This window comes from Cupriavidus sp. H39, assembly GCF_050271075.1.
Classification (GTDB): domain Bacteria; phylum Pseudomonadota; class Gammaproteobacteria; order Burkholderiales; family Burkholderiaceae; genus Cupriavidus; species Cupriavidus necator_B.
In genome coordinates, this window is sequence record NZ_CP189847.1 from 1 (window position 1) to 57,671 (window position 57,671).

A 57,671-nucleotide genomic window follows, 5' to 3' on the forward strand; every position below is an offset into this window, starting at 1 on the left:
CGAAGCGATTCGCAACTCCCTTGTTATGGCATACCTGGTACCAGAGCGCTTTCAGGAGATGCTGAGCCGGGGCATGGAGCTTGGCGAGAACCGTATCATGTCCGGCATGCATTCTCCGCTAGACGTCATTGGTGGCCGTATGAACGCTATCGCCGGTGCTGCCGCAAATCTCTATGCGCCGAGCAATGCTGCGCTTAAGGCGTCGGCCTATGCCCAAGCCCATAACGCACTGATGGCAGCGACGGGGACGACGCCAGCCACGTTTGCGAACTTTGCGCGCTCCGGGACACCGGCCAATGACCGATTCAGCGACTACGCCGCCAATAAGACCAACTATCTGCGCCGCATGACATTCGGCTTCGCGCAGATCGGCTCGAAGTCGTTAGAGCCATCCGTGCCCAAAGGGGCTGAAGTGATCTTGGAGACGCGCTTCCCTTATCTGAGTGCCGATCAGCGTCGCGTGGTGTTCTTAAAGACGACAGAATTGGAGTCCGGCTATCCGCTCATGGATGATGCCGAAGGTTGGGGCCGCTTGAACCTGTTTGCCGCTGGGGATGGCTATGGCGCGTTTAACGGCAACGTCGTGGTATCGATGGACGCGAGCAAGGGTGGTTTCAATGCAGAGGATACGTGGCGCAACGATATTGCTGGCACAGGCAAGTTCACACTCACCGGCAGCGGGAAAATCAAGCTCGGCGGTGCAAACACATACTCGGGTGGCACGCAGGTAGCTGGGGGCGTTCTTGAAGCCGCTTCCGCCAAGGCGTTTCGGTACTGGCGATGCTTATCTGGGCGCTGGCTCAGTGGTGATCAACGCGCCGGAAAGCGTCGCCATGGCAGGCAAGTTCACGCAATTGGCCGGCACCACGCTCGATATGCGCGTCGGCCTGAATGGCCAGGGCCGCATGACGGTGGCCGGGCTGACAACGATTGCCGGTGGCACGCTGCGCATCGTCTTTGTCAATGGATATGCTCCGAAGGCTGGCGAAACCATTCCGGTCATCACTGGCAGCAGTGTTCGCGGACAGTTCACTACTATCGCCGTGGAGGGTTTCAAGGCAACGCCGATCTAACGCCTTACGGAGTGCAAATTCGCATTGATGCCTGATGGATCGTGCTGGCGATAGATAATGAATCCATCAAGGATTCTGTTTATCGCCAATTTCGGCATTGTCCCGTTGGCACGGCTTAGCTCGATTCAGGCTAGGCCGGCTCAGTCAAGTGGAAGGACTTCTGTCCAGCTCGGTGATATCGCGCCATCTGGCCGAAGCGGGCGGCGAAGTCTTCGCGGTACGGGGAAGCGCGCAGTGGATGCCGCTTCAGTGCGATCGGAGAATGGGCAGATCGATTGGCTGGATGTGACGCAACCATATTGGGAGCGCACGGCGGACCGCCGCCTACAACCTCGTGCAAATGCGCTCGCCGGGACAAATCGGTCCGCAGTTTCAGTAGTCGCGATAATCATGGCGGAAGTGGCCGACAAAAGCGAAAAAAATTTGCGGCAATAATACCGAACTCCCGGATTGGGAAACACCGCGAACCCGCCAGCCCTACCAGGGGAAGCCGCACCTCTTCCGTGGTGAGTACTTCAGCAGCCTGCTAAGCTTCTCTAGCTACTCACCAGTCCGTAATATTGGCGACGGATCGGCCCCCAGGGATGATCCAATCAGGCTACATTTCTTTTCTTCTGCAATCCTCGTAGTTTATGTTCGCCTTGTGGGCTTCAAGCCTAGTCAGAATCTCCAACAGCTCCGGCGAGAAATTCTTTGTCTTGCCACGCTGGCGCGCGTGTCCTCGACCTTCTTCTGATAGTGGGTGCCCGCCCTGCTGGCTCTAAACGTCTGGAGATTACTGGCGATTCTGGCCCGACCGCAAGCGTTGTGCCTAGAGAGTTAGTGTCCAGAACTCTTGTTGAAATGTCTGCCCAAACGCCTTTTTGTCCGGCGCCACTTTCGATGTACGGAACCCCAGTCGACTATAGAGCGCTCTTGCGGCTACGAGGCAGCTGTAGGTCTCCAGCTGTACCTCCTTCAACGAGTGCGTACGTGCATACTCTAGGGCCATCCTCATCATTGCATACCCCACGCCTCTGCCTCTATATTCAGGCAGGACTAGAACGAAATTGAGAAATGCCAGATCTCCAGGTCTTTCGGAGATTGCAATCGACGCCACCCGTGTACTCCTATCAATGCAACCCAGACACGATCAAATGCACTGGGTAGCTGGAGAAATGCATGCATCTTTTTGGAAATGCTGTCCTGAAAACTCCTGTCAAAACCGAACTTCGTGGCATAGACGTCTCCATGCGCGGCAACGATCCATTCGTAATCGTCCTGCTGTGCTGTTCGTACCTTCAACTCATGGGCCGTCACTTGTAAACTCCAATCCTTGTGTTGGCATTATTTCCCCCCTTTCGAACCCTTGATACACCAACGCTTCTCCTTCCGCTCACTGAGACACATCACTTTGCTCTACTTGCAATTCGGACAGTGAACGCCTATATACCAATGCTAAACTAGAATGACCTTCACCGATTTCCGAAACACCCCGTCTTCCGCGTACCTCGAGCGATTGGAGAAGGGTGTGGAGCATAAGGTAAAAACCCCCGATGGTGATCATTTCACTGTACGCCAGTGCCGGAGAATACTCGACTGAGTTTTCAGTTTCCCCTCTCGTATGCCAGGCAATCTTGTACTGCATCGCGCGCGAAAAATATATAGAGTTTAAGCACTCGTTGATCGTAGCGACCCGTATGCCAGTCAGTATTTGAGGCGAAGTTGGAACTAGCGACAGGCACGCCATCCGGGCTGAGCGTCTTGCGCGTAACGCCAGAAGGAAATTCACGCGGCAACACACCCATCATGGCCTACGTTGGAGCGATCCAGGAATGGCGGCTTGCGGATGTCTGTAGTTTCCGCGTCCAACGAAAAGATCGCGCCTGACGGCGCATCGGTCGGCCAATGCGTCATGCAGTGCCCGCCCATCGCCTCATCACATCGTCACATCGTCCTACCCAGGCCGCCTGGCGAGAAGTCGGTCCAAGTCTGCTGTTTCGACGTCCTTAGTACCGATATGGCGCAGTACGTTCTCAGCCAGCACGCGCAAGCCATAATGGCACGCGGGCGAAGTCCAATCCGCCCTTGACGGGGGCGCCAAGGCCGTAATAACGCAGCCCCGGCGGGCCGAATGCCGAAACCTTGGCCAGATCGAGCGCCTTGAGTGCAACCTCTTTGGCGGAAACGTTGCTTTCCTTGTCCCGTCTTGACGGCACCGAATCGTGCTGCCCACGATATGGATCTTCGCAATGTAGCGCAAGGCTATTTGGAACAATCTTCGCTACTCGCACAAATTTTAAGTGGGCGCAGCGGCCGCAGCGTGCTCCATCAGCATCTTTGCCATGGTCGCTGCTGCTGGGCTCAATGACCGGCGGTTCAATGAAAGAATACCTAGTTCCCGGTGCACTTTGGGGCGTTTCAGTGGCACGAAGACAAGGCCGCGCGCGCTCGCCGGCACACCCAGCGATGGAAGTACGGTTACGCCCAGTCCCTGCTCCAGCATGGCAATCAGCGACAGCATGTTTGACACAAACAAATGGCTGCCTGCCAGTAACTCCATCTCCGGCACACCCTCGATTTGCTGATGCGCTACCGTTCCGATGATCGGCAGGGACGCAAGCTCATTCCAGCCAATCGAGCGCCGGCCGGCCAGTGCATGATCGGCTCGACAGACCAGACCAAAGCTGTCCTTGACCAGCGACTGGAACTGAAGGCGAGACTCCACGCCCACGCGACTGCAGATGCCAAAGTCCACTTCGCCAGCCAGGACCATTGCCTGGATATTGCGGGAATTATCGTCCAGAATGCGGATCTCGATCTTCGGATGGCGCTCGATATAACGGCGTACCAAGTCCGGCAGCCATTGCGTCGCAACCGTCGGCACCGACGCAATGGTAAGTACACCCTCCTCTCTGTCCGCGAGCCTCTGCATCGCACTGACCGCGCGGTCGAAGTGTTCGGCCAACTCCCGCGCGTAGGGCACACACCCTGCCCCAAACATGGTTAACTCTGCCCGCCCGGCTTCGAACAGCCTTCCGCCGATACGTTGCTCCAACTCTCGGATAGAACGCGACAGCGCAGGCTGTGACCGGAATGCCTCGGTAGCCGCAACACGGAACCCGCCGTGGTCGACTACCAGCAGGAAGTGCTTTAGTTGAGCCATAGTCACATTTGCAGTCATTTTGCCCCTTATTTTGGATAGCTTTTTTGCATCATTCAGAAAATATTATGCGTTTTGTAAGGCACCGTAAAGCAGCATCCGATTGGTGTCATGCAATGGAACAATGAGCATCCTGAAGCGCGGACGAGTTTGCGTCGCGCCGAACTTTTAGCGTCCTGGGGTCTGGAAAGCTTGGCGGCCGCCTTGCTGACGTACTGCAATAGCGCGCGGGGAGCGCTTTGCTGGCGGGCCACTCTCTCTGAGGCATGTTGGCGTTACTAGCTGCCCTAAAGGCGACGGAAAAGTGGACGGGTTGCTGTTGTCCAACACGGATGCGAATACAGGCGGACACGGCGATACGGGGTCATGTGTTTCGCGCATCTGCCGCGATAGCGCCGGGGCTTGCGATCAAAGCAACTCCACAGGAACGCATCACTGGCTTCTTCGGTCCAGGCCGTTCGTACTCGCTCCGGCAAACAATTTGGTCGCGAGGCCTTTCTGCAAGCGGTTGCCACGCTACGTCAGGTCGATGTGCGACCACGCCTAAAGGCAGGAACGCGTGCTGGAAGTGTGGTCTGTCTCTCTCTAGGCTGCACTGCAGAGCATCGAGCAAGAATAAAGCCACTCCAAGCGTTTCTTGGGCGAGGAGCTGTCGGTCGATTTGCAACGTTTTCGCGCAAATTATCTGTGGGCGTGACAGGGGGCCGCGTCTGTTCGCACTCCGCGATCGATACAGTGCCGCAGGCTAAGTCGGGATGCGTGGCGAATTCGAGTTCGGCCAGCACTTCTTGGCACCCCACCCCACCCACTCCCGCTCGTTTTGCAGCCCCAGCATCAAGGTCTTGCCATCAACAGCCGGGAACTGACCATAGAGGTAGATGGTGGTGGCGTGCACTCGCATAGGCACGTGGCGGAGGCTCGGCGCCTTCAAAGGCGTAGTACAGCGGGAAGCCCATCCAGTTCCCATCGATTCCAACATCGAATGACGCGATGCGCTTGGCGCGACGGAAGTGCTGCGCGAACTGGTGGGCGTGGGCATGCCGGCGGGTGGGTCGCTCAAACCGCCACCCTTGGCCGATCAATAAAACTTATGCCCGTAGTCGGCGATTGAATTTCACGCAAGCGCGGCAGTCGGCTAGAGTTGCGACCAGACCGGGCGTGCATTCATGCCCCACCGCAACCCCAGGAGACACCATGCAACGTACCCGCCGCGCCTTGGCAGCCGCCGCTGCCCTGGCCGCATGCCTGCCGCTGTTTAGCGTGAAGGCTCACGCCGCCGACGCCTATCCTTCCAAGCCCATCCAGATGATCGTGCCGCAGGCGCCCGGCGGCACCAACGATATCGTCGCGCGTCTGGTCGCTGCGACGCTGTCGCAACGGCTGGGCCAGCAAGTGGTAGTCGAAAACCGTCCGGGCGCCGGGGGTAATATTGGCACCCAGGCAGCGGCACGCGCTACGCCAGATGGCTATACGCTGTTGATGACAATCAGCAGCACGCAGGCCATCAACCCCTCGCTGTACCGGAAGGTTCCGTTCGACCCGATCAAGGATTTCGAGCCAATCTCGCCCGTGGCGAGCGTGCCAAATGTGCTTGTGGCCAATCCCGCCTTCCCCGCCAAGTCGCTGTCGGAGCTGATTGCCATGGCGAAGGCAAAGCCAGACTACTACCGCTTTGCGTCAGCCGGAAATGGCACGTTGAACCACCTGCTAGGTGAGATGCTCAACGGCATGGCGGGCATCAAGCTTGAGCATGTCCCATACAAGGGCGTTGCCCCCGCGTTGAATGATGTATTGGGCAACCAGGTACCGCTGGCCTTTGCCAGTCTTCCGTCAGTCCTGGCTCACATCAAGGCAGGCAAGGTGCGCGCGCTGGGTGTCAGTTCCGCCAAGCGCTCACCCTTTGCGCCGGACATTCCTGCGATCGGCGAAACCGTCCCAGGCTACAGCGGCGACCTGTGGGTCGGCCTCTTCGCCGTCAAGGGCACGCCGAAGGATGTGACGCAGAAGCTTGCGCAGACCATGCAGGCAATCCTCACGGACAAGACTCTTCGAGACAAACTGGCCGCTCAGGGAGCCGAGGTCTTGACGGGCTCGCCGCAGCAACTCAGCGCGACACTGGTATCCGACATGGACAAGTGGGCCCGCATAGTGAAGACTTCGGGCGCACAGGTCGACTGACCGCGCGATATAACCTTGCCGTTGTGGACGTATCGGGTGGTGGCCATCTAGGTGGGAAGACATTCGGTACGCTGCATTTTGCCACCCGCCAGAAGTCGAACGGCGGCGGGAAATAACATTTCCGATGCCGGGTTCCCGATGTCAGTTGTCGACGTCCCGCAGTCTTCGCCGCCGTCTTCCCCGATAAAGTGCGGGTGGCACGCGCCACTCTCTTCGCGCACCTCCTTACTGTTTTCAATACCCGCCGTCTGACCGACATTTGCCCAACGCTTGTACTCCTGTTGGATAAAGGCATGGAATGCGTCCGGACCATCGGCACGTGTCTCTCTACCGATCTGAGCGACAATGGTGCGAATCGTCTGATCGAGCTTGTCGACCACTCCGCCGGTTTTTTTTGCCGGAGCGAGACTGCCGTTCCAAGACCCCAGCACGAAGTCAGGAAAGCCAGCATCCTTCATCGTGGGCACATTGGGCAACTGCCGACTGCGTTTCGCCGATGTGCCAGCCAATGCCTTGAGCTTCCCGCTTTGGATATTGGGCAATGCCGAAAGTAGGCTGTCGAACATCAGCGTCACTTGCCAGCCCCATCAGGTCGATGATAGCTGGCGAACTGCCACGGTAAGGTACGTGCGTCAACTTCAGTCCGGTCACGGAATTGAACAGTTCACCGAGAGATGGATGGAAATGCCGGTTCTCGAAGATGCAAAGCTGAGAGGCTGATTCGACTTGCGCGCGTAGGCAACCAGTTCCCCAACCGGGCTGCAGGCAACCTAGGATCGACTACCGGTACGTCGGGCAAAGTCGTGAACATGCTGACCGGCTGGAAACCGTCAATCGACTTCTCAGATGTCCCTTGAACAGATCCAGATTGATTGCCTGAGTGTCCGCGGCACCTACCAGCAAGGTTCAACTTCGCCCTATCCACCTGATTGGCACCAATGGTGCCAGAGGCACCGGACATGTTCTCGATCACAAAAGATTGACCCAGCTTCTTACTGAGTTCAGCACCAATCAGGCGCGCCACCATGCCGGTGGCGCCTCCAGGCGCAAAGGATTACCGGTTTCTCTGGCTTGGCTGAGGAGGGTTGGGCTGCGGTGGCTGGCAATATCGAGCCGACGGCAATCAAGGCAGTGGCAATTAGGGCGTGGTAACGGAATGAAACGCGGCGTCATGAGGTACGAGACAGGATCCGGCGCGCTCGCTCCAGCACTGGACGGTCCACCATCTTGCCCTCCATAGCCACGGCCGCACCATTCGCTGCGGCGGCTGCGGCAGTGACACGCTCGGCCCAGCGCCGCTCCGCGACAGACGGCGCTAGGCCGTCGTGCACGCCACGGACCTGGCCTGGATGGATCAGCAGCTTGGCACCAAAGCCGAAGGCCCGTGCGCGGCGCGTTTCTGCGGCAAGTGCTGCGTCGTCGCCAATCGCGGTGCAAACGCCATCCACGGGTGCGAGCAATCCCGCTGCACGGGAATGAAACACCAGCCGGCTGCGGAAGTAGTTCAGCGCTTCGCACTCATCCTGTATGTCGAGGTCGAACATCAGGTCGATGCTGCCGAACAGCAGCCGTACCACGTTGCCGGCATTGGCCAGCTCGCGCAAACCGGCGAAGCCGGCGGCGTTCTCGACCAGCGGGAAACAGCGCACGCCTGGCAATGCCGCCACCAGCGCGTTGACGCCGGCCGCGTCGGCCTTCGGCAGGACGACATCTGAGACACCCTCCGAGCTGCACCAGGCCAGGTCATCCTCGTAGTACGCGGTATCGGCGCCATTGATGCGCACCAGCATGGCGACATTAGCCGCCGCGGCGTGTACGCATAGTTTCGCCCATGGAGCCACAAGCCCTTCGCGTGCCTGCTCTTTGTCGACGGGCGCAACCGCATCCTCGAAATCGACAATGACCGCATCGGCACCCGAGCCAATCGCCTTGGCGATGCGCTCCGGACGCGAGGCCGGAACAAACAGATAGCTGCGCGAATTGACGATCGACATGGTTGCCTCCTCTCAGATGGCGCCTGCCGATCGTAATGCGGCGATTTGTTCGTCGGACTGACCCAGCTCGGCCAAGATGGCATCAGTGCTGCCGCCCAACGACGGAATCGAGTCCATGCGCGCCTCTGTCATGCCCGGCGGCAGTAAGGCCGGCACGGGACCGACCGGCGTGTCGACCCGGCGCCAGCGCTGCCGCGCCGCCAGCTGCGGGTGGTCCCATACGTCGGCAATGGTGTTGACCCGCGCATTTGCGATCTTGGCAGCCTCGAGCCGGTCGACCACCTCCGCTGCTGTCAGAGCCGCGAAGCTCTTGACGATGCGCGCGCGCAGGGCAGCGCGGTTCTGATTGCGCAGGCTGTTGCTGGCAAAGTCGGGGTGGGCGGCAAGCTCCGGGTTCCCCAGCACTGCCTGGCAGAACACGACCCACTCGCGCTCGTTCTGCAGTCCCAGCATCACCGTCTTGCCGTCGCCGGTCGGAAACGGACCATAGGGGTAGATGGTGGCATGCGCCGCCCCCGCACGCGGCGGCGGCTCGGCGCCGTCGAAGGCGTAGTAGAGCGGAAAGCCCATCCACTCCACCATCGATTCCAGCATCGAGATGTCGATCCGCTTGCCGCGTCCCGTCTTGCCGCGTTCAAGTAGCGCGGCAAGGATATTGGTGTAGGCATACATGCCGGCCGCAATGTCGGCCACCGACGCGCCGGCCTTGACCCCATCTTCCGGCGTGCCGGTCACGGAGACAAAACCGGACTCGCTCTGAACCAGGAGGTCATAGGCCTTCTTGTCGCGGTACGGGCCGTCGCTGCCATAGCCCGAGATATCGCACACGATCAGTCGCGGGTATTTCTCGCTCAGGGTGTCGAAGTCCAGACCGAGGCGCGCGGCCGCGCCGGGTGCGAGGTTCTGCACCAGTACGTCCGCGCGATCCAGCAGGCCGGCCAGCACGGGCGCAGCCGCTGCGTGCTTGACGTCGAGCGTCAAGCTCTGCTTGGAGCGGTTAGTCCAGACGAAATGCGAAGACATACCGCGCACGCGCGTGTCGTAGGCACGGGCAAAGTCGCCAATGCCGGGCCGCTCAATCTTGATGATGCGCGCGCCGAGGTCCGCCAACTGACGGGTGCAGAACGGGGCTGCGATCGCCTGTTCAAGGGAAACGACGGTGATGCCTTCGAGCGGGTGAGCCATGGTGATATCCGGTTTTGCGCAATGTCCTGCCGCCAATCTACCGGGCCGGGCCGGGACTGGGAAATACCAATTACTGAGAGCGGCATAAGTAAAATAAATACCTTGGAAACCCCCGGAGCCTGTCATGGACCTGCGCGCCATGCGCTATTTCATTGCCATTGTCGACCAGGGCAGCCTGACACGGGCCGCCGAGGTTGTCTGCGTGGCTCAGCCGGCACTCAGTCAGCAACTAGCAGCACTGGAGAAAGAACTGGGCGTGCCGCTGGTCCACCGCGGCGCCAAGGGCGTGAAGCCGACGGAAGCCGGCCGCACCCTGTATCGCCACGCCCGCAATATCCTGCGGCAGGTGGAGATCGCCGGCGCCGAGGTCCGGGTAGCGGGCATGGATGTCACCGGTATGGTTGCCATCGGCCTGCCCACCACCGCAGCAGCAGCATTCGGCATGCCGCTGATCCGCGCAGTGCGGGACCGCTATCCACAGATCCGGCTCCAGCTCTTTGAGAGCATGAGCCGCTATATCTCGGAACTGCTGGACCACAATCGGCTCGATTTCGCCATCCTGTTCCGTGATGTACCGTCGCGCGCGGTGGACCTCGAGCGGCTTGCCAGTGAATCACTTTACCTCGTCGGGGCGCTTTCAGTTGCGCGCAGGCTTGGGAAGCCGCAGTCGAAGATCGGCGCAGAAGGCGCCACCGTCACAGTCAAGGCACTTTCCGACCTGCCACTGGTGCTGCCAAGCGGCTCGCAGGGCTTGCGCGAAGTGGTCGAACTGGCTTTCGCACAGGCGGGCGTGCCGCTCAATGTGGTGGCCGACCTGGACTCACTGCCCTTTCTGCTGGCAACCGCGCGCGAAGGCCTGGCTTGCACCATCCTGCCCGCGTCATCGCTGTCCGAGGCGGACAGCGATGTGCCGCGGCACCTGATCGTGCCGGAGTTGCGTCGCACGCTGTCCCTATGCTGGCCGCGCGCACTGCCGCGAACCAGCGCGGCCGAAGCCGTGGCGGAAGTGCTGCGCGAACTGGTGGCCGGGCGCATTGCGGCAGATGGGTCGCTCAAACCGCCACCCTTGGCCGATCAATAATGCTTATGCCCGTGGTCGGCGATTGAGTTTCACGCAAGCGCGGCAGTCGGCTAGAGTTTCGACCAGACCGGGCCTGTATTCATTCCTCACCGCAACTCCAGGAGACGCCATGCAACGCACGAATGGGAAGGGCGGGTTTTCGCCCGCAGCACCAGCGGATAGTTCCTTCCTTTGACAATCCTTCAGATTTTGCGGTTTACGCCTCCGTACACTAGTCATGCACTACGTACCGATCACTCAGGATGAAGGAGAGTCAGCATGGTTTCGTCAGGCGTTCTGCTCAACCACACGGATGTTCCTGTCACCCCCGGCACCCGCACCGTTGCCTCACCTGACGGCCCCGCCAACTTCCTGATCGCGGCGCAGCGCGACAGCGTCGCCAACTTCGCGCGCGAAGGCAACGACCTGCTGCTGACCATGCGGGATGGCAGCACGCTGCGCATCCAGGGCTTCTTCACCAACGGGGCGCAGTACAACAACCTGGTGTTCGTGCAGGAAGACGGCCAATGGCTGGCCGACTTCAGCCGGGCGCTGGGCGCGCAGGGCGACGGCGTGGCCGAGGAGGCCATGCTGTTCGAGCCGATCGGCGACAGCACTTCCACGGCATTGCTGCTGGGGCTGCTGGGCGCAGCGGCCGGTGCCGGCATCATCGCGGCCGCGGCCAGCGGTGGAGGTGGGGATGGCGGAGGCGGCGGCAGTAGTGGCGTCGGGGCAGGCGGGGGCGTTGCGCCAGCCGCGCCCAAGGTGGCGCCCACCAACGGCGCCGCGCTGTCCGGCACGGCCCCGGCCGGCAGCACGGTCGGCATCGACTTCACCGGCGACGGCAAGGCCGATGCCACCGTCAGCGCCGATGCCGCGGGCAACTGGACCTACACGCCGCCCCAGCGGCTGGCCGACGGCACCGTCGTCAGCGTGACCGCAACCGACGCCTCCGGCAACACCAGCCCGCCGGCCACGGTGACCGTCGATGGCGCGGCACCGGCAGCGCCCGTGATCAGCGCGGTCAGCAACGATGCCGGCACGGGGATCGTTGCCGGAGGCAGCACCAGCGACACCACGCCCACGCTTTCCGGCAGCGCCGAAGCGGGCAGCACCATCAGCATCTACAGCGGCACCACCCTGCTCGGCACCGCCATCGCCGACGCGAACGGCCGCTGGAGCTTCACGCCGCCGTCGAGCCTGGCCGACGGCAACCACGCGCTGACGGTCACCGCGACCGACGCGGTCGGCAATACCGGCCCGGCAAGCGCGCCGTTCCTGCTGACGGTCGATACCGCAGCGCCGGCGGCGCCCACGATCACGCCCAGCGACGGCAGCGTGATCGCCGGCACCGCCGAGCCGGGCAACACCATCCATATCGACCTGAACGGCGACGGCACGCCCGATGCCACCGTCACGGCCGACGACAGCGGCAACTGGACCTACACGCCGTCGCCGGCACTGGGCGACGGCGCCGTGGTCAGCGTCACCGCCGCCGACACCGCTGGCAACACCAGTACGCCGGCCACCGCCACCATCGATGCCAGCGCACCGGCCGCGCCGGTGATTGGCAGCGTCACGGACGACGCCACCCCGTCGACCGGCCCGCGCGCCGACGGCGACGGCACCAACGACGGCACCCCGACCCTCTCCGGCACCGCCGAAGCCGGCAGCACCATCAGTATCTACAACGGCGCCACGCTGATCGGCACCACCGTTGCAGATGCCGCCACCGGCGCCTGGACCTTCACGCCCACGTCACCATTGCCCGACGGCGCCGTGAGCCTGACCGTCACCGCTACCGACGCCGCGGGCAATACCAGCGCACCCAGCACCGCCTTCACGCTGACGCTGGACGCCACGCCGCCGGCAATACCGGCCATCACCGGCGCGACCGAAGACAACCCGGTCAGCAGCCCGCTGGCCTCTGGCGACAGCACCAACGACTCCACCCCGACGCTCGCGGGCACTGCCGATGCCGGCAGCACCATCAGCATCTACAACGGCGCCACGCTGATCGGCACCACCGTTGCCGATGCCACCACCGGCGCATGGAGCTTCACGCCGACCACGCCGTTGACCGATGGCCCCTATGCGCTGACCGCCACCGCGACCGATGCATCGGGGAATGTCAGCGCACCGACCGCTGCCTTCAACCTGACCGTCGACACCGCTGCACCCGCTGCCCCGGTCATCACACAGGCCAACGGCACCACCATCTCCGGCAGCGCCGACGCCGGCAGCACCATCGATATCGACCTTGACGGCAATGGCACGCCCGACGCCACCGTCACGGCCGATGCCACCACCGGCGCCTGGACTTACTCGCCCGGCACGCCGCTGCCCGACGGCACCGCGATCAGCGTCACCGCCACCGATGCCGCCGGCAACACCAGTGCGCCGGCAACCGCTACCGTCGATGCCCTCGCGCCGTCCGCGCCGGTCATCACAAGCGTCACCGACGACAACCCCGTCAGCACCCCGCTGAACTCCGGCGACAGCACCAACGACTCCACGCCGACGCTCGCCGGCACCGCCGAAGCCGGCAGCACCATCAGCGTCTACAACGGCACCACGCTGCTCGGCACCACGGTTGCCGACCCCACCACCGGCGCGTGGACCTTCACCCAGACCACGCCGCTGACCGATGGCCCCTACGCGCTGACCGCCACCGCGACCGATGCATCGGGGAATGTCAGCGCACCGACCGCTGCCTTCAACCTGACGGTCGACACGGCGCCACCCGCTGCCCCCAGCATCACCGTTGCCAGCGGCACCACGATCTCCGGCAGCGCCGACGCCGGCAGCACCATCGACATCGACCTCGATGGCAATGGCACGCCCGACGCCACCGTCACGGCCGATGCCACCACCGGCGTCTGGACTTACTCGCCCGGCACGCCGCTGCCCGACGGCACCGCGATCAGCGTCACCGCTACGGATGCCGCCGGCAATACCAGCGGCCCCGCGACGGTGACCATCGACGCCGCGCCGCCCGCGGTCCCGGTGATCACCAGCGTCACCGACGACAATCCGGTCGCCAGCCCGCTGAATTCCGGCGACAGCACCAACGACTCCACGCCGACGCTCGCCGGCACTGCCGATGCCGGCAGTACCATCAGCGTCTACAACGGCACCACGCTGCTCGGCACCACCGTTGCAGATGCCACCACGGGCGCGTGGAGCTTCACCCCGACCACGCCGCTGACCGATGGCCCCTACGCGCTGACCGCCACTGCTACCGATGCATCGGGGAACGTCAGCGCACCGACCGCTGCCTTCAACCTAACCGTCGACACCGCTGCACCCGCTGCCCCGGTCATTACACAGGCCAACGGCACCACCATCTCCGGCAGCGCCGACCCCGGCAGCACCATCGATATCGACCTTGACGGCAATGGCACGCCCGACGCCACCGTCACGGCCGATGCCACCACCGGCGCCTGGACTTACTCGCCCGGCACGCCGCTGCCCGACGGCACCGCGATCAGCGTCACCGCCACCGATGCCGCCGGCAACACCAGCACGCCGGCAACCGCTACCGTCGATGCCCTCGCGCCGGCCGCGCCGGCCATCACCAGCGTCACCGACGACAACCCCGTCGCCAGCCCGCTGGCCTCCGGCGACAGCACCAACGACTCCACGCCGACGCTCGCCGGCACCGCCGATGCCGGCAGCACCATCAGCGTCTACAACGGCACCACGCTGCTCGGCACCACGGTTGCCGACCCCACCACCGGCGCGTGGACCTTCACCCCGACCACGCCGCTGACCGATGGCCCCTACGCGCTGACCGCTACCGCGACCGACGCGGCGGGCAACGTCAGCACGCCGACCGCCGCCTTCAACCTGACGGTCGATACGGTCGCGCCGACCGCCACGGCGACGGTCACCGCGCTGACCGACGACACCGGTACCGCCGGCGACTGGATTACCGGCGACACGACCCCCGTCGTCAGCGGCACGCTCAGCGCGGCGCTGGCCTCCAACGAGACGCTGCAAGTCAGCATTGACGGCGGCGCCACCTGGACCGATGCCGTCGTCACGGGCACCACATGGCAATGGTTCGCGCCGGGCCAGCTCGCGGACGGCACCTACACCATCACCACCCACGTGACCGACAGCGCCGGCAACATCGGCGCGGTCACCACCCAGAGCTTCACAGTGGCGCAGCAGGTGGCGCCCGAGGCTGCCGTGAATGAAGCCGGCGGCTTGCTCGGCATTGCCGATGCCAACCTGCTGGGGCTGATCGACCTGAGCGCGCAGCAGTTCTTCACCGCCAGCGACTACAACGAGAACATCAATAGCGTGGTGATCGAGTATGGCGGGCTGCTGGGCGTTGGCATGCAGCGGCTCAACGCCAGCCTCGCGCTGGCGGCCGAGCTGGGGCTGACCTTCAATGTGGTGAACGACCCGGGCATCCTGGGCCTCATCGGCCCATCGTCGACACTGTCGATCTCCGCCATCGGCGGCGGGCCGATCGACAACCTGAGCCTGAACGAACTGCTCGGTTCGATCACGCTGGAAGGCGGCCTGCTGGGCGTCAGCCTGAGCCTGCTCGACGCCATGACGATCACCGCCACCGACACCACCGGCCTGACCACCACGTCGACCGGCAGCCAGCTGGTCAGCGCCGGCGTGCTGACCAACCTGCTCGGCGCCAGCCAGCCGTCGGCGATCATCGAAGGCGATGCCACCGGCAATACGCTCACGGGCAGCGCCGGCAATGACCGGCTCTATGGCTACGACGGCAACGACACCATCAATGCCGGCGACGGCAACGACCTGGTGCGAGGCGGCGCCGGCGACGACCTCCTCAATGGCGAGACCGGCAACGACGTGCTGATCGGCGGCGCCGGCAACGACACCATGAGCGGCGGTGCCGGCACCGATGTGTTTCTCTGGGAGGCGCGCGGCAACGACAACACCGGCGGCAACGGCACCGACACGATCACGGATTTCACCGTGGGCACCGCACCGGGGCAAGCCGGCAATGACGTGCTCGATGTATCCGCGCTGCTGGAGGGCTACGCCGCCGACGCCAACGGCCCCGCCCACTACCAGAACGGCGTGCCCACCATCGATGCCGGCGACAACATCGGCCAATACCTCAGCGCCGCGCAGTCGGGCGCCGACACCGTGATCACCATCGACCGCGACGGCGCCGGCACCAATTACAGCGCGCAAACGCTGGTGACGCTGACCAACGTAACCACCAACCTGGAGACCTTGCTGGCCAACCAACAGATCCTGGTCTGACCCTGCAGCCCCCGGCCCGGCGGCATGCGCGAGCAGCCGGGCCGGCCGTGGCACCGGCTTGCGTGCATGCATGCCGGTGCAATGTACACATCCGGACGGCATCGCCATCTTGTTCACAGTCAGACTGACCCTTGACGCCGGCGCCAGCGCCGGCCCAGGCCTCGGCCTCGGTTTGTTTCCCGGTTCCTCCGCCTCGCGCGCGGCAAGACCTTTCCTCGCCACACTGCTCGCGACCACGCTGATGGCCGGGCCGGCTGGCGCCGCGCCCGTGCCAGCGCTAGCCGGCGTGCCGGCGCTGGCCGCCACGGCCCCGCTGGCCCCCGCGCCGGCGCCGGGTGCCGCCGCAGCGGACGGTGTGCGGGCGGCCTTGCGCATCCCGCTGGCGGGCATGGCCTTGCACGAGGCCGTCGGGATCGCCATCTCGCGGCATCCGGATATCGGCCGCGCCAACGCGGTGGTGGCGCAGAGCGAGGCCGAGATCGCGGTGGCGCGCTCGGCCTGGTACCCCAAGCTGGAATATGGCGTACGCCCGGGCTATGGCGGCAGCTTCGGCAGCGGCGGCAACGACATGGGCGCGCGCGCATCGGTGGGCGTCAGCCAGCTGCTCTACGACTTCGGCCGCACCGCCAGCAAGATCTCCGCCGCGGACGCCTCGCTGGTACAGCGCCGCCATGAACTGTCCGACACGGTCGAGCAGATCGCCTACAACACTGCCTCGATCTATATCGAACTGGCCGCCAGCCAGGCGATGATGGCGGCCGCGCAGCGCCAGCTCGAGACCCTTGCCGTCACGCGCGACAAGATCGGCCAGCGCGTGCGCGCGGGGCTGTCGGTCAGCTCGGACGGCACCATGGCGGACGTGGCGATCCAGCGTGCCCGCACCGAGGTGCTGCGCGCCCGTACCCGCTTCGACGTGGCCGCGTCGCGCCTGGCCGAGCTGATCGGCGTGCGGCCCGAGCGCGTGGCCGAACTGGCGCGCACCGAAGACGAGGTCCGCGGCCTGGGCGACGAGGGCGACGACATCGAGCACACGCCCAAGGTGCTGGCCGCCGCGGCCGCGGCCGAGGCCGCGCATGCGCGCGTGACGCTGGCCGAGGCCGAGCGCTTTCCGTCGGTCAGCGTCGGCGTCAGCCGCTCGGTTTCGACCGGACGCGCCAATGCCAACGACGACACCTGGATCGGCGTGGCCATCGCCGGCGACTTTTCGCTGGGCGGGCTGAACCGGCACCGCATCGACGCCGCCCGCGCCGGCCAGCGTGCCGCGCAGCAGGCGCTGGACAATGAACGGCTGCTGGCCCGTACCACGCTGCATTCCGCCGCCACCGAGGCTTCCGGCGCCGCGGCGCGCACGCAAAGCTATGCGCGGATGATCGCGCTGCTGCGCGCTTCGCGCGACCTGTACTGGCAGGAATACATCCTCAACAAGCGGACCCTGACCGACGTGCTCAATCCCGAGCGCGAGATCTTCCTGGCCGAGCAGGAATGGATCGGCGCGGTCGCCGACGGCATGCTGGCGCGCATCAAGGCGCACGCCGCCACCGGCAGGTTCGTGGCCTTGCTGCGGGAGCACGACAGTGCAAGCCACCCTTGATACGCCGCCTGCCGGCACTACGCCCGCCGGCGCCACACCCCACCACGGCGGCGCACCAGAGCAGCCGGGGCAGCCGGCGCAGGCCTGGGCCGACGCGCTGCTGCTCACGGCCCGCCAACTCGGGCTGTCGCCCTCACCGGAACTGGTGCGCGGCGCCGCCGCGTGGGCCGACCGCGCCGACGCGGACCGCGCCGTGGTCGAGATGGCAGCCGCCGCCGGCCTGTCGGCCCAGTTTGCCGAGCTGCCCGCGGCCGCACTGTCGTCGCTGCTGCTGCCCGCGCTGGTGGCGCTCGACGGGGCCAAGGTGGGCCTGCTGACGAGCATCGCCGACGGCAAGGCGGTGCTGCAGCTGCCCACCGAGGCCGGCACCATCGAACGCACTCCCGCACTGGCGGCGCTGGCGCGGCAGGCCGACGGCGCCGTGCGCCTGCTGCTGGTGCGCGAACGGGTGGCGCCTCGCAGCGGCCGTCTTGATGCCTATCTGGCGGCGCGCCCGGAAGGCTGGCTCGGCAGCATCTTCACCGCCAACTGGCGCACGCTGGCGGAGCTGGGCGCCGGCTCGCTGTTCGGCAACCTGCTGGCAGTGGGCACCTCGCTGTTCGCGATGCAGGTGTGGGACCGCGTGGTGCCGGCGCGCTCGCTGCATACGCTGTGGGTGCTGGCCAGCGGCGTGGCGCTGGCGCTGGTGCTGGAGCTGCTGATCCGCACCGTGCGGGTTTCGATCGCCGATCATTTCGGCAAGCAGGTCGACCAGCGCCTGTCGGCGATGTTTTTCGCGCGCGTGCTGGATATCCGCAACGATGCGCGCCCACGTTCGCCCGGCACGCTGGTGGCGCAGCTGCGCGACCTGGAGCAGCTGCGTGAGCTGCTCACCTCCAGCACGCTCGGGGTGCTGATCGACCTGCCCTTCGTGGCCGGCTTCCTGGTCATTATCTGGCTGCTGGGCGGCTGGCTGGTGCTGGTGCCGCTGGCGGCCATCCCGCTGCTGGTGCTGCCCGGCCTGGTGGCGCAGATTCCGCTGGCGCGGCTGTCGACCCAGGGCATGAGCGAGGCCGCGCTGCGCAACGCGATCCTGATGGAATCGATCTACCGGGCCGAGGACATCAAGACGCTGCAGGCCGAGCCGCGCTTTCGCAAGCTGTGGGACCGGGTCAACGCGGTCAACGGCGAGATCGGCCTGAAGCAGCGCTTTATCGCCGGGCTGCTGCTGAACCTGTCGCAGACGGTGCAGCAACTGGCCTATGTCGGGGTACTGGTGGCCGGCGTGCATGGCATCCTGGACGGCGGCCTGTCGTTCGGCGCGGTGCTGGCCTGCTCGATCCTGACCAGCCGCACCATCGCGCCGCTGTCGCAGATCCCCGCGGTGCTGGGGCGCATCCAGAACGCGCGCGTCGGCAAGCAGGGGCTGGACGCGCTGCTGAGCCTGCCGCTGGACCACGACCCGGCGCGCGACGCGTACCACCGGCCCGCGCTGGTGGGGCGGTATCGCTTCGAGCAGGTGGTGTACGGCTTCGATCCGCAGGAAAAGCCGGTACTCAACATCCCGCAGCTGCAGATCGCGCCCGGCGAGCGCATTGCGGTGCTGGGCCGCGTCGGCGCCGGCAAGTCCACCCTGCTGCGCCTGCTGGGCGGGCTGGCGACGCCGGTGCAGGGCCGCATCCTGTTCAACGACACGCCGCTGCCGCTGATCGACCCCGCCGACGTGCGCCGCGATGTCGGCATGGTGATGCAGGAATCCAGCCTGTTCTACGGCACCTTGCGCGACAACCTGCTGGTGGCCGATCCGCTCGCCACCGATGAAGCGATGCTGCAGGCGCTGCGGCTGGCGTGCGCGGACCGGCTGCTGCTGAACCAGGTGCACGGGCTGGACCTGACCATCCGCGAGAACGGCGTGGGCCTGTCCGGCGGCCAGAAGCAGGCGCTGATCCTGGCGCGCACGCTGCTGCGCGCGCCCAACGTGCTGCTGCTGGACGAGCCTACCGCGTCGCTGGACGAGGCCACCGAACAGGCCGTGATCGCGCGGCTGCGGCCCTGGCTGGGCCAGCGCACGCTGGTGGTGGCTACGCACCGCTACGCGGTGCTGGCACTGGTCGACCGCATCATCGTCGTCGACAACGGGCGCATCGTGCGCGACGGCCCCAAGGATGCGGTGCTGGCCGCGCTGCGCGGCAAGGGCGCGCAGGCCGTGAGTGCGCTGGATGCGGCAGGAGGCTGAACATGGGCACGGGGATGGACACGAAAGCGGCCGCGGGCGCGGACTGGATTCGCATCGGCGCAGAGCCCACGGGCCCGCGCTACCTGCTGTGGGTGATCGTGGCGGCGCTGACGCTGTTCCTGCTATGGGCGGCGCTGGCCGGGCTGGATGAAGTGGCGATCGGCGAGGGCCGCGTGACGCCGGCGTCCAAGGGCCAGATCATCCAGAGCCTGGAAGGCGGCATCCTGGCCGAGCTGGCGGTGCGCGAGGGCGACGTGGTCGAGGCCGGGCAGCAGCTGGCCACGCTCGACCCGGTGCAGGCGCGCGCCTCGATGGAAGAGACGCTGGAGCGGATCGCGGCACTGCAGGCGCGCGCGGCACGGCTGCACGCGGAAATGAACGATGCCGCCAATGTTGCCTTCCCGGCCGAGCTGGCGGGCAATGCCGCGATGGTTGATCGCGAGCGCCAGCTCTTCACCGCCAACCGTCGTGCCTTCCGCGAGAATGTCGGCAACCTGCGCGAGCAGCTGCGGCTGGCCGAGAACGAGCTGCAGATCGCCATCCCGCTGCTGCGCACCGGTGCGACCAATGAAGTCGAGGTGCTGCGGCTGCGGCAGAAGGTGGCCGAATTCTCGACCAAACTGGCCGCCACGCAGAGCGAATACTACGTGGCGCTGAAGGCCGACTACGCCACCACCATGGCCGACCTGGGCCCGCTGCTGAAGGTGCGCGAAGGCCGTGCCGACCAGTTGCGCCGCACCGCCATCAACTCGCCGGCACGCGGCATCGTCAAGGACATCCGCGTCTCCACCATCGGCGGCGTGGTCAGCCCCGGCGGCGTGCTGATGGAAATCGTGCCGCTGGGCGACCAGTTGCTGATCGAGGCGCGGCTGAGCCCGCGCGATATCGCCTTCATCCACCCGGCGCAGCCGGCCACGGTCAAGATCACGGCGTTCGAGCCGTCGATCTACGGCACGCTGCCGGCGCGCGTCGACCGGATTTCGCCCGACACCATCGAAGACCAGGTCGACAAGCGCATTTACTACTACCGCGTCTACGTGCTGACCGATCACGCCTACCTGGAAACCAGCGACGGCAAGCGCCACCCGATCCTGCCCGGCATGGTCGCCACCACCGAGATCCGCACCGGCCGCCGCACCGTGCTCGATTACCTGCTCAAGCCGCTGCGCCGCGCCGCCGAGGCGTTGCGCGAGCGCTAGCGCCAGTTTCATGCCAATCCAATCTGATTGAACCTATATTCAGTTGATCTCCCTCCATGTCAGGATAGTTTTCGCCCCGTCACCCTTCGATGAAGGTCAATGGAAAGACGGAAGCAGTTGAAGAAGGAAGCGCAATCCGGCGGAATTCAAGGAATAGGTGGTTGAGCAGATGATGTCGCCCTTGAACCGATCAGCTGTCGATTTGGCAAGGAGACAGATGTCAGGATGGTGAGTGCGATCCTGATCGTGGACTTGCCGAGTCCCGAACGCATTTCGCGCGATGAACGGCAAGTACTGAGCGAATAAAGGCGGAGTCCGGCTGCGATCAAGCTCGGCTCAGCGTCAACTGAGCAAGCAGTACCCAGCAAGGGAAGGGCATATGCAAACAAGCAGGAGTTACCCGCTTCACCTTCACCTGTGGGTGCTATTCGGCTCCCTAGTTCTGGTGGTTGGCGCGCTGACGTGCGGCATCAACTTCCTGATGACCAAGTCGGCGCTGGAGGGTGCGGCGTCCGATGCCACGCATCGGATCAGCCGCGAAACGCTTGACGAGGTCAAAGAGCTGATCGCGCCAGCGCAGATGGCGGTCAAGCTAATCAGCCATAGTTCACTGGCCGAGGCGCAGTCGATCGACGAACGGCTGGCGCTGCTGGCACTCGTGCGCGCTGCGCTGGACACCTCGCCGGCGCTGCAGTCGCTGTACTTGGGCTATGCGAACGGCAGCTTCTTCTACGTCAGGCCGCTGCGCGGAGAGACGGATCGCACTGCCGTCAATGCTCCCAAGCAAGCTGTCTATCTCGTGCGCAACATTGAGCGGGCGAATGGCGTGGCGCGGGGGTGGGCTTACTTCTTGGATGCAGGACTTAACATCATCCAGACCGTCGACGCTTCGGATTTCGCCACGAGATTCGATCCACGGCAGCGGCCTTGGTACAAGGAAGCCATGGCGGAGGGCGAGTTGATCCGCACCGAGCCCTACATCTTCTTCTCTGACCAGCAAGCGGGATCGACGCTGGCCCTGGTCACCGGCACGCGCCGCGCCGTAGTCGGTGGGGACTTCCGGCTTGATGCACTGGGGCAGATGCTTGCGCGCAAGAAAACCGTCGCGCGTTCGGTGCTGGCGTTGCTGGACGGACAAGGCCAGGTTATTGCAATCGACCGCAACCCTCCGGAATCCGGATCGGCGCCAGATGTCATCCACTCGGGCCTGCTTGTGGCACCGGCGGACTATGGCTTACCTGTCCTCACGCATTTGGCCGCCGGCCTGCGGACTCTGGGCGGATCGGCCAGCAGACACGAAGTGATCTCCGCTGGGGGCGAGGCTTGGTACACCACAGTCGACAGGCTGACGCCGACAGGTGGCAAGCCGCTGTTCCTGGTCTCCGCAGTCCCGCAGGTTGAATTGCTGAAGGGCGCGCGGCAGCAGGCGTTGCTGAGCATCGGGGCCACGGGCCTGATTGTGCTGCTGTCCTTGCCGCTGATCTGGCTGGTCGCGCACCGTATCGCCCAACCGTTGCACGTGCTGGCCGATAGCGTTGAGGCCATCCGCCGGTTCGACTTCCTGCATCCTGTCGCCGTTCGCTCGCACATCGGCGAGGTAAGGACGCTTGGCGACGCAACGGAACAGATGCGGCAGACCATCCAGCGTTTCCTGAACATCGTGCAAGCTGTTTCGGCGGAAAGCCCGCTCGATCAACTCTTGCCGGTGCTGTTGCGTAAGATGATCAACGCCGCTAGTGGCAGCGCAGGCGTGCTGTACTTGGCGGACGGCGATAAGTTGAAAGCGGCCGTGGCGTTCGACCGCAATGGGTCGGATGTCGCTCCGACGCTGCCGCAGGTAGACGTGTCGCAGGCCTTGCCGCTAGTCCGCTCCTCCGCCAGCGACCTCGCGCCGCGGGCAGGCGTGCTGACTCCGGATGACCTCCTGGGGTCGCAACTTGTTTCCCTGGCAGCCGGTTCCCCATGCCACGCGGCGGCGATCCCGCTGGCCACGCGCCAGCGTGAGCTTCAGGGCGTGATCCTGGTGCTGCGTGATACGTCGATGGAGAGCGCCCAACTTAGCTTTGTCGACACGCTCGCCAACCTGTGCGCGGGTGCGCTCGCAGTGCGCGCCCTGACGAGCGCACAAAGCGAGCTGTTCGATGCGTTCATAAGGCTGCTGGCCGGCACCATCGATGCCAAGAGCCCGCACACTGGCGGGCACTGCAAGCGCGTTCCGGAAATCGCCAAGATGCTGGCCAGCGCCGCATGCAATGCCATCGACGGTCCCTACAAGTCATTCCAGATGACCAGCGCGCAATGGGAATCGCTGCACGTGGCCGCCTGGCTCCATGATTGCGGCAAGGCTACTACGCCTGAATACATCATTGACAAGGCGACCAAGCTTGAGACGCTCTACAATCGCATCCACGAAGTGCGCATGCGCTTCGAAGTCCTGAAGCGCGACGCCGAAATCGTCTACCTGCGTGCGCTCGCCGCCGGCGAGGACGGCGAGACCGCTCGGCGCCGGCGCGACGTCGATTTAGAGGCGCTGGATGAGGATTTCGCGTTTGTTGCCACATGCAACCAGGGCGGCGAGTCCATGGACGCGCCGCAGAATGAGCGGCTGCAGCGCATCGCCTCCCGCAGGTGGACGCGCACGCTGGACGACCGCCTCGGTCTCTCGCAAGAGGAGCTGGCGCGCATGGTGCATATCCCGGTCGCGCCGCTGCCCGTAGAGGAGCCACTGCTGGCCAACAAGCCAGAACACGTGATCGAGCGCACAGCCCGAGACATCATCCCTGAGGACAACCCATGGGGCTTCAAGCTGAAGGCGCCCGCGCATCTATATGACCGTGGCGAGTTGCACAATCTTCTGGTGGCGCGGGGAACGCTGTCGGAAGAAGAGCGTTTCAAGATCGAAGACCACATAGTGCAGACACAGATCATGCTCTCGCGCCTGCCGTTCCCGAAGCACCTGCGCGAGGTGCCGGAAATCGCGGGCAGCCACCACGAGAAGATGGACGGCACAGGGTACCCGCGGCGCCTGCGCCGTGAAGACATGAGCCCTCTGGCCCGGATGCTAGCCATCGCTGATGTTTTCGAAGCGCTCACGGCCGCCGACCGGCCGTACAGGAAGGCGAAGAAACTGTCCGAAGCCGTCCGGATCATGGCGATGGCCACCGCGCAGCATCATCTCGATCCGGAACTCTTCGAACTCTTCCTGACTTCCGGTGTGTATCGCCGCTATGCCGAGCGCTTCATGCGTCCGGAGCAAATTGATGATGTAGATATTGCCCAATACGTGGGCAGGGGTTCGTCGGATAATGCTTGAGATGACCACGACATCCGCAAGTTCCCGATACTCTTTGCGCCAGCCGATTCTCGTCAGGCAACACGGTCTGGTATTCGGGGGCCAGGCGGTCCTTGCTCGGCAGGCCCTCCACCGAGTAGCGCGCCTCCTAGCAGAGCGACGGCTTTGCAGGCTACGCACAAAAATTGTTTCAAAGCAGTACTGCCTTACTGGACTCCATAAAAAGAAGCCCACAGACCAAACCACCGCCCTCGCTCAATCGGACATTTCATGTGGTAGCCAAGTACTGCCGAGAGATCATCGACAGGGTTCGATTCGACGAGGCGAACCGTCTGCGCGATGACCGGATGGCTCGCAAGGTGGTCAAATCCTCCCGCTGGCTGCTTCTGCGCAACCGGGAGAACGGAAAACGATAGCCGACCCGATCCGGCTCAAAGAACTTCTGGCGGCCAACAATGGACTGATGGCGGTCTACGTGCCCAGGAGGCGATCTCAAGACCCTGTGGGACTACCCGACCGCGGCTACGCCAGGCGGTTGTGGGAGGACAAGTACGACCGCGCCATGAGCAGCGGGATCGAGCCGCTGCTCCAGTTCTCCCGACGGCTCAAGCCCTCCCTGGCGCCCTCGGGTACCATTCTGGTCGAATGCATCAACAACCGGATCAAGGTGTTCAAGCGCATGGCCTATGGCTTCCGCGCTGACCACTGCTTATTCCTTAAGATTGGTGCCGCCTTCCTGGTAGTTCGACGCCGAACCAAAAAAAAAGCCAGACGACACGCATCGTCTGGCGAACTCAGAGATGCGATACGCACGGGGATACGTATAGGCATCTGCTAGCAAAGGTAGCAGCTTCTTAACGCCGGAAATCTGACGAATTTTGAACTTACTGATACACGACGTACCTCCGGTGAAGTAGGAGTAGCTAAATCCAGTTCGGGCGCGAGGGCGAGGGGATTTTCTCAAACGGAAATCGGCGACTTCACGGTTTCATCAGCTCGAATGGCGGGAGCTGGAATGCGGATTCAACCGGTCGATGCCAACGCTATCTCGAGGTCACCGAGTACCCGGACGGCAGGATCGAGTTGTGGGCCGACGGCGCGTCCCTGCCCACTCCCTCCTATGACCGGCTCGGCGCGACCGTCGACAACAAGCGGCTGGGACACGTGCTGGCCATCACGGCGCAGGTACAGGCGGAGCGCGACAGTCGCCAGCAGGCCGGGCCATCGCGCACGCTGCAAGGTGAACCCGCCCGGCCCCATCGCGCGCCGCCGAACGTCAAGCGGCGCGATCTGGAGCGGGCCATTGCTGCGGCCCCGTTCCAGCAGAATGGGACCTTTTGACCCTGCCCACCGTGAAACGGCTGCCCCACTCTGCGCTGACCTCAGTCACGTCCAACCAGCACCCCTGCCCTACTCCCATTCGCGCAAAATCCAACCCTGCACAAAAAGCACGTTCCGACTGACTACGTCGCAGGAGACGCGCAAGTCCGGAATGTTCTCGGGTGGCGGCGGCGCCTCTGTGACGATCGACAAGCAACGGTCAACCAGTTCGATCTGAAAAATTCCACCATCTTCAACGCCGCATCACTCATTTTGATTACCCTGTTATGGATCATCGTTATGCTTTGTAGATAGGATCGGCGCCGAAAGGATCAGTCCTAGCTCAATCTCGCTCTATACACCTTCAATTACGACACCCTGGCCTCGCAAGCTTGACCATACCGATCAAGTGAAACAAGTAACTTTTTTACTTCTTATGTAAGCGATGTATTTTTTATATATTTTTATCAGATCCCGGATCAGACCGGCTACTTTTTTGATTACGGGTGACGTCTCCGTAATTTCGATCACAAGACGTTCCGCGAACATTCTGCTTTCAGCATCGCACGGGCAGTAATCCGGATTTCTGAACTTTTTCGAATCTTGTCGAGTGGCCAGCTCTTCATCCTAAAGCCGTCCGGTGGCAAACTACCTCCGTCTCGGGAACAATGGGGACAGCGAGCCTTTATCACAGCGGCAAATCAATCGTGTTCAGCGCTGGTCGCCATGCTTGATCGGCTCCACCGACACTGCGTTACTACGGCACAACGAATCCTTAGAACCGCCCGGTACAGATACTTCCACTGGCCGCGTACCAGGATGTAGGTCTCGTGCCCGCCAGCTTTTCCCCACCGGGCGCTTGGCGTGGCGAAAGATGGTGTTTAGCGCCGGCACCAACTTGAGCGCCCATTGGTGCACGGTCGAATGGTCAACCGAGATGCCTCGTTCGGCCATCATCTGCTCGAGATGACGCGGGCTCGGCGGATAGGCGACATACCAGCGCACGCAGGTCAGCATCACCTCCAGCGGATAGTGCAAGCGCTTCAATACCTTCGCCATCTCCGGGTTCATCACCACCACCCACATTGCCTGAATTCGATACCGGCTCATTCTACCGGAGGCTTATTGCGACAAAGCGTCTGGATGCTCGCGGCGAAATGATTCGACGATGCCATGAAGATCCCGCTCTCCTTACCCTCCCTGCGGCAACCCTCCTGGACAAGCTCATGGAGGAAGACGGCGGCCCTCTAATCTGGCCAGCTATTTCCCAGTCCGCACAAAATTCCTTTGATGCAACCTGTCGCAAGCTCTATCAGTACCTGCATCGGGCTTCACTCGGCTGGCCGGACATCCGCTTTCACCCACAGATTCCGCCGACGAGCCTAAAATAGAGAGCCTGGCACCTTGGGCTAGACTGAATTTGCCGGGACTCTGTCAGGTCGCTTAACTGGGACTTCGGCATTCACGCATTCGTTGATGCTCCACTAATTCTGCCACATCCAGCGGCCTACACCGCCCGCTTTTACTTTGACAGAATGGCGGCCTGATCTTCCCTCAACCGTTGGCATACACGGCTTCCGACCGATCTCACCTTCCAGTGGTAGAAGGGATAGGAAGCGCAGGCAGCCAACCGTCTCGAATCAACGACCTCGACCGGCGGCGCTATGGGGGTGCGACACCACCAGGATCTGGCCGGTTCATCGAGGTCGTGGCAATGCTTCTTCGATTGTTTTCGAGGATGGCAACGTGCGCGACGGCCTCAACTTACGCCGGCGACCCTGTCGTCGGCCTCGGCAGGGAAACCCTCGATGGTCTTCAGTCTCGACGTCTCCAGTCCCTCTTCCACCGGACCGGAGACTGTCAACACTGGCGCATCGCGGCGATGTACATCGTGGGTCACGAAGCCGATGTCGTGGCTCGGAATCGCCAGGCACTCGGGACGGGCGAGCGAGTCGCAAATGTCGTCCAGCCCGCTGATCCAGTGCTCACCCATAGTGTCGGCGCTGAACTCGAAGTCCTTGTAGTGACCTTCGAAGAACTTGTTGCGGTAGATGAGATGCACGACGTTGACCGCACTGCCGTCGGCAATCCGCTGGGCCTCGCGCATCAACGGATGAGTCTCGCGGACCGCCTTCGGCACATGTTCCAGCAGTTCCTTGATCAGCCGCGCTTGCTTCTGGCGGCCTTCCATAGACGCGGTGACGGAACGGGTGCGGCTCGAGTACTGGATGTCCTTAGTCCGCCCCGACACGTCGAGGAAGTTGCCCGGTAGGGCCCCGCTCGCGCTCCACAGGTCCACCTGGAAGATCAGCGTGTCCTTGTGCTGCGATTCGCGCAGGATCTCGGTCAGCGGCGTATTCGATACGAGACCGCCGTCCCAGTAGAACTCGCCGTTGATTTCCACGGCCGGGAAGCCCGGCGGCAACGCTCCGGACGCCATGAAATGTTCCGGTTCGAGGCGCATTTTCGTGTTATCGAAGTACACGAGGTTGCCGGTACGGACGTTGACCGCGCCGATTGACACGCGCGTGTTGCCATCGTTAATGCGATCAAAATCGGCGTATTTGAGCAGCGTCGCACGCAGTGCGCTCGTATCGTAGAAGCTCAACTGGCTTGGCGTTGGCGTGCTGCCTGGGGCGCCAAAACTGTGCAGCGGTGAGCGCGGCAGGAAGAAGCCCTGTTGGCCTTCCACCAGCGCACGGCTGGCGGCCCACACGCTCGACCACCTGCGCGCGATGTCCCAAAAGCCAAACATTGCCGGCACCCAGGCACCGGATTGGCCAATCAGGTCAGGCGGCAGGCTGATGGTCTTCCAGAATTCGCGCAGCGCTTCCACACGATCCTCTGGGGCGTTGCCGGCGATGATTGCGGTGTTCAACGCACCTATCGAAATACCCGACACCCAGGTCGGGTGGATCCCCGCCTGGCTCAGGCCTTCGTAGACGCCAGCCTGATAGGAGCCGAGCGCGCCGCCACCCTGGAGGACGAGGCCGAGCTCGTCATAGGGCGGCAACGCCAGCGGCGTTGTTTGATGAGATGTCTTGCGTTGACTGCGGCGCACGTCGACTCCTCTTCTTATTGCATGAACCAGCCGTGGCTGACCACGACCGATTGGCCGGTCAGCGCGGCCGACTCAAAGCCGGCCAGGAACGCAACCGTACGGGCCACATCGGCGACGGTCGTGAACTCGCCATCGACGGTTTCCTTGAGCATGACGTTGCTGACCACATCGGCTTCCGAAATGCCCAGCGCCTTGGCCTGCTCGGGAATCTGCTTTTCGACCAGCGGGGTGCGGACAAAGCCGGGGCAGACGACGTTGGCGCGGACGCCACGCGGGCCGCCTTCCTTGGCCACGACGCGCGCCAGGCCTAGGAGCCCGTGCTTGGCCGTGACGTAGGCCGACTTGAGCTTGGAAGCCTCATGCGAGTGGACCGAACCCATGTAGACGATCACCCCGCCCTTGCCGGCCTTGTACATGTGCCGGATCGCCGCGCGGGTGGTCAGGAAGGCGCCATCGAGATGAATCGCCAGCATCTTCTTCCAGTCGGGAGAACGCGTAGTCCTCGATCGGATTGACGATCTGGATGCCGGCATTCGAAACCAGCACGTCGATACCGCCGAGCCTCTCGATCGTTGCGGCGATGCCAGCCTCGACCGAGGCTTCGCTCGTGACGTCCATCGCCACGGCAATCGCCTTGTCACCGTTGGCGACGATCGACTCGGCCACCTGGCGCGCTTTCTGGAGATTCAGATCCGCGATCACGAGGTTCGCGCCATCCTTCGCCAGTTGACGCGCACATTGTTCGCCAATACCACTTGCGGCGCCGGTAACGAGTGCAACTTTTCCTTGCAATGACATTGTTGCTCCCTGCGGGGGGTTATTCATTGACGACAAGCTTCGGCGCCTGTATCGGCGCAAGGTAGTCGAAAGCGACCTCGCCGATGTCGAGGGTGAGGTTGGCGATGAGATGCTTGGCGCCTACGACGCGGCGGACCGGCAGGTCGGCGACCGGCGCCAGCGCATGCGCGTGGAGTTCCAGTGCGCCGGGTCCCTTCCATGCGCCCAGCACCGTGACGTTGCGCAGGTAGAAGCGGACCAGTTCGCAGACCCGCGCCGAACCGTCGACGTGCGGCAGGACCTTCAGCAGGTAGTTTGGCGTGTCAGCGAGGCTCCGTTGTTCCGTTTCGAGGTCGAGCGGGCGGAACTTGAAGCCCATCGTTCCGGTGGCGATGCGCTGGGTGCCATAGTCAAGCGTGCCGAGCAACGTATCGTGCCCGTCGATCGACAGGCGCGGCGAACCGAGCTTTTTCGGAAAGCCCCAGATTTCACGGCCACCGGCGATTGGTCCTTCGTCATCGAGATACATCGCATGTGTGTAACTACCCATGCGCCCCTGCTCGTCGATGATCGGAATCACCTGGCCGCTTTCCGTGTAGTTGCCAAAACCGGACGAGTCGGGCATACGGATGAACTCGTAGTTGACGATGTTCGCAGCGGCCTGCAGCGGTTCTGGCACGACAGCACGCACCGCCTCGGGATCGGTCTCGTAGGAAACGATGAAGTATTCGCGTCGCAGGAACCGAAACGGCGGCCGCGGATATGCTGGGTTATGCATCGGCATGGCGAATGCGTTTCGGCGGATATCTTCAATTTTCACGGTGGATTCCCTCTGAGAAGTTAGCCATCCTGTCATGCGACACGCCCTATAGGGACGAGTGAAGCCAGCGAGGGGGAGTGGCTCGCACCGCGTTCATGTAGCGTCAAGGATGGGGGGGCGGATGCTGCCACGCACCGATGCAACGCATGGTCGAGGAGGAGAGCATCCAGATGATGTCACGGCATCAGTGGCTGTCCGTCAAAGTTCCGACTTATGAGTGAGAGCGTGTTATGCACCTCGCAGAGCGGGAACGGAACTGCATGAACAAGCAAATACAATCGCAACAAAGCTCCATTCCGCGGCGGGCACGTCCGTCGGCTACGGCCTTCGTTTCGTCATCTCACAATGACATTAGCCCGTAACGGAAAGTGCATAACATGGTCTAGTTCATGCGTCCCCTCACAATTGTCCGTAGGATGGTAAGAGGGGTGTCGGGACGCTGCCTACCAAAGTGTGGGCTTCCAGGCCTATTAGGCGCCGTCAGTGTATGGATCGCGTGGCTCGGTCACGCTGCGGGCGCCGTCGGTGTACGGGTCGCGCGGATCGGCCACGCCACGGGCGCCGTCGGTGTATGGGTCCACAGAAGCGACACGGTCGATATTGCCATCGAATCGTGCTTGGTCCGACACCGATTGCGAAGCTTGGGCGTCGGTGGTACCGATGACCAAACCGATAGCGAAGAGAATTGGGAGTACGGCGGTTCTCATGATAGTGCTCCTAGTTACTTGCCAGACGGCGCGGTGTTCCGCACCGGTTGCTAATCTAGGCTTCGATACTCGGAGCAAAAAGCGCTCATCGCTCAAAAGACTATCAATCCAGCTGTAAGAATGAATCTAAGGATCCGCCCGAGTCCGGGCGTGCCCGCCAGCTTCTCCCCACCGGGCGCTTGACGCGGCGAAAGATGGTGTTTAGCGCCGGCAGCAACTTGAGCGCCCATCGGTGCACGGTCGAATGGTCAACCGAGATACCTAGTTCGGCCATCATCTCCTCGAGATGACGCCGGCTCGGCGGATAGACGACATACCAGTGCACGCAGATCAGCATCACCTCCAGCGGATAGTGCAAGCACTTCAATCCCTTCGCAATCTCCGTGTTTATCACCACCGCCCGCATTGCCTGAATTCGATACCGGCTCATTCTACTGGAGGCTTATTTCGTGGATGGCGGGAAGACGTGGAGTGGGTGTTGCAGGTGGTCGAGCCGCCCATTACTGATGTCACCGCTGAGCTATCTACTTCGAACTGATGCTTCGCGATAGTGTCATTGGGACCGGTGTCACGCGGCCTGACATTCCGCGGCGCGATGAGGCCACGCCACGTCGCATTGCGGTCAACGTCGGATAGGACCCGCCACCGTAGCGCAGGGCGCGTAGTCGCTACTGCGCTGACAGTACCTCAGGAGGCGATCACGGAGCTTCATGCCGAGTGGCATGGATCAGCGCCGCCTGCTCGGCAGCTAGAGTCGCGGGCAGGTGGTCACGCAGCGTATCGTGTCGCAGCCACTCAATGTTTACGCGCTCTATGCGTCGCGCCAATACCTTGATGCGAAAATCCGTACCTGGATCGTTGCCCCTCGGGCGCGCATTCGCATGGCTCGCTTCGCCTTCCGCCTCCTCGATGTACGCGAGAATCTGCTCGCAGCGCTGCAAATAACGCTCGCCCGCCTCAGTGAGTGCGATTCGCCGCGTGGTCCTGTTTAGCAGGCGAGTGCGCAGATGCGCTTCAAGATCCGACACGGCGCGCGACGTCTGCGCCGTGGTTACCTGCATCTGCTGCGCGGCAGCAGTGAAGCTGCCCGCTTCCACGACGCGAACGAACACGCGCATATTCTGAAGTGTATCCATAACAAATAACCGGACAAAAAAATGGTTCTTCGCAGAAAACCGTGGCCCGAAAGAGCACATCTTGTATGCTGATGCCTGTTTCTTCAGGTATCAGGAGGATGTGTGCTGGATCGCAAGACGCTGCAAGCGTTGGGTTGCTGGAAGGGCTACCGGCTGGAGCGCGTGGTATGGCCGGAGGGTGAGAGCCGTACGCTGTCGTTGTACTTGAAGCCGGTCAGCAAGGTCATGCATTGCGAGGAGTGTGGCGCGCGCTGCCATCAGGTGCATGAGACGATGGTCAGGCGAGTCCGGGACCTTCCGCTCTTCGAGTATCGGGTCGTACTGCACGTGCCGCGCCGGCGCGTTTGGTGCGAGCGTTGCGGCGGTCCGAGACTGGAGCGGCTGGAATGGCTTGGGCGCTATCAACGCGTGACGGCCCGCCTTGCCCAGGCTTGCGGCCACTTGTTGCGCCACTGCACGGTGCAGGCGGTGGCGGCCTTCTACGATCTGGGCTGGCACACAGTTAAATCGATCGATAAGGCCCGCTTGCGTGAGGCCGTGGCGGAGCCGGACTGGTCCAATATCCGCTACCTGGCCATGGATGAGTTTGCACTACACAAGGGGCACCGATATGCCACGGTGGTAGTCGATCCCATTGGGCGGCAGGTGCTCTGGATCGGACAGGGGCGCTCACGCGAGACCGCCCGAGCCTTCTTTGAGCAGCTCCCCGCCGGCGTTGCGCAGCGCATCGAGGCCGCCGCCATCGACATGACGACCGCGTATGAGCTGGAGATCCGGGCGCATTGCCCGCAAGCAGAGGTGGTCTTCGACCTGTTCCACGTGGTAGCTAAGTACGGGCGTGAGGTCATCGACCGAGTACGGGTGGATCAGGCCAATCAGCTGCGGCACGATCGGCCGGCCAGACGGGTGCTCAAGTCCACACGCTGGCTACTGCTGCGGAATCGGGAGAACTTGAGCGCCCCCCAGGCGGTTCATCTGGATGAGGTCCTGGAGGCGAACCGGCCATTGCTGACAGTCTATCTGTTGCGCGACGAGCTAAAGCGGCTATGGTTCTACCGCCGCCCGGCGTGGGCGCAAAAGGCTTGGGAGCAATGGTGCGAGCAGGCTCGGCAGAGCCGAATACCTGCCCTGGAGTTGTTTGCGAAGCGCCTGCAAGGCTACTGGCATGGCATCTTGGCCCGCTGCCGCCACCCGTTGAACACCAGCGTGGTCGAAGGCATTAACAACACCATCAAGGTCATCAAGCGCCGCGCGTACGGCTATCGCGACGAGGAATACTTCTTCCTCAAAATCCGCGCAGCCTTCCCCGGAATTCCTCGATGAACCGAAAAAATGGGGTGCGTTCAGTGCAATAGCATGTATTAGGGAAATGATACAGCGTTGCTTGTTCTGTCGATGACAATGACCGGATGCGCGCATCGATTACATCGCCCAAGCGGAATGTGGCGATGCCGAATGTTCCCGTCACTGCGGAGACGCTGGCGGGCTTCGACCGGCGAGTGTGCGGCGCGCGTCAAGGTAGATGTCGCCTCACTCATGCAGCCAAACGCTGTTTTTCGGCGCCTGGCTTGATGCCGGTGGGCACGGCAATCTCGCGCTCCGGATTGAGCGTGACCGTATCGATTGGCGACCAATCTCGAGGGTTTTGTCGCAATAAGCCTCCGGTAGAATGAGCCGGTATCGAATTCAGGCAATGTGGGCGGGGATGACACGGAGATTGCGAAGGGATTGAAGCGCTTGCACTATCCGCTGGAGGTGATGCTGACCTGCGTGCGCTGGTATGTCGCCTATCCGCCGAGCCGGCGTCATCTTGAGCAGATGATGGTCGAACGAGGCATCGCGGTTGACCATTCGACCGTGCACCGATGGGCGCTCAAGTTGCTGCCGACGCTAAACACCATCTTTCGCCGCTCCAAGCGCCCGGTGGGGAAAAGCTGGCGGGCACTAGACCTACATCCTGGTACGCGGCCAGTGGAAGCATCTGTACCGGGCGGTCGACAAGGTGGGCAATACCATCGACTTCCTGCTGCGCGCCCAGCTTGACAAGACCGCAGCACGGGGGTTTTTCGAGAAGGCCATCGCGCAGCACGGCCAGCCCGACACAGTGACCATCGACGGCAGCCCATCCAATGGGGGCGGCCTGAGCATGACGTCAACGCCGAACGAGAAACTCCCATCACTATCTGGCAGGTCAAGTACCTGACAACGTTGTCGAACAGGACCATCGAGCCATCAAACGCCTGACCATGATTGCCAAGGGCCAGATGCAGTGTCACGAAAGGACCAATCCGTCCGCTGCTCCCTTACAGCGACAGAGCCCGTTTATGCACCAATTTGACGAAACCAGCGAAACTCGTTTGAATTCACGAAGCCTCTTGATAAGCTGTCCATGCGTGTCCAAAATGTAATCAAAGATGGCGACGTATCAGCGTGGAGATGTATCTATTACGACAGCGGCTCTAGAACTGCCGTCTGGACGGTATCGAGGGGTGGTGACTTTGGATGCGACCGCCGGCGTCTGCAGCTTTCACTGCCCAACGTACCGAAACGGTCCCCTTGAGGCGCGCTCCGACTCTGATGCCGCAGTCGAACGCGCCTACCGCCGATACTTGTGGGAAGCAATGCCGTCGCTTGTCCATTCCGACTCAACCGCAGTGACGTTTCCAGCTTGACAGATTCGATTCCCAGATCCGGCTCTTCCTTCGAGAGTGTCCATCGCGCCGGCTATTATGACCTTAGGGCCTATACCGAGCCGCTTTCAGGTGGAGGCTATCAAGGCTTCGTATTGGTCCGCCATCATACGTTGACCGGCTTAAGACAGACCACCCTCCGAGCCGGCGGCAGGGAAGCGCAGCAAGCGTGCGCCTTTGCCAGTGCAGAATTAAAGTTTCGAAACTTAAGGCAATGATTGCCGGCGGGCTGTCACCCATGAAGCCGCAACGGCAGGTCGCGCGTGTGCCCTCGTCTGGTCGCAGCTTCTGACGCGCGCCAAGCCGCCACAGGTCTAACCCTCAGTCCTCAATGTCCGACGCTCCGACTCGATTCCAGGGGTGCTACGTCTGCAGTCCCTCAGTGCCACCGCGCCGAATCTGCATGATGGCCGGCTGACGTACGGTCCATCGCCAATGTTGCAAGTCGTCGGGTGATGCTGATGGATGTGGCGATCAAGCGCAGGCGGTCCGGATGCGGAGGTGGAGCGACAGCGCTGATGGAATAAGGAGCCCGACGGGCCCCTTATGGTTGGATCAGAAGTCGTTGTCGTGGAGGTCATCGTCACGGCCATCTGGATGCACCTGTCGGTCTTCGGCCAGCCACGCGGCTAAGGCCAGTTGGTAGTGCGCATGCAGACGTTCGCGCAGATCGTCAAACCGAATCACCTTCACAAAGGTTCAGAATTTGGTCCCAGATGCTGTGTCATGATGAAATCAAAACAAGTGCGTGCCGTACAGGGCGCGCGGTAGAGACTCGACAGAAACGCATTGTTCTAAAATGACTCCCTGGATGCCACCAGCGGGAACGCCAAATGATGCGTTGCATTTTTACCGATGTCGCCACGCTGAGCCGTACCACAGAAGCAAGTGGGCTATGCAGCGTTCAAAGCAAACCGTCCGCGTTCCATTGTCGTGCTGCCGCCGCTGAAGGAATCGCCTGACGTGAACGCCACCTACGGGATACTGTCACAGGTGACGTATTCGGTGGCACTGGTCGATGAGACGTTTCGCCAGAACGGCTTAACGAAGCCGGGCGATATTCACGCCGTGCCACCGGTGAAGCTGCGAGATATTTTCGGAGCGGATGCCGCTCTGTAACACCGTCACCGAGTATGGCTCCAAGTTCAGGCTGATCAGCAGTGACACCGTTGTGGCGGCGCCTGGCAAGCTGGTCGATCTCAAAACAGGGAACACCCTATGGATCGAGTCCGCAACGTCCAGGAATAGCGGGTTGGTGGGGGCGCTGATTGGTGCTGCCATTACGCAAGCGGCGAACAGCACCTTTGATACCAGCTACAAGGTAGCCAGCACGACAACCAACAAACTGCTGTCAGCAGGTCAGTCGGCAGCCTTGCTCTACGGGCCTCGCTCACCGAAGTATGAATCAGACTGAAATGCCCGCCTGCCAGCTAGCGTTGACCGAGGCCAGCGCCGAGGTGCTGGCCCAAGCCGTGCCGCGGGTGGAAGCGGCGTATGCCAGCACCTCGGCACCGCTGCCCGAGCCGCAGCTGCACGACCTAGCCCGCCAGCTGCAGCTGGTGCATGCCTACCTGCGCGCCGACCAGCCATGACCGCCCGGCAGTTTCAGAAGCTGGTCCACCAGCGGAAGCAGCGTCTGCTGATCGCGGTGATCTGCGCCATGGTGGGCATGGAGTTTCTCGAGAACGGGATGTTCGTTTTCGCCTCGACGCACATCCTGGGTGCCATTGGCGCAGCGCCACAGGAATTCGCGCTGGTGCAGATGGCCTATGCCGTGGGTAATATGCTGATGGTAGCGCTGCAGCAGTGGCTGACGCGGCATTTCGGCTACCGCCACTACCTACTGCTGGCACTAGCGCTGTTCGGCCTGGGCAACATTGGCTGCGCACTGGCCACCAATCTGCCCGAGTTGATCGCCGCACGCATGTCGGAAGGCATGGGGGGCGGAGCGTTTTTCCTGAGCACGCGGGTGCTGATCCCTCTGTTGTTCTCGGCGTCGCTGCGGCCGCTGGCGTCGCGCTGCTTCATGCTCAGTATCTTCGGCATGGGCATGGTGGCGCCGCTGCTTTCGGCCACGCTGGTGGACGGCTGGGGCTGGCAATGGGTGTTCTGGATCATGCTGCCTATCGCCGCGGCGGCGGCCGTAGGCGTGCGCTGGCTGCTGCCACGCCACTTGGGCAAGAGCGCGCAGCCGGTGCGCTGGTCGCTCGTGCCCATCGTGATGTTCGTGCTGGCAGCGGGCCTGGTGCAGTGGGCATTCTCCGAGGCGCGCTACGAGCTGGTCGACCGGCCCGAACTGCTGGCGCTGGCAATCCTGGTGGGGATCACGCTGCTGGGCGTGTTCAGCATCCACCAGTGGCGGCACGACGAGCCACTGCTGCACCTGCGCGAGCTGACCAACCCCGGATTCCTCGCCGGGCTGTCGCTGTTAGCGATGTACTACTTCATCGTCAACTTCAGCAACTACCTGTTCCCGCAATTCGCGCAGCAGGGGCTGGGCATTCCGGTGGTGACCACCGGCTGGCTCAACAGCTTTGCAGGCGCAGTTTCCTTTGCGGCGGTGGTGCTATACATCCGCTACTCGGCCCGCGTGGCCAACAAGCGGGCGATGATGATGGCTGGCTGCCTGTGCATGGCCGCGGCCGCGTGGTGGATGGCCGCGCTGCCGCCGGATGCATCGATCACGGCTCTCTATGGCGCGCTGGCCGTCAAAGGGCTTTTCGGCGTGCTGATGATCCTGCCGGTGTCGGCGCTGACCTGGCGCGCGCTGGGCGATGCCCATTTCGCCAGGGGCTATCAGACCAAGAATGTGATGCGGCAGATGATGGTATCTATGGCCTCGTCCGTGGCCGCCGTGGCGCTGCAGAACGGCCGTGTGGCACAGTACAGCGACCTGACCGGCCGCATCAGCCCTTCCAATCCTGCTGCCGTGCAGTGGCTGGACCAGGCGCAGCACCGCTTCGAGCAGCTGGGCTACAGCGCCAGCCAGGCCCACGGCGCGGCCTTCGCGCAGCTGAGCGCGCTGGTGGACAAACAGGCCATCTTCATTGCCTGCCAGCACCTGTACCACTGGATCGCGGCCATCGCAGCGGCAGCGGCCGTGATCGTCATGGCGCAGAGGCAGCTGCGCTAGGTGGGAAGTCTCCTGAGAAACAGATAAGGGCCGGCAGCGCTAGGCAGCTGCCACTGCCATTGGCGCATGCGTGATGGCGAAGCCGAGGTCGGCGACGCCGGCGCAAAGCAGCAATGGAGCGCTGGTGCTGCTGCTCCTCGTACTTCTGCTGACCCTGGTCGACGTAGTCCTCACCGCGCGTGAGCATGAAGTAGATCATCCGAGCGAGCTTGTGGGCGACGGCCGTATTGGCGCGGGAATTGTCCATGGTCAGCATCACCTCCAGCGGATAGTGCAAGCGCTTCAATACCTTCGCAATCTCCGAGTTCATCACCACCACTCACATTGCCTGAATTCGATACCGGCTCATTCTACCGGAGGCTTATTGCGACAAAGCCCTCTATCGCTTCCTCTGTCCCTCGTAAATCGCCTCAATCTACCCACAGATTCCCCCGACGAGCCATCTTATTCAAGGAATCCCATTATGCCGTTTATCGTTGCCGCGCTCGCGCTGGTTGGCCTGCTCATTTATGGCGCGATCCTGTTGTACGCGGTGGTTGCCTCAGCCTACGGCGCTTTGGCAGGCGGTGCTGCGGTGCTGGTTGCGGCAGCGCTCATTGTCGGGGCCGTCGTCAGCTTGATCCGCCGCTACCGTGCTGTCCATGGCGTTAACGTGAAGGGGCAGCGGGTCGTGTCCCTGAGTGGGAGCTGGGGGCAGGTTGCGGTCGATGCGGAACAGAAGCGCGGGTCTGTGCGCCTGCATGACCAAGACGCACGCTTCATCTTTGCCGACATTGCAGGCGCTGATGCAATCGAACGTGAGGGTGCGTGGTCGCTGGCGTTGCGCCTGAACCATCAGACGCCGGCGGAATGGCCAATCCCGATGCGGAATCGCCAAGAGGCCAAGCGCTGGGCGAAGATCTTCGCGCTGGCTGTCACGCAGGAGCTTTGAACGCGGGCAGGGCGATCACGCGACCCGTTGTTACTCCGTCGTGCTCGGGTTCCAGTACACCTGGGCAATGCCCCCCGCGGCAGAATTGTTGTCGCCTCGATAAAATCTGAACCTTGGGGGCGATAATAGATAGAAGTGGCTCGATACTGACAAGAGTTTAAGGATCGTGCAGTAGCGCGGTTGTTACCGCCGGAGAGTGCGGCGGTGGAAGTGGTTTCAAGGGAATTGGGTGTGGCAGTGGCCACGCTGGAGCGCTGGCGTGCGGACGCTATGTCCATGCCCGCTCGCGAGCGGGCATTGGACTGCGGCGACCAGGTTTGAGGCGGTGCTGGCGACGGCTGCGTTGGACGAGACCAGCAAGAACGCCTGGTGCCGTGAGAACGGTGTGTATCCGCAGGAGTTGGAGCAGTGGCGCACTGCCGCCACGCAGGCGCTGGCTGAGCCCGAGGATGCGCGCGCCACCCATAGTGAGACAAAGGCCGATCGGCGCCGTATCAAGGAACTCGAGCGCGAGCTGCGCCGCAAGGAGAAGGCCTTGGCCGAAGCTGCCGCCCTGTTGATACTCTCAAAAAAGCTCGAGGGGATCTTCCCGAAGGACAAGGACGAGGACGCATGATCGGCCTGGAAGATCGCCAAACGATGGTCCGCCATATCGAAACCGCTCACGCAGGCGGTGCTCGCCTGCGCCTGGCCTGCGAGGTAGCTGGCATAACCGTGCACACGCTGCAACGCTGGAAGGCCCACGATGGCTTGGTGGTCGGCGACCGCCGCCCCGGGGCCGAGCGGCCGACGCCCGCGCATGCGCTGAGCATCGAGGAGCGCGAACGCATTCTGGCCGTTGCCAACGAGCCGCGCTTCGCCGACATGCCGCCGGCGCGCATCGTGCCCATGCTGGCCGATGAGGGTGTCTACCTGGCCAGCGAATCGAGCTTCGGTCGGGTGCTGCGCGCCCATGGGCAGACCCGGCATCGGGGGCGTGCCAGGCGCCGCGCAAAGCCGTCCGCCCACCACGCCCGTGGCAACGGGGCCGCGCCAACTGTGGTGCTGGGACATGACCTACCTGCCGGCCGAGGACGCTGGGCGCTGGTTTTATCTGTACCTCATCCTGGACGTGTACAGCCGCAAGATCGTGGGCTTCGAGGTCCACGATCGGGACGGCGCCAACCACGCGGCGCATCTGGTCAAGCGCACGGCGCTGGCCGAGGGTATTCACGCCATGGCGACCAAGCCGGTGCTGCACGGGGACAATGGTGCTACGCTCAAGGCCACCACGGTGCTGGCGATGTTGCACTGGCTGGCCGTCAAGCCCTCGTATTCGCGCCCACGCGTGAGCGACGATAACGCCTTTGTGGAGAGCCTGTTCCGCACGGCCAAGTACAGACCCGAGTTCCCGTCCACGGGCTTTGCCGATCTGGCCGCGGCGCGCACCTGGGCGGCGCACTTCGTCCACTGGTACAACCATGAGCACCGGCACAGCGGCATCCGCTACGTAAGCCCGGCACAGCGCCACGCCGGACAAGACGACAAGATTCTGGCCGCGCGCCACGCGCTGTATGTTCAGGCCCGTGAGCGCAACCCGCGTCGCTGGACATGCGACACGCGAGACTGGTCGCCAATCGACACGGTCACGCTCAATCCGGAGCGCGAGATTGCCGTGCCCAACAGTATCAAGCTAGGCGCAGAAAAACAGCGTTTGGCTGCATGAATGAGGCGACAACTGCCTTGACGCGCGCCGTTCTACCGGAGGCTTATTGCGACAAAACCGGCCAGTTTGCCCGGAGACTTCTGGTTATGGATGGCGCGAGTCTACGGGAAGGCGACACCCGAGAAAGCCCGGCCATTACCAGGCGATCCGGTGTAGCGAGCTAAATCAAGGCCCGAACAAGTGCGTCCAGCGCCTCCGGCAAACCTTTCGCCAGGGCTTCAACCTTTACCACCTGACCCTGTTGATTTGCATAATTAACATTAATTTTCTCGCCCAATTTCCTTAGGTTTTCAACATCGGTTTCACTAAGAGACGCCATCGCAATGCAAGATTGCGGCTCACATGCTACAAAAATCAATTTCACAAACTCTTCACCCTTAGCATCCCCCAACACAACCGGCTGGTTCAGTGCCGCACTCAGCGGCACCTGTATCGCGACGCGCAAGCTTTTTTTATCAACTGAATCTTTGCCGATCGTCACAACTGCCGCTACGCCCTCTTTCTTTGTCTTTGGTTCGGTAACAACAATGGCGGCCCGAATATCGCACGCCTTCCCTGTCGACCCCGCACTGTTCTTGTCTGAAGGGTCTGCACAGACCAGCTCCCAAGCCCCATAGGGAGTACGGGTAACATTTGAATCAGCCGGTGCTGCATTCTTGTTATCCTGACTCTGCGCCGCGTTACCATTAACACACCAAGTCGCGAGCGTAGCGAATAAGAATACAAAAATCTTATTTCCAAATCGTTTAGTTTTCATAATATTTCCCTTGCTGTGTTCGAAAGCTCACGCTGCGACTCGTTGACGGTGCAGATCAAACAAGTCCCGCAGTGTTGAGAGTGACATCAGATGCGCGAAAATCCAGCCGAGATACCCATTCTTATGCAGTTCGGCAAGCTGCGTACCCGTTAGCTTACCGAACGCTTCCTCGTTGACAACCAAGAAATCCCGGACCGTCCAGCTCGCGCCATCGGCACTGCGAATTTCCACTGATCGAGATTCTAATAACTCAAGTTTTTGAAGCGCGTCCGAGAAATGCTTCGTGCGCTCCATTTCGATTTTAAAATCGTTGAGAAAGCGAAGGCTCTCGTCAAGCGTCGCGCTATTAGTGCGATCAGGGTTGAAGAGCGGATGACCCTCCTCCTCTCCAAGACAATCACTAGAATTATCAAAGCACACTGCCAGTTCATTTTCAGGATCCGCCCCGGTTTCTGCCAGTACAAATGGGTATCGTCGAATAAATGCTGGCAGATAGACGCCTGTTCGCCATTTCCCGCTAGCGTCGATCTGGTCATTCTCCCCGGCTTTAAGACCTACCAGAAGGATTGGCGTGACAGCCTGGGTCTGCGCATCGCGAGCAAAGACAATGGGGTAGTCGCGAGACGCCGGATAGAACTCAACACCGGCAAGCGGCACCCAGTGTGTTTGCTTGGCAAAGTCAAAGCTCTCGCTGGCCTTGAGCTTGAGTGCGCTATGCGTTTCCCTGGACAGGGCGGTCACATTCTTATAGAGCAACATAAGCGTCGACATCTTGCAATTTCCTTTTTTTGCTCCGACATACCGAAACTCCGTTCTTTTCCCATACTCGCTACGGGTCGGAAATCATTTGCAGATTTATTCAGTGATCAGGAAAAACTTAACCTCGCCCGGCCGACATGGAACAGACACTAGCTTGCACGGCTTTTCGGCTTTTGACCTAGTGACAGTGTTGCCGGATAGGCCCACAACAAAGATGTTGCCGACTTACCAGGAATATTTCATACCCACCTGCGCCTTGCCCGCCGTGTAGTTATGGGCGCCGGTCTCAACGCCGACCGAACCCCAGACACTAACCGATTTCGAGACGTTACCCTGCAAGCCGACCTTGGCCTCAATCCGATTGGCCGGCAGCGCATCGTTCACTGCAATGCCATCAAAGGAAATCGACTGCGAGTTCGGCCCGTGCCACCAGTTCACTTCTGCGAACGGACGCATTTGCTTCATCCCATGGTCGTCGGCGATGCTGCCGTGAAGACGCACGCCAACGCGGGTGGTCACGCTGGTGCCAGATTGCCCGCTCACCACCGTGCCATTGTGTTCGGTGTGGTCATTCGCACGGTAGTTCGACACAATTATCTGAGCCTGCGGCTCGATAAACATCCGGGTATTTTCACTTTCGAGAATAGGGAACGAGTATCCCCCTTCAAGTGAAGCCGCCAGATTGCTCGACTTGTACCGCTCTGTTGGCAGCCCTTGCCCACTCACCGTGTTGTTGAACTTCCCATACATTACCCAGCTATCCACATAGGGGCCGGACAGGACGTCCTGGTTTCCATACCAGGTACCGTACACGCCAGCGCTGTAGCCCTCCACTGAGCCACGTGCGCCGAGTTTGCCGTTGTCGGCCCGGTTGTTGGAACTGCCGTAGGCCCCCATCGCACCAACACGCAAGCTGCCTGAATCACCGAGGTTAAAGCGCGCCACGTCACCACCGGCGTGGACCAGATAACTAGTATCCGACAAGTCCATTCCACCGGCTCCCGTCCGGTTACTGGTCTTGCCAACGACTCGCACCCACGCGTTGGGGTCCGTCACGTCGTTGAGATTCGGGCCCTGCATGCCAGGCGCTTGGCTCTGCCGCTCGTGCAGCGTATGAATCTGCTGCGTGGAAGCGGCAAGCCTGTTGTTCAGGTAGCTACCCACCTCGGGGCGCAACTGCTGGTCGGCAGGCGGCGTCGGCGGACACCGCTCGGCATTGGTTGAGCATTGATTACCGGCAGAGACCAGATACCAGTCGTTGGCAACCCCTGCATTGCCACCTCGCTTGAGGCTATAGTCATAGGCACCGGATGCGATCGTACCAACACCTTGCCTGTAGCCATCCGAAGACGATGACAGGCTGAAAGCATTTTGCTCCGTCGTACCGCCGTTCTGCGTCTCGACCAGACGGATACCTTGATTCGTCTGGGCGCCGTTGCCACCAGCGTGCTTGATAACCAGCGCGGTGTTGCCCGAGGCCTGGCCGCCGTTGATCACCAGCTTGTCCGTGGCGGAACTGTCGTCACCGAGCACCGTATTCAGAACGATCTGCCCGCCATTACCAACGTAGTTGCCCGCGACGGTCAGTACGGCGCCTGGTGTCGTACCTGTGCCGAAATTCACCGTGCCGGCATTGGTCAGCCCGGCCACGGTCTGAGACAAGCCATTGAGCGCGAGCGTCGCGCCGGCCGCCACCGAAAAGGCAGAATTCGGGCTCAGGCTGTTAGCCGCGCCGGCCTGCAGGGTGCCTGCCAGCACGTTGGTTGCCCCGCTATAGGTATTGCTGGTGCTTCCAAGCACCAGCGTGCCGACCCCCGTTTTTTCCAGGACGCCAGGCGCGGTGCCATCCGTAATGCTGCCCGTGAGGGTGGCGGTCAGGCCATCACCGACATTGACGATCGGATCACCGGACAGGGTGATGTTGTTCTTGACCGTGTAGCTGCCCAGAATATCCAGTGCGGTGAATTCGGCCATCGCCACGGTGCCCGTGCCCAATGCCTCGGCATTGCCGATCGCCACCGTACCGGCATTGATATTCGTGCCACCGCTGTAGGTGTTCGTGCCACTCAGCACCGTCGTGCCGCTGCCGTTCTGGTTGACCGCACCGGTGCCGGAGATCACCCCGGCAACGGTCATCGTGTTGTTGCGGTTAAACACCAGCGTGCCGTTGTCGGTCACATCACCGGTGATCGAACCCGTCGCGCCACCGTCGCCCAGTTGCAGGGTCGCACCGCTGTTGATCGTCGTCCCCCCACCATAGTTGTTGGTGCCGCTCAGCACTTGCGTGCCGCTTGCTTGCACCAACGCCAGTTGCGCGCCCGTGATGCTGCCCGAGAAGGTGCTCGACACCGAATCGTTAAGCGTCAGCGTCGTGGCCGTCGACGTACCGTTGGTCACCGTCCCGGCACCCGTCAGGTTTGACAGCGACTGGTTAAAGCCATTCGTATCAAGCGTGGTGCCCGCGTCCACCGTCACCGCACTCGAATGGGCGATGACATTGACTGCGTTGGCCTCCAGCGTTCCGCTCTTCACCGTGGTGGTACCGCTGAAGTCATTGGTGGTGTTCGACAGCGACACCTTGTTGTTCGCTGCAATCACCAGATTGCCCGTACCGGTCAGCTTGGCCGACAGGTCCGCGTCGTTACCCGTCGCCCCGGCCCCCTCGGTCAGGCTCAGGCTCTGCCCGGCCTGCAGATCCAGCTGCTTGAGACCATAGCTCACATACAGACCGTTCTGGCTGGCACCCGTGCTCAAGCCGTAATCGTAGGTGCCCACTGCCACCAGGTTGCCGCCCTGCTGCACATTGACGCTTTGCGCCGCACTGATCGTCTGACCATTCTGGTCCACCAGCGTCAACGCCCCGCCACTACCACGCACCGTACCGGCGGAAACCAGGCGGGTGCCAACATTGACATCGTCCTGCTGCAGCACTGACAACCCGCTCGACGGGGTCGTCGTGGGTACCACGTAGGGAGTCGGTACGGTGACTTGCACCGTACCCGTGCTGCTGACATCCAGCGTGCCCGCCTGGATCAGACTCGTGGCCTGGGTCTGCGCCGGAGCCGAGGCATTGAAAATCGCCTTGCCGCCGTTGAAGGCCAGCCCTTGAATGCTCTGGGTGCCGTCTGCCACCGTGGTCACGCTGCCGCTATCGAGCCGCAAGGTCGACCCCGCCAGGGCACCCGCGTTGGCCCCACCCAGATTGAAGGTGGTGTTCTGCAACGCCACCGTGCCACCAAAGCCCGAACCCGTCGCTGCCGTGGCGAAGTCAAAACTCTGGCCGGCAGCGTTTACCGTCATCAACCCCGTGCCGCTCAGCGTGTTGTTCAGCGTGTAAGCCGCGCCACGCTCCAGCGCCAGCGTCGCCCCATTGGCCACGTCAATTGCACCCTGCACACTCCCCGTAGTGCCTCCGTTGCCCAACTGCAGTGTCCCAGCGCTGATGGTCGTGCCACCGCTGTAGGTGTTCTCGCCCGTCAGCACCGTGGTGCCGCTGCCGATCTGGTTGACCGCGCCGGTGCCGGAGATCGCCCCGGCAATGGTTATCGCATTGTTGCGGTTGAACGTCAGCGTGCCGTTGTTCGTCACGTCACCTACAATCGAACCCGTCGCACCACCGTCGCCCAGTTGCAGCGTGCCAGCCGTGATGTTGGTGCCGCCGCTGTACGTGTTCGTGCCACTCAGTGTCAGTGTCGCCGCGCCCGTCTTGGTCAGCACCCCTGACCCACTGATGACACCACTGTAGGTGGTATCGACATTAGCGTTGGCCGTCAGCGTCGCATTGCCCAGCGTCACGCTTCCCGCACCGCTCAGATTGTTCGCCGTCTGGTTGAACCCGTTCAGATCCAGCGTCCCTGCGGCAGCCACCTTCACGTTCGCGCTTTGTGCAAATGCATTCGCAATACCCGCACGCAACGTACCGCCATTGATCACCGTGTCGCCGCTGTAGGTGTTGACCGCCGACAGCGTCAGCACCCCTGCACCCGCCTTGGTCAGCGTCTTGCCATCCCATCCACTGGTGAACGGGCCCGCTTGGTTCCCCAAGGCCACGTCAACATTGAAGGCATCCGAGGCATTGACCAGTGTGAAGCTGCCATTGCCGTTGGCCGGCCCATCCAGCCACGTCAGCCCATAGCCAACGTTGTAGTCGTTGCCACTTATGCGGCCCGCCACGCGCAGATAATCGACCGGGCTGCTCGCCCCATTGAGCAACACGCTCGCAAAATCGCCCGTGATCCCGCCGGTGGTATGCACCACCGTGAACTGCGAGCCGACCAACGCACTCGCGCTCGTCGGTGCCGCCACGTTGTAGCCCGTCAGGTTCAGCGTGCCGTTCAGACTTGCCGTGGCCGCGGTCACGGCCGGCTGCGTCAGACTGCCCACTGCCGTGCTCAGCGTCGAGCCCGCGCTTTGCGTCAGCGCTCCGCTCAACGTCACCCAGCCGTTGGCCCCGATGGCCGTGTTCGCCCCACTGGCCGTGGTAAGGGTCGTTGCACCAAAACCGCCGGTCTGCCCAAACTGCAAGGTGCCAGCGTTGACCGTCACCGCGCCGGCACTTGAGCCCGCTGCGGTCAGCGCGGCCGTACCCGCGCCCGTCTTGCTCACCGAACCCGTGCCCGACAGCGTATTGGCCAGCGTAGCGTTGCCCACAAAATCCAACTGCAGGGCCGCGTTGTTCACAACCGCGCCCGTCCCCAGCGCCGAACCGCTCTGCGCCACCAGCGTGCCAGCCGTGATGTTGGTGCCGCCGCTGTACGTGTTCGTGCCACTCAGCACCGTGGTGCCGCTGCCGATCTGGTTGACCACGCCAGTGCCGGAGATCACCCCGGCAACGGTCATCGTGTTGTTGCGGTTGAACGCCAGCGTGCCGTTGTTGGTCACGTCACCGGTGATCGAACCCGTCGCACCGCCGTCGCCCAGTTGCAGCGTACCGGCATTGATGTTGGTGCCGCCGCTGTAGGTGTTGGCACCCGTGAGCACCGTGGTGCCGCTACCGATTTGGTTGACCGTGCCGTTGCCGGAAATCACTCCGGCAACGGTCATCGTGTTGTTGCGGTTGAACGCCAGCGTGCCGTTGTTGGTCACGTCACCGGTGATCGAACCCGTCGCACCGCCGTCGCCCAGTTGCAGCGTACCGGCATTGATGTTGGTGCCGCCGCTGTACGTGTTCGTACCGCTCAGCACCAGCGTGCCCGTATCCGTCTTGGTCAGTGCACCTGCGCCGCCAATGACACCAGTCAGCCCGAGCGTTGTCCCGGCGGCCACATCGATCGTGCCGCCATTTGCCGTGACCGTGACCGCACGTGCCGAGTTGAAGCTCGCCGTCGTGGCCAGCGTGCCGCTATCGAAGGTGAGGCCACCGGATGGGCCCCCAAGGTTCGCATCGGCCGATATCTGGAGCTTGCCAGCGCTGATGGTCGTGCCACCGCTGTAGGTGTTCGCGCCGCTCAGTACCAGCGTACCTAGGCCGGTCTTGGTCACACCCGTGGTGCCCTGCAGCACGGCGGCAATGGTTCCGGTCATGCTACCGAACGTTTCCGTACCATCGCCGACTCGAAGGGTGGTATTGCCGGTGCCGGAACTCGTTTCGGTGAGCGTAAGAGGCTGGCCGTTGATCGTATAGCCGTCGACCACGAACTGCACGCCCGACGTTGAAACCTGACCGAAAGTGTTATCGACAGTCACCGTGCCCGGCGTGCCTTGAAACACTGCGAAGAACCCGTTGGTGTATGGGGCATTCGCGCTGCCATCCCCACCACTCCAATTGTCCGCTCCGAGGGTACTGGTATTCCAGATGCCACTGCCACCGTCCAAGTTGCCGTCGTTCTTAGAGGTCGGCGAGGAGCCATCCCAAAAGGCCAGGGGCTGGCCCGTGGTATTGACGAGGTTAATCTGATGGGCAACGCCCATCTGCAGCGTCAGCGTGGTCCCAACGGGCACGGAACCAAGCGCAAGACCATTGTTGGCCAGGGTCCCGGTGTAGTTCAAGACGCGATAGATACCAGGGGCGAATGTCCCACCCGCCGGGGTAGTCACATTGAGCAGCCCGGCGGCCGTGACGTTGCCATTCACGTTGATCAAGTCGCTGGCGGCTACGTTATTGATCTGGCCAAAGGTGAAATTCAGGTTGCTGGTGCTATTGAGCGTCAGGTCCCCGTTAATGGTTAGCGTACCGCTCGTGCCATCCGCATGGCCCGGGGCCAGGCTGCCGCCATTCGCCACGGTCACGTTACCGCCGATGGTGCCAGCGCCGCCTAGGGTCGCCCCCGACGCGACCAAGGTCGCGGACACCTTGCCGTCGACATACAGGCTGCCATTTGACACCGTGGTCGGACCGGTAAAGGTGTTGGCGCCGGTCAGCACCAACGTCCCCGTGCCGACCTTGGTGAGGCCGCCCGTGCCTGATATCAGGCCGGTTTCGGTCAGCGTCGTCCCATTGTCAATATTGAAGGTACCGCCACCGGCGGCAAGCGTCGCGGCACGGCTGGTGCTGAAGCTTGCCGTCGCGCGCAAGCTCCCGCCGTTGAAGGCCAGCGCACCACTGGCGTCCCCCAGGTTAGTGTCGGCCGCGACCTGCAGCGTGCCGGCGTTGAAGTTGGTGCCTCCGGTATAGGTATTGGTACCCGTGAGCACCGTGGTGCCGATGCCAGCTTGCGTCACCGAGCCGCTGCCAGAGATCGAGCCAGCGTAGGTAATGGTATCGCTACGGCCGAACGCAAGCCTGCTATTGTTCGTGATGTTTCCGGCAAACGAGCCTGACGTTCCACTACCAATCTGCAGTGTGCCGTCCTCAATGGTGGTCGTGCCGATGAAGGTGTTGGCACCGGTCAGGATTGTCGTGCCACTGCCGATTTGCTCTAGCGATCCGACCGTGCCAGAGATCGGTCCTGCATAGGTACTGGTATCGCTGCGGTTAAAGGCCACCGTGCCGGTCCCGCTAATTCCGATAGACCCGCCCATCGAGCCCGATGTGCCACCGTTACCGAATTGCCAGCGACCCGCGCTGATGGATAACCCGCCCCCGTAACCCGTGTTGGCGGTGAGAACCACCGCGCCATTGCCTGTTTTCCGGAGCGCGGCCGAACCGGCCATGGTTCCCGCCTGAGTCAGTGTCTGTCCGTCCGCCACATAGAGCGTGCCGCCCCCTATGCCGGCAATCCAGTTCAAGCCGTGGGTCGAGGTGAAGCTCGACGTCACCCCCAGTACAGCAAAATTGCCCAGGCTAATCCAGCTGCCGGCCGCCCCGAGATTAGCATCGGATGACACCGACACAGAGCCGCCGTTCGTCATGTTCAGTGCGCTGAAGCTGTTGTTGCCAGTTAGCACCAAATTGCCGGTCAGGTTGAGCGTGCCGCCGGAAATAACCCCATTCGCGGTGAGGGTCCCTGCAGTCGAGCCGAGGCCACCCGAGCCGCTTATAACGATATTGCGTGCCGACGCAAGACTGGTTGTAGCAAGCAGCCTCGCACCGTTGCTCAGGGTGACACCACCCGACGAAGCGCCAAGGCCGGCATCGGAATTCACCAGAACGGTACCGCCGTTCACCACGGTACCGCCGGCATAGATGTTGGTACCATTCAGCGTGAGGGTGCCGCTATTGTTCTTGATGAGCGGTCCGCTTCCCGACACCACCCCGTTCATCGTCAGCGTGGTGCCATTGGCAACGTCGAACGTGCCGCCGCCCGCACCGAGTGTCGTCGCCCTGACCGAGGTGATGTTAGCCGTCGTGGCCAGAGTCCCCCCGTCGATACTGAGTGCGCCAGAGGCGGCGCCAAGGTTGGCGTCGGCCGCAACTTGCAGCGTGCCTGCCGTGATCGCGGTTCCACCCGTGTAAGTGTTAGTGGCGCCTAGGACTGTCGTGCCGGCACCTGCCTGCCGCACTTGTCCGCTGCCCGAAATCACGCCGTTGTAGGCGTAGCTATTGCCTAAATTGAAGGTGAGCGTGCCGTTGTCAACGACGTTGCCGGCACCGAGTGTGCCCGTCGTCCCGCCGTTGCCGATTTGCAACGTACCCGACGAGATCGTGGTGAGGCCTGTATAGGTGTTGGCACCGGTCAGAATGGTCGTGCCGGCCCCCCTCTGATTGACCGTGCCACTTCCCGAGATCACACCGCTGAAGGTGCTGCTGTCACTGCGATTGAAAGCGAGTGTGCCGTTGTCAAGGACGTCGCCCACGATCGATCCGCTTGTACCACCGTTGCCCAGTTGCAATGTACCGCCGGACACGGTGGTACCACCCGTATACGTATTGGCGCCGGCCAGCGCCAGGGTGCCAAGATCGGCCTTGATCACACGCGTGGAGCCCTGCAGCACCGAGCCAATGGTCGCGCTGTACCCGGCCCCGGCCGCGGTGCCGTCCCCCACCCGTATGGTGCTGGCGTTGCTGCCACTGGTCGTTTCGACCAGGCTGATGGGATTACCCGTGACGGTATAGCCATTCACGCCAAACTGCATGCCCGAGCTGGTCACCTGGCCAAGGCTGTTGTCTACCGTGACGGTACCCGGCGTGCCCTGGAACACCGCGAACGTGCTGTCGCCATAGGGGCCATTGGCCGTGCCGTTGGCATCGGTCCAGTTTTGATTGCCGGCCGAACTCTGCCAGACGCCGGTGCCACCGTTTACCGCGCCATTGTTCGGATTGGCGGCATCCCAGAAACTCATCGGCACATTTGCAGATGTGACGAGGTTGACCTGGTTGGCCACCGAGGTTTGTAAGGTGTTTGTCGTCCCAGCCGGCATCGTACCGAGCGACAAGCCGTTGTTGGTCAACGTACCGGTGTAGTTGAACAGGCGGTAAGTCCCTGGTCCGAACACGCCGCCAGCGGCCTGGCTCACATTGAGCGTGCCGGCCAAGGTCAGATTACCGTTGACCTGGGTCAGGTCATTAAAACTGCCACCCACCGTGTCGGCTTGGCCCAACCGGTACCGCAGAATGGAGCCCCCGCTCAAGGCAAGGTTGCCATTGATGGTCTGCGTGCCAGGACCGGCAACACTGCCTGGGGCGAACGTTGCACCAGACGCGATGGTGACATTGCCGCCAATGGTGCCCTTTCCGCCCAGCGTGGCGCCGCTGGCCACCGAGATCAACCCATGTGCCCCACTGGAATTGCCGTCGACGTACAGCGCCCCCGCCGAAACCGTGGTAGGTCCGGCATAGCTATTGGTGCCCGTCAGCACGGTGGTGCCGGTACCGGTCTGGGTCAGTGAACCAGTACCGGAGATCGCGCCGCCATAGCTGTAGGTGTCGCTGCGATTGAACACCAGCGCAGCATTATTCGTAGTATTGCCAGCGCCAAGTATCCCCGACGTTCCGCCGTTGCCCACCTGCAGCGTGCCCGCGCTGATAGTCGTAACCCCTGAATAGGTGTTGGTCCCCCCCAAAACCAGCGTGCCGGTATTCGTCTTGGTAAATCCCCCTGCCGAGTTCCCATTGCTGATCACCCCGTTCAGGGTCAGGGTCTGGCCATTGGCGACATCGATAATGCCGCCGCCATTGCCGTCATTCAGCGTCACGGCGCGTGTGCTATTGAACGTGGATGTGACGGCAAGCGTGCCGCCATTGAAGCGCAGCGTGCCCGACGTGGCGCCAAGATTGTTGTCCGCAGAGATTTGCACCACACCGCGGTCAATCCGCGTGCCGCCCGTATAGGTGTTGGCGCCGCCGAGGACGGTAGTACCCGCACCAGATAGAATCCACTGCCCGGCGCCGGAAACGATGCCATTGAGGGTAAGTGTCGTGCCCGTTAAGACGTTAAGACCCACGGTGCCACTGTTAAGAACAAAGCCGCGCGCCGTCGCAAAACTGCCGGTGGTCAGCAAGTTGCTGCCCCCCGACAATTGGACTCCACCCAACGCACTGCCGAGGTTGGCGTCAATCGACACCTGGACTGAGCCACCATTGATAAACGTGCCACCGGTGTAAGCATTGTTCCCCTTGAGCACCAACGTTCCCAACCCACCCTTTTGCAGACTACCGGTGCCGGCTATGTTGCCGTTGACTGTCAGCGTGGTGCTACTAGAGGTATTGAAACCACCGAGACCGCTCGACAACGTGAACGTTCGACCGGTACTGAACGTCGATGTCGTTGTCAGATACGCACCATTGCTGAGGGTCACCCCGCCCAGAGCCGCACCGAGACTACCGTCACCGGCAATCGATAACGTGGCAGCGTTGACGGTAGTCCCTCCCGTATAGGTGTTGCTGGCGTTATTCAAGAAGACAGTGCCGCCGGTTACCGTCACGCCACCATTGCCGGAGACCACTCCGGCCAGGGTCAGCGTGCCACTGGTTGAACTGAATGAGGCGGAGTTGTTCAGCGCAATGGCGCGCGACGTGCTGACATTGGTCGTGGCTTGCAATGCGCCACCGTTGAACGTCAGCGCGCCGGTGGCCGCACCGAGGTTAGCGTCGGCCGAGATTTGCACGGTACCAGCATTGATGGTGGTGCCGCCGATATAACTATTGGCACCGCCAAGGGTCAGGGTGCCAGGCCCGTTTTGAATAACCGTACCGCTACCCGAAATCGCGCCGCTAAAGCTGTAGGCATTGCTGCGATTGAAAGCCAGCGTGCCATTGTTGGTCACCGCTCCGGTGCCAAGCGTTCCAGTCGTGCCACCATTGCCGGTCTGGAGCGTTCCCCCAGCGATCGTCGTAACGCCCGTATACGTGTTGGTGCCCGTTAAGATCAGCGTGCCAGTGTTCGTCTTATTTAGCGCGCCACTGGCATTCCCGTTGGAAATGACGCCACTCATCGTCAGTGCAGTCAGCGGCGCCACGTCAATCGTGCCCCCGCCAGCATTGAGCTTTACCGAACGCGCCGTACTGAAGGTGGCCGTGGTGGCCAACGTGCCGCCATCGAATGTGACGCTGCCCGCTGCAGCGCCCAGGTTCGCATCCGCCGAGACCTGCAGCGTGCCTTGCTTGATGATGGTGCCGCCGCCGTACGTGTTCGTGCCCGTCAATATCAGCGTGCCAGCGCCGCTCTTGGTGACAGAAGCCGTCGTCCCTTGAAGCACGCTGCCGATCGTGGCGGTCACACCAACATCGGTCGTGATGATCGACGGCGTGGTCCCAAAATTAATCGTGCCACCCGTGAGCACGTACCCGGTCGTCTGGAACCCTATATTCTGGACGTTCACCGTACCGCTTACGGTAACGGTGCCAGCGGTGCCACCAAAGGCGGCGCTATCTCCGGTGGCGTTGTTCCAGGGAAGCGAAACCGTGCCGTTATACCAAGCCGAATTCGTGAGGCTGGTGTCCCAGGTGCCACTGCCGCCTGAATTGGGCCCCGTGGGCGACCACACCAAGTTGGCGCCAATAGCAGACGAGCTTAACGTGCTCAACAGCAGCAACCTCGAAGCCGAAAGCGCCACAAACGAGACATTTACCCGGCCACCGCTCGCAGATGTGGCGACCGACCCGCCTACAGCATTCGCCCCCGACCTCCCTCCTGCCCGCCTTGCCATGCGCTTGGCACCACTTTGCTTGCCCGTGCGCGCCCGCGCAAGCTCCGACACTGCCTGCAGCACCCCCAAACTCACATTCCAGACGAGGCGATAGGTCTTATTCATAGTAAGTACAAGAAATTCTTGAAGCGCTTGGACGGCTGAAGGGGCCGCCCCTCGGAATCGTAGAAGCTGGTTGGGTTAATGCGGGTTCGTCGGCAGGTCTTTTTAAGTTGACGAGCCCTTTGCTTTGCATACGTACATCTCGCGTTTGAGCAACTATCCGGTACCCGAATATGATCGGTTGCAGTTGTATATCCGGCCTTGTTGCAGCCAGTTTTTTGCTGCAGGCCTCGATGCAACTATCCCTGCATTGCCGATCGGAACGTAGTGACCGGTGCGGCGCAGAACACCGCTTTCGAGCACCACGTCACAGGAGACGCGCAAGTCCGGCATGTTCTCGGGCGGCGGCGCCTCTGTGACGATCGACAAGCAACAGATCAACCAGTTCGAGCGGAAAAATTCCGCCACCTTCAACGCCGCTGCACTCATTTGGATTACCCTGTTGATGGATCATCGTTATGCTGTGTAGATAGAAACGACGCCGAAAGGATCAATGCTGATACACGAAGGCATTCAGGATTCGAGACGGTGGCCGGCCGCTACCGGGATAAAAGACCCCACGGAAACCTTTGAGTGGGTCACAAGCGCGGATGGCGCCGCCAAATAATAGCCTTGCACCCAATTAACACCGGCCTTCCGAGCCAATTCCAGGTCAATCTCGTTCTACACCTTCAATTGCGACATCCTGACCGATACCTTTCGCGAGCTTGACCATACCGATCAACTGAGACAAGTCACTTTTCTTACTTCTTATGGAAGCGATATATTTTTTATCCATTTTTATCAGATCCGGAGCACCCATCTAGCGGGCGCATCAGACCCGACTGTTCTAGCGTCGGAATGAAATCTCCTGCCATTCGCGATGGGTTCATCGTCGCCCACGCGAGCCCGTGTCAGGCATTCAAAATAGGAGATTCTCCTGATGTCAGGACTGTCAAAAATTGGCTGGAAATTGGAAGAAGAGCGCATCATTTCGGATCGCCCAAAAATGTGCTCAACAACGCACACATCAACGAGTGCGGAGAATCATCAGACGCACATGGGCCATTGCGTTCTCCATCAGAACTCTTTCATACTGCTTTCATCATCGCACTGGCAGTAATCCGGATTTCTGAACTTTTTTGAAGGGCGGTTCAAGTACGAAGTGCAACACCCCGCAGGGTTAACTTCTGACGAAGCGGCGTAGTGTCTTGGACTTTGGCTCGGTGACCATCGACGGCAGCGCATCCAACCTGGCGGCCCTGCACGACGTCAACGCCGAACGAGAAACACCCATCACTAATCCGGCAGGTCAAGTACCTGAACAACATTGTCGAGCAGGACCATCGAGCCATCAAACGCCTGACCCGACCGATACTTGGATTCAAGAACTTTCGCTGCGCGCGCATCCTGTTGGGCGGTATCGAGCTCATGCACATGATTGCCAAGGGCCAGATGCAGTGTCACGAAGGGACCAATCCCTCCGCTGCAGAGCAATTCTATTCACTGGCAGCATAAGTCAGTGGTGCCCTCGGGCGTCTTCTCGTCCTCGCTCCCTTACCGCGACAGAGCCCTCGGGTTTCAGGTCAATCCGGTAGCACTGGCCACATCAACACAGCCACCTTCTTTTCTGTTTCTTGAGAGACTTCACACCTAGCGCAGCTGCCTCTGCGCCATGACGATCACGGCCGCTGCCGCTGCGATGGCCGCGATCCAGTGGTACAGGTGCTGGCAGGCAATGAAGACGGCCTGCTTGTCCACCAGCGCGCTCAGCTGCGCGAGGGCCGCGCCGTGGGCCTGGCTGGCGCTGTAGCCCCAGCTGCTCGAAGCGGTGCTGCGCCTGGGCCAGCCACTGCACGGCAGCAGGATTGGCAGGGCTGGTTCACCTCGCGCGGCAATCTCCGCGTGGTACGGCTTGCTGTCGTAGGCGCCGTCGCCTCCGATGGTATCGATCGATGTATCAGCCGGGATCTGGCCGAGCAGGTCGGCCAAAACTTCGCCAGCGCCAACGTCCTGGTTATCGGTGCAGCACAGATTTGGCCGGTGTTCGCGTCCATTCCGAGATGGACCTTGCGCCAAGTCCGGCGCTTGGACCCAGCGAGCTTGCGAACCTTACACTCGCCTTCGCCGTAAAGCGTCAGCCCAGTGCTGTCGATCACCAGATGCTCCGAGTCTGGAGGTGGGGCAGCCGCTTCCGCCCCGCCTGACGTTTTTTCCTTTTCCCGCACACGCTGCGGGTCGTGCGCAGGCCGGACACGGCCTCGCGCCGTCACCATCGCTATCGGCAAACGCCAGCGGACCCGGATTTGACGGAACGCATCATCCTACTGGCTGGATGCGCCAGCTTTGATGGACTACCGGGCCATGGCACGTCATTTTCGACGCCATGTGGTACCTCGCACCGCGACCTGGCTGGCCAGAATCTTCCGGTATCCGCATCCCGCCGTGGCCGCCGTGACCGCGGCGCGTCACCCGCAGGCGACGCTCGTCATGACTGAATGCCTGTGGGCGCGCAGTGTCGAACCGAATGTCGATCTGCGCCGTTGGCCCTATCGGCCGCCACCGGCTGGGGTATTCGGCGACTTGAGCGAGCAGGTGATGCTACACGCGTCCATCCATACGCCGAATCGGTCGTTTTCCGGGACACCGGATCACACGTGGCTGGCCTACCATGCGGCGGCGGTCACGTTGCTTCAGCTTTGGGCGCTGGCGGAGCAGCGTGTTCGCGATACGCTGGAAGGCGCTCACTTGCATTGTCCGGACGCCGGCGAGATCGCGACCGGCCCGCGCCGTCACGCTACCTCCCTCGTTGAGCCTGTTATTGCTGCCAGCGAGACGTGGGGGCCCATCGCCCGGCCTGGCAAGGCAGCGCGCTGCTATCGCGCCATGCGGCACCGTCAACGCCGCCGGCGTGCCATTGTGGCGCAATGGCAAGGTCAAGGATCCGCGCTGACGTACTGGGCAGAGGCCGGCTGGTCGGTCGCGGCCGCCCTCGCCCCCGCCAATGCCGATCTCCGCAGGCGGCGCCTGCTCGGCGGGCCAGAGCGCGGCACGAGGTTTTGGATTTACCAAGAGGCTGGCGGCGCGTTTGTCGCACGACCTGTGCGACGGGCGAATTCAGACAGTTGGAGAAACGCCCCGAGCCGCTATCATGGGATGACGGTCCCCCCTGCTCCGCTATCGCCCGATATGAGGTTGCCTGACCACGCCGTCATGACCGTGATCACCTACAACATCAGGTGCAACCGGCTACAACATTATGTTGTGAGCGTGATTCGCGGTTCATGCGTGCAGTGTAGTTGACCGCCATTTACCTGATAACTGGTATTATCAGGTTTAATTTTTTCCGTAATATAGGGGCTTTTGCAGCGTGCACTTAGGTTCACGGCGATATTTCGGGGGTGGCGGCAACGACGCTGGGGGGCCGTTTAAGAGGCGTTCCCTGCCTTACCGGGCGGGGAAGCTGAGGCGCAATAGAGGCAGTGTAGCCACAAAATGCGTGTCCCGCCACCACCTTGCGCAAGCCAGATTCCATTGAGGCAATGGCGTGCCACAAGGATTCATGCCGCACAAAGGTTCGGCAAGCGGCCAATTATTATCAGGTAAGATGCAACCATTACTTAACTCCGTCCAGTATGGCTCAGCATAACAACGTCGCCGCAGCCAATCCGCGTTATACCCGCGCCGACTTCACGGCGCTCCGCTTCCGCCTCAACCGCATTCCCACCGCGCACATCCTGTCTCGCGTCTATGACGAGGAGGCGCTGCAAGCCGCAGGCATCGAAACGCCGGCGCAACTGGAGGCATGGCTCGACGCCATGCGCGACCATTTGGTCGAGCGCGTGTGTCTAGCCAACCCGTACCTGTCGGAAAGTCTAGCCGACGCCCGCCGCTTCAACCGCTGGCCGAAAACGGCCATCGATTACCTGGTACGGGCCGCCGATCAGGATTTCTCGCGGCCGCAACCGGACGATCCGGTGTCAGCATGGCTGCGGCCTATCGTCTTCCGGACGCTGCGTCAGGAACAGATTCACACGCTTGCGCAGCTACATACCTATATTGCGCTGCGGGGCAAGCATTGGTACCTGCCGATCCCAAGGCTTGGTGTCGGCAAGGCGCGCGCCATTGAGCGCTGGCTGC

28 protein-coding genes and 12 pseudogenes (1 of these 40 running past the window's edge) are annotated in these 57,671 nt (G+C 62.2%); 22 read left to right on the plus strand and 18 right to left on the minus strand.

The genetic code is table 11. The features are described 5' to 3' along the window. Positions 1-1,108 (plus strand): annotated as a pseudogene (locus ACOCMH_RS12365) (autotransporter-associated beta strand repeat-containing protein); the annotation flags it as partial. A gap of 776 nt (positions 1,109-1,884) precedes the next feature. Here the strand turns inward: ACOCMH_RS12365 and ACOCMH_RS12370 are convergent. The 3 genes and pseudogenes from ACOCMH_RS12370 to ACOCMH_RS12380 form a co-directional block, all read right to left on the minus strand. Further along, complete coding sequence (locus ACOCMH_RS12370) at positions 1,885-2,172, minus strand: GNAT family N-acetyltransferase (protein WP_427305985.1); 288 nt, start codon at positions 2,170-2,172, stop codon at positions 1,885-1,887. 1,179 nt (positions 2,173-3,351) lie between these two features. Next, the gene (locus tag ACOCMH_RS12375) at positions 3,352-4,218 is read right to left on the minus strand and encodes a LysR substrate-binding domain-containing protein (protein ID WP_427305984.1); all 867 of its coding nucleotides are present in this window, start codon (positions 4,216-4,218) and stop codon (positions 3,352-3,354) included. 802 nt (positions 4,219-5,020) lie between these two features. Beyond that, positions 5,021-5,180 (minus strand): annotated as a pseudogene (locus ACOCMH_RS12380) (CoA transferase); the annotation flags it as partial. A 229-nt stretch (positions 5,181-5,409) separates the two neighbouring features. On the opposite strand from ACOCMH_RS12380, the gene ACOCMH_RS12385 reads away from it, so the two are divergent. Then, the gene (locus ACOCMH_RS12385) at positions 5,410-6,393 is read left to right on the plus strand and encodes a Bug family tripartite tricarboxylate transporter substrate binding protein (RefSeq protein ID WP_427305983.1); all 984 of its coding nucleotides are present in this window, start codon (positions 5,410-5,412) and stop codon (positions 6,391-6,393) included. A gap of 47 nt (positions 6,394-6,440) precedes the next feature. Here the strand turns inward: ACOCMH_RS12385 and ACOCMH_RS12390 are convergent, their stop codons facing one another. From ACOCMH_RS12390 to ACOCMH_RS12400, 3 genes are all read right to left on the minus strand, one after another. After that, positions 6,441-6,959 carry a tripartite tricarboxylate transporter substrate-binding protein gene (locus tag ACOCMH_RS12390; protein WP_427306058.1) on the minus strand — a complete coding sequence of 173 codons (519 nt, stop codon included), beginning with the start codon at positions 6,957-6,959 and terminating at the stop codon, positions 6,441-6,443. A gap of 603 nt (positions 6,960-7,562) precedes the next feature. Further along, positions 7,563-8,387 (minus strand): HpcH/HpaI aldolase/citrate lyase family protein, encoded by an 825-nt coding sequence (locus tag ACOCMH_RS12395; protein WP_427305982.1) that lies wholly within the window; start codon positions 8,385-8,387, stop codon positions 7,563-7,565. Positions 8,388-8,399: 12 nt separating this feature from the next. Further along, a complete protein-coding gene (locus tag ACOCMH_RS12400; protein WP_427305981.1) occupies positions 8,400-9,572 on the minus strand; it encodes a CaiB/BaiF CoA transferase family protein in 1,173 nt (390 codons plus the stop codon). Between the two features lie 124 nt (positions 9,573-9,696). On the opposite strand from ACOCMH_RS12400, the gene ACOCMH_RS12405 reads away from it, so the two are divergent. The 9 genes from ACOCMH_RS12405 to ACOCMH_RS12445 all read left to right on the plus strand — a co-directional run bounded on the left by ACOCMH_RS12405 (position 9,697) and on the right by ACOCMH_RS12445 (position 25,529). Then, entirely contained in the window at positions 9,697-10,653 is a 957-nt protein-coding gene (locus ACOCMH_RS12405) for a LysR substrate-binding domain-containing protein (RefSeq protein ID WP_427305980.1), read from the plus strand. Positions 10,654-10,911: 258 nt separating this feature from the next. Beyond that, positions 10,912-15,891: an Ig-like domain-containing protein gene (locus tag ACOCMH_RS12410; protein ID WP_427305979.1), complete on the plus strand. Its 4,980-nt coding sequence runs from the start codon at positions 10,912-10,914 to the stop codon at positions 15,889-15,891. 241 nt (positions 15,892-16,132) lie between these two features. Continuing rightward, complete coding sequence (locus ACOCMH_RS12415; protein ID WP_427306057.1) at positions 16,133-17,482, plus strand: TolC family protein; 1,350 nt, start codon at positions 16,133-16,135, stop codon at positions 17,480-17,482. Continuing rightward, complete coding sequence (locus ACOCMH_RS12420; protein ID WP_427305978.1) at positions 17,466-19,697, plus strand: type I secretion system permease/ATPase; 2,232 nt, start codon at positions 17,466-17,468, stop codon at positions 19,695-19,697. Before ACOCMH_RS12415 ends, ACOCMH_RS12420 begins: the two co-directional genes overlap by 17 nt. 14 nt (positions 19,698-19,711) lie before the next feature. Next, on the plus strand, positions 19,712-20,896 hold the full coding sequence (locus ACOCMH_RS12425) for an HlyD family efflux transporter periplasmic adaptor subunit (RefSeq protein WP_427306056.1): 1,185 nt from the start codon (positions 19,712-19,714) through the stop codon (positions 20,894-20,896). A gap of 379 nt (positions 20,897-21,275) precedes the next feature. Next, positions 21,276-24,209 carry an HD domain-containing phosphohydrolase gene (locus ACOCMH_RS12430; RefSeq protein WP_427305977.1) on the plus strand — a complete coding sequence of 978 codons (2,934 nt, stop codon included), beginning with the start codon at positions 21,276-21,278 and terminating at the stop codon, positions 24,207-24,209. A 251-nt stretch (positions 24,210-24,460) separates the two neighbouring features. After that, positions 24,461-24,604: a hypothetical protein gene (locus ACOCMH_RS12435; protein ID WP_427305976.1), complete on the plus strand. Its 144-nt coding sequence runs from the start codon at positions 24,461-24,463 to the stop codon at positions 24,602-24,604. Between the two features lie 47 nt (positions 24,605-24,651). Beyond that, positions 24,652-25,026: a transposase gene (locus ACOCMH_RS12440; RefSeq protein ID WP_427305975.1), complete on the plus strand. Its 375-nt coding sequence runs from the start codon at positions 24,652-24,654 to the stop codon at positions 25,024-25,026. 245 nt (positions 25,027-25,271) lie between these two features. After that, positions 25,272-25,529, plus strand: a complete 258-nt coding sequence (locus ACOCMH_RS12445) for a hypothetical protein (protein WP_427305974.1) — start codon at positions 25,272-25,274, stop codon at positions 25,527-25,529. A 758-nt stretch (positions 25,530-26,287) separates the two neighbouring features. On the opposite strand, the pseudogene ACOCMH_RS12450 reads toward ACOCMH_RS12445, so the two are convergent. The 7 genes and pseudogenes from ACOCMH_RS12450 to ACOCMH_RS12480 all read right to left on the minus strand — a co-directional run. Continuing rightward, positions 26,288-26,579: pseudogene (locus tag ACOCMH_RS12450) on the minus strand (IS6 family transposase); the annotation flags it as partial. A gap of 688 nt (positions 26,580-27,267) precedes the next feature. Next, on the minus strand, positions 27,268-28,569 hold the full coding sequence (locus ACOCMH_RS12455; protein WP_427308476.1) for a DUF3734 domain-containing protein: 1,302 nt from the start codon (positions 28,567-28,569) through the stop codon (positions 27,268-27,270). Positions 28,570-28,583: 14 nt separating this feature from the next. Next, a pseudogene (locus tag ACOCMH_RS12460) lies at positions 28,584-29,367 on the minus strand (3-hydroxybutyrate dehydrogenase). Between the two features lie 19 nt (positions 29,368-29,386). Beyond that, positions 29,387-30,166: an acetoacetate decarboxylase gene (locus ACOCMH_RS12465; RefSeq protein WP_427308478.1), complete on the minus strand. Its 780-nt coding sequence runs from the start codon at positions 30,164-30,166 to the stop codon at positions 29,387-29,389. Between the two features lie 470 nt (positions 30,167-30,636). After that, on the minus strand, positions 30,637-30,873 hold the full coding sequence (locus ACOCMH_RS12470; RefSeq protein ID WP_427308480.1) for a hypothetical protein: 237 nt from the start codon (positions 30,871-30,873) through the stop codon (positions 30,637-30,639). Between the two features lie 154 nt (positions 30,874-31,027). Continuing rightward, positions 31,028-31,279, minus strand: a pseudogene (locus tag ACOCMH_RS12475) (IS6 family transposase); the annotation flags it as partial. 454 nt (positions 31,280-31,733) lie between these two features. Next, a pseudogene (locus ACOCMH_RS12480) lies at positions 31,734-32,009 on the minus strand (LysR family transcriptional regulator); the annotation flags it as partial. Positions 32,010-32,111: 102 nt separating this feature from the next. Between ACOCMH_RS12480 and ACOCMH_RS12485 the strand changes: the two are divergent. From ACOCMH_RS12485 to ACOCMH_RS12505, 5 genes and pseudogenes are all read left to right on the plus strand, one after another. Further along, positions 32,112-33,332 carry an ISL3-like element ISRta1 family transposase gene (locus tag ACOCMH_RS12485; protein ID WP_427308481.1) on the plus strand — a complete coding sequence of 407 codons (1,221 nt, stop codon included), beginning with the start codon at positions 32,112-32,114 and terminating at the stop codon, positions 33,330-33,332. Positions 33,333-33,704: 372 nt separating this feature from the next. After that, a pseudogene (locus ACOCMH_RS12490) lies at positions 33,705-34,417 on the plus strand (IS6 family transposase). Positions 34,418-35,632: 1,215 nt separating this feature from the next. Then, positions 35,633-36,113 (plus strand): annotated as a pseudogene (locus ACOCMH_RS12495) (GNA1162 family protein). A 1-nt stretch (position 36,114) separates the two neighbouring features. Then, positions 36,115-36,291 (plus strand): hypothetical protein, encoded by a 177-nt coding sequence (locus ACOCMH_RS12500; protein ID WP_427308483.1) that lies wholly within the window; start codon positions 36,115-36,117, stop codon positions 36,289-36,291. Then, entirely contained in the window at positions 36,288-37,832 is a 1,545-nt protein-coding gene (locus tag ACOCMH_RS12505) for an MFS transporter (protein WP_427308485.1), read from the plus strand. The genes ACOCMH_RS12500 and ACOCMH_RS12505 overlap by 4 nt, the downstream gene beginning before the upstream one ends. 39 nt (positions 37,833-37,871) lie before the next feature. On the opposite strand, the pseudogene ACOCMH_RS12510 reads toward ACOCMH_RS12505, so the two are convergent. Then, positions 37,872-38,079: pseudogene (locus tag ACOCMH_RS12510) on the minus strand (IS110 family transposase); the annotation flags it as partial. A gap of 216 nt (positions 38,080-38,295) precedes the next feature. Between ACOCMH_RS12510 and ACOCMH_RS12515 the strand changes: the two are divergent. Together ACOCMH_RS12515 and ACOCMH_RS12520 are read left to right on the plus strand one after the other, a co-directional pair. Next, positions 38,296-38,763: a hypothetical protein gene (locus ACOCMH_RS12515; RefSeq protein WP_427308487.1), complete on the plus strand. Its 468-nt coding sequence runs from the start codon at positions 38,296-38,298 to the stop codon at positions 38,761-38,763. A gap of 180 nt (positions 38,764-38,943) precedes the next feature. Further along, a pseudogene (locus tag ACOCMH_RS12520) lies at positions 38,944-40,468 on the plus strand (IS3 family transposase). 160 nt (positions 40,469-40,628) lie between these two features. On the opposite strand, the gene ACOCMH_RS12525 reads toward ACOCMH_RS12520, so the two are convergent. The 3 genes from ACOCMH_RS12525 to ACOCMH_RS12535 all read right to left on the minus strand — a co-directional run bounded on the left by ACOCMH_RS12525 (position 40,629) and on the right by ACOCMH_RS12535 (position 53,555). Next, positions 40,629-41,225 (minus strand): invasion associated locus B family protein, encoded by a 597-nt coding sequence (locus ACOCMH_RS12525; RefSeq protein WP_427308489.1) that lies wholly within the window; start codon positions 41,223-41,225, stop codon positions 40,629-40,631. A gap of 27 nt (positions 41,226-41,252) precedes the next feature. Further along, positions 41,253-41,996: a SapC family protein gene (locus ACOCMH_RS12530; RefSeq protein ID WP_427308491.1), complete on the minus strand. Its 744-nt coding sequence runs from the start codon at positions 41,994-41,996 to the stop codon at positions 41,253-41,255. A gap of 213 nt (positions 41,997-42,209) precedes the next feature. Continuing rightward, positions 42,210-53,555 carry an autotransporter-associated beta strand repeat-containing protein gene (locus tag ACOCMH_RS12535; protein WP_427308493.1) on the minus strand — a complete coding sequence of 3,782 codons (11,346 nt, stop codon included), beginning with the start codon at positions 53,553-53,555 and terminating at the stop codon, positions 42,210-42,212. 328 nt (positions 53,556-53,883) lie between these two features. Here ACOCMH_RS12535 and ACOCMH_RS12540 point away from each other — a divergent pair, with 328 nt between their 5' ends. Then, positions 53,884-54,021: a hypothetical protein gene (locus ACOCMH_RS12540; RefSeq protein ID WP_427308494.1), complete on the plus strand. Its 138-nt coding sequence runs from the start codon at positions 53,884-53,886 to the stop codon at positions 54,019-54,021. 733 nt (positions 54,022-54,754) lie between these two features. Then, a pseudogene (locus ACOCMH_RS12545) lies at positions 54,755-55,049 on the plus strand (DDE-type integrase/transposase/recombinase); the annotation flags it as partial. A 365-nt stretch (positions 55,050-55,414) separates the two neighbouring features. Here the strand turns inward: ACOCMH_RS12545 and ACOCMH_RS12550 are convergent. Next, positions 55,415-55,696 (minus strand): annotated as a pseudogene (locus tag ACOCMH_RS12550) (transposase); the annotation flags it as partial. A 199-nt stretch (positions 55,697-55,895) separates the two neighbouring features. Here ACOCMH_RS12550 and ACOCMH_RS12555 point away from each other — a divergent pair. Further along, positions 55,896-56,834 carry a hypothetical protein gene (locus ACOCMH_RS12555; protein WP_427308495.1) on the plus strand — a complete coding sequence of 313 codons (939 nt, stop codon included), beginning with the start codon at positions 55,896-55,898 and terminating at the stop codon, positions 56,832-56,834. Between the two features lie 332 nt (positions 56,835-57,166). After that, on the plus strand, positions 57,167-57,671 hold the beginning of the coding sequence (locus ACOCMH_RS12560; RefSeq protein ID WP_427308497.1) for a phage integrase family protein. Its footprint extends 1,364 nt past the window's final position; 505 of the gene's 1,869 nt are visible here — the first part of the coding sequence; its start codon is at positions 57,167-57,169; its stop codon lies off the right edge, out of view.

Coding starts and splice junctions, on each gene's coding strand:
- ACOCMH_RS12375 (WP_427305984.1), bottom strand. CDS start 4,218: ATGGCTCAACTAAAGCACTTCCTGCTGGTAGTCGACCACGGCGGGTTC.
- ACOCMH_RS12385 (WP_427305983.1), top strand. CDS start 5,410: ATGCAACGTACCCGCCGCGCCTTGGCAGCCGCCGCTGCCCTGGCCGCA.
- ACOCMH_RS12390 (WP_427306058.1), bottom strand. CDS start 6,959: ATGTTCGACAGCCTACTTTCGGCATTGCCCAATATCCAAAGCGGGAAG.
- ACOCMH_RS12395 (WP_427305982.1), bottom strand. CDS start 8,387: ATGTCGATCGTCAATTCGCGCAGCTATCTGTTTGTTCCGGCCTCGCGT.
- ACOCMH_RS12400 (WP_427305981.1), bottom strand. CDS start 9,572: ATGGCTCACCCGCTCGAAGGCATCACCGTCGTTTCCCTTGAACAGGCG.
- ACOCMH_RS12405 (WP_427305980.1), top strand. CDS start 9,697: ATGGACCTGCGCGCCATGCGCTATTTCATTGCCATTGTCGACCAGGGC.
- ACOCMH_RS12410 (WP_427305979.1), top strand. CDS start 10,912: ATGGTTTCGTCAGGCGTTCTGCTCAACCACACGGATGTTCCTGTCACC.
- ACOCMH_RS12415 (WP_427306057.1), top strand. CDS start 16,133: ATGGCCGGGCCGGCTGGCGCCGCGCCCGTGCCAGCGCTAGCCGGCGTG.
- ACOCMH_RS12425 (WP_427306056.1), top strand. CDS start 19,712: ATGGACACGAAAGCGGCCGCGGGCGCGGACTGGATTCGCATCGGCGCA.
- ACOCMH_RS12430 (WP_427305977.1), top strand. CDS start 21,276: ATGCAAACAAGCAGGAGTTACCCGCTTCACCTTCACCTGTGGGTGCTA.
- ACOCMH_RS12440 (WP_427305975.1), top strand. CDS start 24,652: ATGGCGGTCTACGTGCCCAGGAGGCGATCTCAAGACCCTGTGGGACTA.
- ACOCMH_RS12470 (WP_427308480.1), bottom strand. CDS start 30,873: ATGAGAACCGCCGTACTCCCAATTCTCTTCGCTATCGGTTTGGTCATC.
- ACOCMH_RS12500 (WP_427308483.1), top strand. CDS start 36,115: ATGCCCGCCTGCCAGCTAGCGTTGACCGAGGCCAGCGCCGAGGTGCTG.
- ACOCMH_RS12505 (WP_427308485.1), top strand. CDS start 36,288: ATGACCGCCCGGCAGTTTCAGAAGCTGGTCCACCAGCGGAAGCAGCGT.
- ACOCMH_RS12515 (WP_427308487.1), top strand. CDS start 38,296: ATGCCGTTTATCGTTGCCGCGCTCGCGCTGGTTGGCCTGCTCATTTAT.
- ACOCMH_RS12525 (WP_427308489.1), bottom strand. CDS start 41,225: ATGAAAACTAAACGATTTGGAAATAAGATTTTTGTATTCTTATTCGCT.
- ACOCMH_RS12530 (WP_427308491.1), bottom strand. CDS start 41,996: ATGTCGACGCTTATGTTGCTCTATAAGAATGTGACCGCCCTGTCCAGG.
- ACOCMH_RS12535 (WP_427308493.1), bottom strand. CDS start 53,555: ATGAATAAGACCTATCGCCTCGTCTGGAATGTGAGTTTGGGGGTGCTG.
- ACOCMH_RS12540 (WP_427308494.1), top strand. CDS start 53,884: ATGTTCTCGGGCGGCGGCGCCTCTGTGACGATCGACAAGCAACAGATC.
- ACOCMH_RS12555 (WP_427308495.1), top strand. CDS start 55,896: ATGGCACGTCATTTTCGACGCCATGTGGTACCTCGCACCGCGACCTGG.